Annotated in this window: 51 protein-coding genes (1 of these 51 running past the window's edge); 31 read left to right on the forward strand and 20 right to left on the reverse strand. The window is 52.8% G+C overall.

Annotation, left to right across the window (positions count from 1 at the left end; genetic code table 11):
- Positions 1-259 precede the first annotated feature (259 nt).
- Positions 260-1,303: an aspartate carbamoyltransferase catalytic subunit gene (locus E1H13_RS10550; RefSeq protein ID WP_169613378.1), complete on the reverse strand. Its 1,044-nt coding sequence runs from the start codon at positions 1,301-1,303 to the stop codon at positions 260-262.
- Between E1H13_RS10550 and E1H13_RS10555 the strand changes: the two genes are divergently transcribed.
- Positions 1,302-1,910, forward strand: a complete 609-nt coding sequence (locus E1H13_RS10555; RefSeq protein ID WP_169613379.1) for a hypothetical protein — start codon at positions 1,302-1,304, stop codon at positions 1,908-1,910. The genes E1H13_RS10550 and E1H13_RS10555 overlap by 2 nt on opposite strands.
- A 5-nt stretch (positions 1,911-1,915) precedes the next feature.
- On the opposite strand, the gene E1H13_RS10560 is transcribed toward E1H13_RS10555, so the two are convergent.
- Positions 1,916-2,545, reverse strand: a complete 630-nt coding sequence (locus E1H13_RS10560) for a DNA-3-methyladenine glycosylase (protein WP_169613380.1) — start codon at positions 2,543-2,545, stop codon at positions 1,916-1,918.
- Between the two features lie 253 nt (positions 2,546-2,798).
- On the opposite strand from E1H13_RS10560, the gene E1H13_RS27665 reads away from it, so the two are divergent.
- The 4 genes from E1H13_RS27665 (at position 2,799) to E1H13_RS10575 (ending at position 7,500) form a co-directional block, all read left to right on the forward strand.
- The gene (locus tag E1H13_RS27665) at positions 2,799-2,921 is read left to right on the forward strand and encodes a hypothetical protein (protein WP_256378511.1); all 123 of its coding nucleotides are present in this window, start codon (positions 2,799-2,801) and stop codon (positions 2,919-2,921) included.
- Positions 2,922-3,002: 81 nt separating this feature from the next.
- Entirely contained in the window at positions 3,003-4,718 is a 1,716-nt protein-coding gene (locus tag E1H13_RS10565; protein ID WP_347404143.1) for an MBL fold metallo-hydrolase, read from the forward strand.
- A gap of 501 nt (positions 4,719-5,219) precedes the next feature.
- Entirely contained in the window at positions 5,220-6,638 is a 1,419-nt protein-coding gene (locus tag E1H13_RS10570; protein ID WP_169613381.1) for an SPOR domain-containing protein, read from the forward strand.
- A gap of 187 nt (positions 6,639-6,825) precedes the next feature.
- Positions 6,826-7,500: a PspA/IM30 family protein gene (locus E1H13_RS10575; RefSeq protein WP_169613382.1), complete on the forward strand. Its 675-nt coding sequence runs from the start codon at positions 6,826-6,828 to the stop codon at positions 7,498-7,500.
- A gap of 162 nt (positions 7,501-7,662) precedes the next feature.
- Here the strand turns inward: E1H13_RS10575 and E1H13_RS10580 are convergent, their stop codons facing one another.
- A complete protein-coding gene (locus E1H13_RS10580; protein WP_169613383.1) occupies positions 7,663-9,450 on the reverse strand; it encodes a diguanylate cyclase in 1,788 nt (595 codons plus the stop codon).
- A gap of 300 nt (positions 9,451-9,750) precedes the next feature.
- Between E1H13_RS10580 and mdh the strand changes: the two genes are divergently transcribed.
- Both mdh and E1H13_RS10590 read left to right on the forward strand, forming a co-directional pair.
- The gene (gene mdh / locus E1H13_RS10585; protein ID WP_169613384.1) at positions 9,751-10,719 is read left to right on the forward strand and encodes a malate dehydrogenase; all 969 of its coding nucleotides are present in this window, start codon (positions 9,751-9,753) and stop codon (positions 10,717-10,719) included.
- A 496-nt stretch (positions 10,720-11,215) separates the two neighbouring features.
- On the forward strand, positions 11,216-12,547 hold the full coding sequence (locus E1H13_RS10590) for a cytosine deaminase (RefSeq protein WP_347404144.1): 1,332 nt from the start codon (positions 11,216-11,218) through the stop codon (positions 12,545-12,547).
- Here the strand turns inward: E1H13_RS10590 and bioB are convergent.
- Entirely contained in the window at positions 12,544-13,581 is a 1,038-nt protein-coding gene (gene bioB, locus E1H13_RS10595; RefSeq protein WP_169613385.1) for a biotin synthase BioB, read from the reverse strand. The genes E1H13_RS10590 and bioB overlap by 4 nt on opposite strands.
- 16 nt (positions 13,582-13,597) lie before the next feature.
- Complete coding sequence (locus E1H13_RS10600) at positions 13,598-14,134, reverse strand: DUF4330 domain-containing protein (RefSeq protein WP_169613386.1); 537 nt, start codon at positions 14,132-14,134, stop codon at positions 13,598-13,600.
- A 336-nt stretch (positions 14,135-14,470) separates the two neighbouring features.
- On the opposite strand from E1H13_RS10600, the gene E1H13_RS10605 reads away from it, so the two are divergent.
- Positions 14,471-15,325 carry a M48 family metallopeptidase gene (locus tag E1H13_RS10605; RefSeq protein WP_169613387.1) on the forward strand — a complete coding sequence of 285 codons (855 nt, stop codon included), beginning with the start codon at positions 14,471-14,473 and terminating at the stop codon, positions 15,323-15,325.
- On the opposite strand, the gene E1H13_RS10610 is transcribed toward E1H13_RS10605, so the two are convergent.
- Complete coding sequence (locus E1H13_RS10610; RefSeq protein WP_169613388.1) at positions 15,320-16,153, reverse strand: pantothenate kinase; 834 nt, start codon at positions 16,151-16,153, stop codon at positions 15,320-15,322. The genes E1H13_RS10605 and E1H13_RS10610 overlap by 6 nt on opposite strands.
- A 949-nt stretch (positions 16,154-17,102) precedes the next feature.
- Positions 17,103-17,750 (reverse strand): helix-turn-helix transcriptional regulator, encoded by a 648-nt coding sequence (locus tag E1H13_RS10615; protein ID WP_169613389.1) that lies wholly within the window; start codon positions 17,748-17,750, stop codon positions 17,103-17,105.
- 1,007 nt (positions 17,751-18,757) lie between these two features.
- Between E1H13_RS10615 and E1H13_RS10620 the strand changes: the two genes are divergently transcribed.
- From E1H13_RS10620 to E1H13_RS10650, 7 genes are all read left to right on the forward strand, one after another.
- Positions 18,758-19,225, forward strand: a complete 468-nt coding sequence (locus E1H13_RS10620) for a hypothetical protein (RefSeq protein WP_169613390.1) — start codon at positions 18,758-18,760, stop codon at positions 19,223-19,225.
- 490 nt (positions 19,226-19,715) lie between these two features.
- Positions 19,716-20,546, forward strand: a complete 831-nt coding sequence (locus E1H13_RS10625) for a hypothetical protein (protein WP_169613391.1) — start codon at positions 19,716-19,718, stop codon at positions 20,544-20,546.
- 70 nt (positions 20,547-20,616) lie between these two features.
- Positions 20,617-22,212 (forward strand): SMI1/KNR4 family protein, encoded by a 1,596-nt coding sequence (locus E1H13_RS10630; RefSeq protein WP_169613392.1) that lies wholly within the window; start codon positions 20,617-20,619, stop codon positions 22,210-22,212.
- A gap of 110 nt (positions 22,213-22,322) precedes the next feature.
- Positions 22,323-24,731 (forward strand): hypothetical protein, encoded by a 2,409-nt coding sequence (locus E1H13_RS10635; RefSeq protein WP_169613393.1) that lies wholly within the window; start codon positions 22,323-22,325, stop codon positions 24,729-24,731.
- Positions 24,732-24,971: 240 nt separating this feature from the next.
- Entirely contained in the window at positions 24,972-25,793 is an 822-nt protein-coding gene (locus E1H13_RS10640) for an NUDIX domain-containing protein (RefSeq protein WP_169613394.1), read from the forward strand.
- Positions 25,794-26,325: 532 nt separating this feature from the next.
- A complete protein-coding gene (locus tag E1H13_RS10645; protein ID WP_169613395.1) occupies positions 26,326-26,844 on the forward strand; it encodes a hypothetical protein in 519 nt (172 codons plus the stop codon).
- Positions 26,845-26,982: 138 nt separating this feature from the next.
- Complete coding sequence (locus tag E1H13_RS10650; protein ID WP_169613396.1) at positions 26,983-27,435, forward strand: hypothetical protein; 453 nt, start codon at positions 26,983-26,985, stop codon at positions 27,433-27,435.
- 152 nt (positions 27,436-27,587) lie between these two features.
- On the opposite strand, the gene E1H13_RS10655 is transcribed toward E1H13_RS10650, so the two are convergent.
- The 3 genes from E1H13_RS10655 to upp form a co-directional block, all read right to left on the reverse strand.
- On the reverse strand, positions 27,588-27,872 hold the full coding sequence (locus E1H13_RS10655) for a YggT family protein (protein ID WP_169613397.1): 285 nt from the start codon (positions 27,870-27,872) through the stop codon (positions 27,588-27,590).
- 105 nt (positions 27,873-27,977) lie between these two features.
- Positions 27,978-28,301 (reverse strand): hypothetical protein, encoded by a 324-nt coding sequence (locus tag E1H13_RS10660; protein WP_169613398.1) that lies wholly within the window; start codon positions 28,299-28,301, stop codon positions 27,978-27,980.
- Positions 28,302-28,510: 209 nt separating this feature from the next.
- Complete coding sequence (upp, locus tag E1H13_RS10665) at positions 28,511-29,161, reverse strand: uracil phosphoribosyltransferase (protein ID WP_169613399.1); 651 nt, start codon at positions 29,159-29,161, stop codon at positions 28,511-28,513.
- Positions 29,162-29,351: 190 nt separating this feature from the next.
- Between upp and E1H13_RS10670 the strand changes: the two genes are divergently transcribed.
- Together E1H13_RS10670 and E1H13_RS10675 are read left to right on the forward strand one after the other, a co-directional pair.
- Complete coding sequence (locus E1H13_RS10670; protein WP_169613400.1) at positions 29,352-29,687, forward strand: YkvA family protein; 336 nt, start codon at positions 29,352-29,354, stop codon at positions 29,685-29,687.
- Between the two features lie 233 nt (positions 29,688-29,920).
- A complete protein-coding gene (locus tag E1H13_RS10675; RefSeq protein WP_169613401.1) occupies positions 29,921-30,820 on the forward strand; it encodes a hypothetical protein in 900 nt (299 codons plus the stop codon).
- On the opposite strand, the gene E1H13_RS10680 is transcribed toward E1H13_RS10675, so the two are convergent.
- Complete coding sequence (locus E1H13_RS10680) at positions 30,817-31,248, reverse strand: TIGR02588 family protein (protein ID WP_169613402.1); 432 nt, start codon at positions 31,246-31,248, stop codon at positions 30,817-30,819. The two genes, E1H13_RS10675 and E1H13_RS10680, sit on opposite strands and share 4 nt — an antisense overlap.
- Positions 31,248-32,117, reverse strand: coding sequence for a TIGR02587 family membrane protein (locus E1H13_RS10685; RefSeq protein ID WP_169613403.1), 870 nt, complete (start codon positions 32,115-32,117; stop codon positions 31,248-31,250). The genes E1H13_RS10680 and E1H13_RS10685 overlap by 1 nt, the downstream gene beginning before the upstream one ends.
- A 438-nt stretch (positions 32,118-32,555) precedes the next feature.
- Between E1H13_RS10685 and E1H13_RS10690 the strand changes: the two genes are divergently transcribed.
- Together E1H13_RS10690 and E1H13_RS10695 are read left to right on the forward strand one after the other, a co-directional pair.
- A complete protein-coding gene (locus E1H13_RS10690; RefSeq protein ID WP_169613404.1) occupies positions 32,556-32,987 on the forward strand; it encodes a peptidylprolyl isomerase in 432 nt (143 codons plus the stop codon).
- A 119-nt stretch (positions 32,988-33,106) separates the two neighbouring features.
- The gene (locus tag E1H13_RS10695; protein ID WP_169613405.1) at positions 33,107-34,459 is read left to right on the forward strand and encodes an OB-fold nucleic acid binding domain-containing protein; all 1,353 of its coding nucleotides are present in this window, start codon (positions 33,107-33,109) and stop codon (positions 34,457-34,459) included.
- 327 nt (positions 34,460-34,786) lie between these two features.
- Here the strand turns inward: E1H13_RS10695 and E1H13_RS10700 are convergent, their stop codons facing one another.
- From E1H13_RS10700 to E1H13_RS10710, 3 genes are all read right to left on the reverse strand, one after another.
- Complete coding sequence (locus E1H13_RS10700; protein WP_169613406.1) at positions 34,787-35,392, reverse strand: heme-copper oxidase subunit III; 606 nt, start codon at positions 35,390-35,392, stop codon at positions 34,787-34,789.
- 75 nt (positions 35,393-35,467) lie between these two features.
- The gene (gene ctaD, locus E1H13_RS10705; RefSeq protein WP_169613407.1) at positions 35,468-37,132 is read right to left on the reverse strand and encodes a cytochrome c oxidase subunit I; all 1,665 of its coding nucleotides are present in this window, start codon (positions 37,130-37,132) and stop codon (positions 35,468-35,470) included.
- A 59-nt stretch (positions 37,133-37,191) separates the two neighbouring features.
- A complete protein-coding gene (locus E1H13_RS10710) occupies positions 37,192-38,187 on the reverse strand; it encodes a cytochrome c oxidase subunit II (protein ID WP_169613408.1) in 996 nt (331 codons plus the stop codon).
- Between the two features lie 436 nt (positions 38,188-38,623).
- On the opposite strand from E1H13_RS10710, the gene E1H13_RS10715 reads away from it, so the two are divergent.
- Positions 38,624-38,899 carry a hypothetical protein gene (locus E1H13_RS10715; protein ID WP_169613409.1) on the forward strand — a complete coding sequence of 92 codons (276 nt, stop codon included), beginning with the start codon at positions 38,624-38,626 and terminating at the stop codon, positions 38,897-38,899.
- A gap of 322 nt (positions 38,900-39,221) precedes the next feature.
- On the opposite strand, the gene E1H13_RS10720 is transcribed toward E1H13_RS10715, so the two are convergent.
- Positions 39,222-40,205 carry an RNA polymerase sigma factor, RpoD/SigA family gene (locus tag E1H13_RS10720; protein WP_169613410.1) on the reverse strand — a complete coding sequence of 328 codons (984 nt, stop codon included), beginning with the start codon at positions 40,203-40,205 and terminating at the stop codon, positions 39,222-39,224.
- A gap of 1,169 nt (positions 40,206-41,374) precedes the next feature.
- Here E1H13_RS10720 and murI point away from each other — a divergent pair.
- The 3 genes from murI to E1H13_RS10735 all read left to right on the forward strand — a co-directional run bounded on the left by murI (position 41,375) and on the right by E1H13_RS10735 (position 44,615).
- On the forward strand, positions 41,375-42,241 hold the full coding sequence (gene murI, locus E1H13_RS10725; protein WP_169613411.1) for a glutamate racemase: 867 nt from the start codon (positions 41,375-41,377) through the stop codon (positions 42,239-42,241).
- Between the two features lie 920 nt (positions 42,242-43,161).
- Positions 43,162-44,133, forward strand: coding sequence for a solanesyl diphosphate synthase (gene sds, locus E1H13_RS10730; protein ID WP_169613412.1), 972 nt, complete (start codon positions 43,162-43,164; stop codon positions 44,131-44,133).
- 11 nt (positions 44,134-44,144) lie between these two features.
- Positions 44,145-44,615 carry a CYTH domain-containing protein gene (locus tag E1H13_RS10735; protein ID WP_169613413.1) on the forward strand — a complete coding sequence of 157 codons (471 nt, stop codon included), beginning with the start codon at positions 44,145-44,147 and terminating at the stop codon, positions 44,613-44,615.
- Between the two features lie 109 nt (positions 44,616-44,724).
- On the opposite strand, the gene cruG is transcribed toward E1H13_RS10735, so the two are convergent.
- Positions 44,725-45,960: a 2'-O-glycosyltransferase CruG gene (cruG, locus tag E1H13_RS10740; RefSeq protein WP_169613414.1), complete on the reverse strand. Its 1,236-nt coding sequence runs from the start codon at positions 45,958-45,960 to the stop codon at positions 44,725-44,727.
- 152 nt (positions 45,961-46,112) lie between these two features.
- The gene (cruF, locus tag E1H13_RS10745; protein WP_169613415.1) at positions 46,113-47,051 is read right to left on the reverse strand and encodes a gamma-carotene 1'-hydroxylase CruF; all 939 of its coding nucleotides are present in this window, start codon (positions 47,049-47,051) and stop codon (positions 46,113-46,115) included.
- 241 nt (positions 47,052-47,292) lie between these two features.
- On the opposite strand from cruF, the gene E1H13_RS10750 reads away from it, so the two are divergent.
- The 6 genes from E1H13_RS10750 to proB all read left to right on the forward strand — a co-directional run bounded on the left by E1H13_RS10750 (position 47,293) and on the right by proB (position 53,432).
- Positions 47,293-48,540, forward strand: a complete 1,248-nt coding sequence (locus E1H13_RS10750) for a GNAT family N-acetyltransferase (RefSeq protein WP_206070323.1) — start codon at positions 47,293-47,295, stop codon at positions 48,538-48,540.
- A complete protein-coding gene (gene ruvX / locus E1H13_RS10755) occupies positions 48,540-48,992 on the forward strand; it encodes a Holliday junction resolvase RuvX (protein WP_347404145.1) in 453 nt (150 codons plus the stop codon). The genes E1H13_RS10750 and ruvX overlap by 1 nt, the downstream gene beginning before the upstream one ends.
- A gap of 68 nt (positions 48,993-49,060) precedes the next feature.
- Complete coding sequence (locus E1H13_RS10760) at positions 49,061-49,630, forward strand: DUF3727 domain-containing protein (protein ID WP_169613416.1); 570 nt, start codon at positions 49,061-49,063, stop codon at positions 49,628-49,630.
- A 310-nt stretch (positions 49,631-49,940) separates the two neighbouring features.
- Positions 49,941-50,960, forward strand: coding sequence for an endolytic transglycosylase MltG (gene mltG / locus E1H13_RS10765; protein ID WP_240966583.1), 1,020 nt, complete (start codon positions 49,941-49,943; stop codon positions 50,958-50,960).
- An 88-nt stretch (positions 50,961-51,048) separates the two neighbouring features.
- Entirely contained in the window at positions 51,049-51,591 is a 543-nt protein-coding gene (locus E1H13_RS10770; protein WP_169613418.1) for a YqeG family HAD IIIA-type phosphatase, read from the forward strand.
- Between the two features lie 716 nt (positions 51,592-52,307).
- Positions 52,308-53,432: a glutamate 5-kinase gene (gene proB / locus E1H13_RS10775; protein ID WP_169613419.1), complete on the forward strand. Its 1,125-nt coding sequence runs from the start codon at positions 52,308-52,310 to the stop codon at positions 53,430-53,432.
- Positions 53,433-53,590: 158 nt separating this feature from the next.
- Here the strand turns inward: proB and E1H13_RS10780 are convergent, their stop codons facing one another.
- Entirely contained in the window at positions 53,591-54,247 is a 657-nt protein-coding gene (locus E1H13_RS10780; RefSeq protein WP_169613420.1) for a sugar transferase, read from the reverse strand.
- Positions 54,248-54,751: 504 nt separating this feature from the next.
- On the opposite strand from E1H13_RS10780, the gene E1H13_RS10785 reads away from it, so the two are divergent.
- Together E1H13_RS10785 and E1H13_RS10790 are read left to right on the forward strand one after the other, a co-directional pair.
- Positions 54,752-55,897: a HetZ-related protein 2 gene (locus E1H13_RS10785; protein ID WP_240966584.1), complete on the forward strand. Its 1,146-nt coding sequence runs from the start codon at positions 54,752-54,754 to the stop codon at positions 55,895-55,897.
- Between the two features lie 70 nt (positions 55,898-55,967).
- Positions 55,968-57,164: a hypothetical protein gene (locus tag E1H13_RS10790; RefSeq protein ID WP_169613422.1), complete on the forward strand. Its 1,197-nt coding sequence runs from the start codon at positions 55,968-55,970 to the stop codon at positions 57,162-57,164.
- 115 nt (positions 57,165-57,279) lie between these two features.
- Here the strand turns inward: E1H13_RS10790 and E1H13_RS10795 are convergent, their stop codons facing one another.
- Positions 57,280-57,671 carry the 3' portion of a PAM68 family protein gene (locus E1H13_RS10795; protein WP_169613423.1) on the reverse strand. 112 nt of this gene lie beyond the right edge of the window, so only the last 392 of its 504 coding nucleotides appear in the window; its start codon lies beyond the right edge, outside the window; the stop codon is at positions 57,280-57,282.

Below are 57,671 nucleotides of genomic sequence, written 5' to 3' on the forward strand. Positions count from 1 at the left end.
CAACTCTATTTTCAGCGAGGTTTCTATGCTCTATCCCTGATGCAGCAAGCTCTCTAGGTACGTTGTCACCCGTTAAGGTTTGCTGCACACGCTTCGCGTTCCATGTCGCTTGCGAAACGCGTCTACACCCATCCCTCACTCGTGGGTTACGACGGCATTTAAGTGACCTGGCAATTGCCCCAACCCTGACCGCCTAACCCACGCTACGAATCCAAAATCCAAAACCTCCCCATCCTCCCCATCCTCCCCCATCTTCCCCCTACAACCCAACACCAACATTAGCCGTCTCAAGTCTGTCACCGGCCTGGCCAAACCCCATCAGATACAACAGGGCCATCCGTACTGCCACACCACTGGTTACCTGTTCACTAATTAAGCTGAAGCGGGGGTCATCCATCAGGTCAGAGCTAATTTCGACCCCCCGATTTACTGGTCCAGGGTGCAGCACTTTAACCGTAGGCTGACAGGAGGCAATGCGATCGCGGGTAATCCCAAACCCCTGGTGATATTCCCGCAGGCTGGGCAGCAGATGTTGGGTCATACGCTCCTTTTGCAACCGCAGGGTCATGACAAAATCGGCTCCCTCTAGGGCCGGAGTCAGCGTACTGTGCTGGGTAATGGAGCGGGGTATCCCCAGGGGGCACTGGTCCACAAACGCCTGCCCAAAACCAGGGGGCAACAGGGTGGGCGGTGCCGCCAGGTGCACCTCCGCCCCGCAGGCAGTCAGGCTCCACAGGTTAGAGCGAGCGACCCGAGAATGGAGAATATCCCCCACAATGGCAACTTTCTTGCCAACCAACAAGCTACTGCTGGGGTTATCCGGATTGAGGGTCAACCCCAGTGTGAATAGATCTAAGAGCGCCTGGGAAGGATGGGCATGGAGACCATCTCCACCGTTCAACACCCCCACCCCGGTCTTGAGGCGATCCATTTCGGTGGCGATCGCCATGGGGACCCCCGCCTCCTGGTGACGAATCACCATCAGATTGGTGCCCATCGCCAGATAGGTTTTGGCGGTATCCAAAATAGTTTCCCCTTTGCTTAGGGACGACGTCCCTGGGGAAAAATTAATCACATCCGCCGAGAGGCGTTTGGCCGCCAGCTCAAAGCTGCTGCGGGTGCGGGTGGAGGGTTCAAAAAACATGTTGGTCACGACCACCCCCTGTAGGGCCGGTACCTTACGGGTACGTCGCGACAGCACCTCCCGAAAGCTCACAGCCGTCTGTACCACCGTTTCTAGCTCTGCCGCCGTAAAATCGGCCAAAGACAACACATGTCGTCGAGTCCAGGGAGTATCTACCATGGTCCGTTGCCTTAACCCCGCTCAAGTCCGTCATCACCATACCTGGAACTGGGGCCGGGGGGGGATGGGGGTATTATTGCTGGGGGTGATGTTGGTCGGGTGTGGTGTTGGTCGGGGGGACGAGGCAGATGGCAGCGGCGGGGCGGCGGCGGCAGTGATGTTTTTATCGCTGCCCAATCCTGCCGATGACTTGCAGCAGGCGGCCCAAGCCACCTATAGCCAGGAGCGACAATGGACGGTACCCGAGAACGCCACCACCGTCATGGTCTATCGCCTGATGTCAGACTGTGAAGGATACCAGCCGGAGCCGGTGCAGGTGGCCGAGGCCGAGGCCGAGGCCCTAGACCAAACGGTAGCCCTAATTTTGGCCGAGCAGCAGTTCCCAGAATTTACCCTATCGGGCTATCGGGTGACGGTGGACCCAGACACCAAAACCGCCACCATTGACCTGCGGGTGGCCCGCACCTCACGACGGGTGCTCAATTCCCTGTCGTTGTGTGAGCAAAAGGCGATGCTAGGCAGTCTCAAAGAAACCCTAGTCAACCATCCAGACTGGGGAATTGAGGCGGTGGACTTCACCAATCGCGGCAATCGGCTAATTTTGTAGGGAAATTATCGTTTTGATACTGATTTTGAGGCGGTGATGTACCAGCGCCAGGGCAGATCGGCCCCCTGGGTAAGGCCGATGCGGGTGGTTTGGGTGACGGCCCCAGGGCTGAAGCGGTCTTGCCCGGCGGGGCAGCGGTGCTCTAACCAGAGGCCGCTTTGGGGTGCCAGGGGGATTGCGGTGAGGCTGCGATCGATGTCCAATAGCTGACACAACTTGCCGGGGCCAGCCCCCCAGCGGTCTGACCTTTCGCGGCGATAGCCCTGAAGCCAGGGGGGAATTGTGTCTAGCTCAATGGCCCGCACCAGCACAGCGCTGGGGACGCGATCGCCATCGGTGACCACGTTAAAGCAGTGGTACATACCATAGATCAAATACACATAGCTATAGCCTGCTGGGCCAAACATCACCCGGTTGCGGGGGGTTTCCCGGCGATAGGCATGGCAGGCCGGGTCTCCGACGGTGTAGGCTTCGGTTTCGACGATAATACCTGTCAGTTGACGGCCATCGGGCCAGCGGCGGACGATGCGGCACCCCAATAAATCGGGGGCGACCTGCCGCGAACAGCGACTGAGCCAGGCTGGTTCAATCAGCCTAGAAGAACTGCTGGGGGAAGGGAGAGAGCGATCGCCCATGGTTTCAACTATGGCACAACAACATTAGGCATAACCCAAGCTTGGCCACCTGGTCTTCCCACGACCGGGTCCCCTTGCTAGGATAAACCTGGCCAATGCCACTGAAACTGTAAACTGAGACCGTAAACTGAGTCGAGGATAATGCCCTGGTTGGTCACTCTCCGAGTATTCAAGTTGGCTAGCAGCCATAGCCGTACAGGCTACGGCTATGCTATCTAGAGCAAATCTTTCCTTCTATCCACATTGAGCATTTATGGACATCAAACTTGTTTTAGCCATCCTCACCGGGGTATTTGTGGTAGCCACCCTGTTCTTTGGCACCAAAAACGGCTTTTACGATACCGACGACTATCACGGCAATGGCTCAGCCCACTAGGCTAGACTGATCTCACCGGCTCGACATCCCTACCCTGCATCGGTGATTCCAGAGTAGGGCTAGTAGGATAACTATAGTGGTGTGAGTACGGGAGATAATGACGTTGTGAGCGAGGTGGCCTGCTTTCCCTATGCTGTCGGCCATGGTCAAGAAGGCATATGCCTAGAGGTTCAACTGGGACCTAGGCGCGTGCTCTTAGACTGTGGGGTGGCGGATCTTGCCGCCTTAACTGCGGCTGATATCGGGGCCGTTGATTTTTTATTTTGTAGCCATGCCCATAGCGATCATGCCCGTGGCGTCTTGGCCTTCAACCAGAAGTTTCCCCAGGTACCCATCTACAGCAGCGAGGTGACGACCCAACTGCTGCCCCTGAATTGGCTGAACCAGCAAGATACGGTACCCCCTCATCTGGGCCAGGCCTTGCCATGGCATACCCCCATTAGTCTGGCGGATGATTTAACCATTCAGCTGTGGCCGGCGGGCCATTTACCGGGGGCCGCCTGTGCTTTACTCACCTACACTACCCCCCAGCGGGCTTACACCCTGTTTTATTCAGGGGATTTTTTTATTTCTAATTCTCGCCTGGTAGATGGTCTACCCTTAGAGGAACTGAGAGGGCTAAAGCCTGATGTGCTGATTGTTGAGGGCAGTGACGGTACAGCCCAACACCCCCATCGGCGTCAGCAAGAAAACCAGTTGGCGACTACGGTTAATCGTCTGTTGCAAGAGCAGCGATCGGTGCTCTTGCCCACCCCCACCCTGGGTATCGGGCAAGAGTTGGTAATGCTGTTGCGCAGCCACCATCAATTCACGGGCAAGAATGTCACCGTTTGGGTTGATCCGACGGTGGCCGCTGGCTGCGACCTGTACCTAGAGTTGATGCCCTATTTTCCCAGTAGTGTGCAAAATTTTGCTCGCCATCAGCCGCTGTTTTGGGATGAACGGATTTTGCCCCGCATTCGCCGCCTGGGGCCAGGGGACCGCCCTTGTGCTGACACCCCCTGCATTGTGATTGGTCACCGGGATGCTGACCTCAGTACCTACTGCCGCTCATCCCCCTATCCATGGACAGTGTTGCTACCAGAAGACTTTGCGGCTGATGTGGCGAATACGGTGCTGGTGGCTACGGACTCTGAGGCCGAGCGCACCCTGGACTGGCTGCAAACCCTAGGACCAGAAATGGAGTCAGGCCAAGTGCAGTTGGATACCTATCAGTTGACCACCCACTGCGATCGCGCTGGCACCACGCAACTGATTCACAATCTACGCCCCCAACACATTGCTCTTGTCCACGGTAAACCGTCTCACCTGGCTGATCTAGCTGGCCTCGAGGAGTTGCAAACCCGCTATCAACTGCACCTACCCTCAGCGGGCAAGCGGGTGGAATTTCCCATCGGCGATCGCTTCATTCAGCCCGCCGCCCCAGAGCCCATCTTCGAGGGAGAAATCACCGAAACCGATGAGACCCTCCAGGTGCAACTTCCCCCTGCGATCGCCGACGATCCTCGCTGGCGACGCTTTGCCGACACCGGCATGGTCCAAGCCCGGTGGCAAGGGGACGACCTGGTGATCAAAGGCATCAGTCAGCGGGAGTTGCTGCGGGCTGTCGGCAATGATGACGACCTCACCCGGCCCGACAGCTGTCGTCGCTGTCGCCATCTGCGGCAGGGGTATTGCCGCAATCCCGCCTCGCCCCTGTGCGGGTTTCAGGTCAGCCCTGAAGGGTATTGCTCCGCCTTTGAGGCCAAGCCACCGGCTCCTCAGCTAGAGTCCCCTGACAAGGAGGAGTCGGCGTAGGGGAGATGGGGAGATGGGGGGATGGGGAGATGGGGGGATGGGGGGATGGGGGGATGGAGTGGGGAAGTAGGGGAATTTTGGATTTTGGATTTTGAATTGAAGTCGCAGGTGCGTAGGGTGCAATAGCGGCCAGGGTCTAAAAGTATTGGCCGCAATGCACCGCTTTTGGCGAGGCAATAGATAACAGCCTGACGTAGGGGCGGACCGGTGTGTCCGCCCTGGCAGGGAATCTGGCCATGAAGAGGCGCCCCCAAGCACAGCCTGACGTAGGGGCGGACCGGTGTGTCCGCCCTGGCGGGGGAATTGTTGTGACAGCGGTCGTAGCGTGGGTTAGGCGGTCAGAGGTATAGGGCGCGCTAGGCCACCCGAGTTACCGCCGTAACCGACGGCTGGGGGCATAGATTATCAAGAGGAAATCCTGAAGTTTCGTTGGTATTAGTTGCCAAGTTCCCAGAAATCAGTACCATTGGGTCTGAGCTTATGCTGAAGGGGATAGTTCCAATGCCTGACATGACCCTTGATTTGCCCTCTCAACCTAAGGACGGTGCGACGGCCCCAAGTCTACTGGTGCAACAGGCCGTTAGCAGCCTGATGCTCGGCCTTGATGACGAGCTGCTGCGCTATCGCCAGAGCCGATCTGGGCAAGTGCCTAAGGGACCAGGCTCAACTATTAAGTTTCGTCAGGCCGCTCGCAAACCGATTAAGCTGATGACAGTGAATCAAGCAGCGGCAGCCACAGCCCCCAGGACGGGAACCTCAAGCCTAGCGGTTGCACCATCACCACCCACCAATCCTCAGGTGCAAGCCATCTTAGGGCAGCAGGCCCAACCCACCACCCAGGCCTACATCCCGAAAACCACGGTTCATCGCACCCAGCTTAGCCACGGCGGCACCCTCACCACCTACCGGGCTATGCCTGAAGACTACTTAGAGAGTAGCGAGGCCCTACTCGGCAGCCTACCCCAAGATGAAGCGAACGACTTGGATGAGGGGTCCTCGTTAACTCGCCAGTTAATCAGCCCCTTGGGCATTGGGGCGCTGCTGCTCCTGCTGGTAGGTAGTGCCAGTTTCGGGTATCTCGTCACCTCGCCCCAAGCAGTCAGCCACTTAACTGAAAATCCCCTGGTGCAGCGGTTGACCGGTAACTCAGACACCAGTGATGGCGAGGTTGCCTCTGAAATGGCGATCGCCGAAGACTCTCCCACCCCTGGCCTGCGAGGCATCGGGCCAGATTTGTCAGAGCAAGAGTTCATGGCTCTCAGCCTAGATCGCATCAGTGCTTTACCTGGCAGTCAGTCCTCGTCTAGGCCCGCCACAAGGGAAGTCGAGCTAGACGATATGGATATGGATACCCCTGAGGCTGCCCCCAACACCACAGACTCAGCCACCAGCCCCGATCGACAGGCCCTCTCCAGTCAGGGTACAACGTCGGTTCAGGCAGAGATTGTCCGGCCTCCTGCTCAAGCCAATCTAGAGACTGGGGCTACGGCACCTCGTGCCTCAGCCTCCCCTGCGCCCAGCCGCCAGCAACCTGCGGCCACCACTCCTCCGGCTAGGGTTCAGGCAGCCCCCCCGGCCGCCAGTGCACCGCCGCCCCAGCCGTTAGCGGCTAATCCCGCCCCGGCAGCCCCTAGACCCATCGCGCCACCGGCTCCCCTCTCCCAGGCCCCAGCCGCCTCTCCCCCAGCCCCAATCACCCAGGCCCCACCCGCCCCGTCCACCAGCTATTACGTGGTGACCGATTACGCCGGTAACCAGTCCTTAGAATCAGCTCGTACGGTGGTCGGTGATGCCTATGTGCGCAGTTTTCCCAACGGCACCCGCATCCAGCTCGGGGCCTTTTCCCAAGAGTCATCTGCCCGTAACCTAGTGCAGCAGCTTCAGAACCAGGGCATTCCAGCTCAGGTCTACACCCCCTAGTACCGCTAGGCAGAAATGCGATCACCTTGACTGAGGGTATCAGGTGCTAGGTGTCAGGTATCAGGAATGGTTGGTCGGCTTCTGCCAAAAAGTACTAGCTCCTGAGCCAGGTTGATGGTATGACGACCCTGCTATGCTGAAACAAGGTAATCCAGGCTGAGAAAATGGCTATCTTGGGAGAGGATCTATGGGCCTGTTAGACCGTGCATGGCGAGCACTGCGAGCCAACTTAACCGGGCTAGTGAATGACGCCGAGGACCCCGAAAAGGTGCTGGAGCAAGCTCTGGCTGACATGCAAACTAACTTAATTCAGCTCCGCCAGGCGGTTGCCCAGGCCATTGCCACCCAAAAACGTACGGAACGCCAAAGCGCCCAGGCTAAATCCACCGCAAAGGAGTGGTACAACCGGGCTGAACTGGCCCTGCAAGAAGGGTCCGAAGACTTAGCTCGTCAGGCCCTGGCCCGCCGCCAAGGCTATTTAGAGTCTGCCCAGGCGATGGATGCTCAAATTGGTGAGCAGCAGCAGGTGGTAACCAAGCTGAAGGATAATATGCGGCGACTAGAGGTCAAAATCGCCGAAGCCAAAACTAAGAAAGATCTGTATATCGCTAGAGCTCGTTCCGCCGAAGCCTCCCAACGCATTCAGGACATGATTGGACAAACTGGCACCAATAGCTCCATGGTGGCCTTTGAGCGGATGGAAGAGCGGGTAATGGACTTAGAGGCCAAGGCAGAAGCTTTAGAAGAGCTCAGTGGTGACCCGTTAGAGCGGCAATTTGCAGCCCTAGAAAACAACCACAGCCCGGTGGATAACGAGTTAGCAGCGATGAAGGCTCGGCTATTGGCCGGGGGCGAAGACTGATCGGTCTAGGACTGCTTGACAGAGACATGACCACCGTTGCTGAGGGTGTCAGGTATCAGGAATGATTGGCCGACTTATGCCGCAGAGCAAGGGCTGGCAATTTCACCCTACGATAGGTACGATCGCGGCCTTAAAGCAGAGATGTTCTTCCTCGGAGGTCCCCTAAGGCTGACTAATGGTATAGCAGTTACGGCCTGCGGCCTTAGCCTGGTACAGCGCCATGTCGGCCCGATGCAGGAGTTCTCGCGGAGAATGTTCCTGGGGGGTGGGGTAATGGCTAACCAGCCCAAAGCTGAGGGTAATCTCCCCGCTAACCAGTGAGTAAGCATGGGCCAGGTTGAGAGCGGCGATCGCCCGTTGAATGTCCTCTGTTAGCTGTACCGCCCCATCAATAGAGGTATTGGGCAGCAGCATGACAAATTCTTCGCCCCCATAGCGGGCAACCAGGTCCCCCGGGCGGCGTGAAACCGATTGCAACATTTGGGCGACCTGTTGCAAACAGTTGTCGCCAGCCAGGTGACCATAGTTGTCGTTGTAGGGTTTGAAATAGTCTATATCGCACAAAATCAGGGCCAGGGAGGTTTGTTGACGCCTGGCCCTCAGCCATTCCCGGTCCAGGGCCTGGTCAAAGCTGCGACGATTAGCCAATTGGGTGAGGCCATCAATGGTTGCTAACCGGTTCAGCTGAGTGTTGACTAGCGTTAGCTGTTGATTTAGCTCCACCTGGGCTGCCTCTGCTTGCTTGCGCTGGGTAATATCCCGCACCATGATCAGTACTTCGTGGTCGTTAAGGGGGACAACCCGCGACTCTTCGTAGCGGGTTTGGTCGTTGAGTTCTAGGGCATGTTCATAGCGCTGCTGGGTGCGAGTGATTAGGGCCTGGTGCACATAGTGCATGCGCAGATCAGCTAAGGCTTTCGGAAAGCCAACATAGACGGACTGGGGGTGATCCCGCGAGATAGGACCGTAAAGAGCAATTTCACCTCCCGAAATCAGGTTAAGAATATAGCCCTCGCCGTTCACTCGCATCAGCAGGTCAGGAATGGCGTCTAACATAGCCTGTTGGGTAGCTTGCAGGTCTTTGAGGGCCAGCTCAGCTTGTTTGCGATCGCTAATATCGACCGTGGTGCCATCAATCCGAATCGGGTTTTGCTCTGCATCAACCACCAGCCTGGCCTGGCCATGTACCCAGCGGATGATGCCATCCGCTCGGACAATGCGGTACTCGCAGTCCAGTTTGCCGGTTTGGTCTAGTTGCTGGATAGCGGCCATCAACCAGGAACGGTCCTCTGGGTAAACGCAGTTAAACCACAACTCAGGATGACTGAGAAAAGCCTCGGGGCTATAGCCATAAACAGCCTGGGTAGCAGAGTTCACATAAATGGTAGCCAGGCTGTTTGGATGCACCGACCAGACCACCGACTCTAAGGAGTTGAGAATGCTATCCATGCGCTGCTGCTGCGATCGCAAATCAGCCTCAACCTGCAACAGTTGAGCCGCCTGCTGGGCTGTCTGTTGTTCTAGCTGACGTTTCAGAGCGCTGCGCTCTGCCTCTAGCTGTTGGCGATCGCTAGTATCGCGAAAAATCGCTAAATGGCAGTGGGGGCTAATGTGAGCTGTCAGTGATAACTCTCCAGGTTTTACCGCTCCGCTAGCCAATCTCAGGTGGCACTCGCTGTAGCCCTGACCCTGTTGCAACCAAGCCTGCCACAGCCCTTCAAAATTCCTTTCTGTATCCACAAACTCAGTCATCGGTCGCCCGACCAAGGTCTGTCGAGGCAGCTCCAACAGCTGACAGGCTACTTCATTAGCCTCCAGGCAGCAACTCTGGTTATCCAGCACTACCATGGCATCGCAGGAGGTGGTCAACAACCGCCCCAGGGGCTGATTAGGTTCCCAGGGTAGGACTGTATCTGCTGCAGAAAGCTTAGGGTCAGAGAAAGTTGACATTTTCAGAAGCTGGCAGGAAGGGTATCAAAGGCTAAAAAATACAGAGGTTACAACGATTCAGCCTAGAAGCTGCCCTGCCTTCATAGTAGACCGCCCCCGGTATTAAGAAAGCCAACAACTGGGGGATCGCGCCCAAACAAACAGCGCAAAATCGATCTAGAAGCCTACGATCGATACACCTAACGTGGTGTCTCCTAACGTGGTGTTTCCTAACGTGGTGTTTCATGCCCCAGCCGCTTCTGGACAGAGTAGGCTTCACCAGCGCCGCCCCTGATTCCGACCATCATTCAGGATTTTATCGTGATTGCTTTTCCTCCCCAGCCCTACTGCCACCTGAGCCAGGTCACCGTCGTGGGAGCTGGCAACGTCGGTAGCACCCTAGCCCAGCGAATTTTAGAGCGCAACCTAGCCAATGTGGTCTTAGTTGACATCGTCGAGGATCGCCCCCAGGGGATTGCCCTTGATTTAATGCAGTCTCGCGGCTGCGAAGGCCACAATCGCACCATTACAGGCACCAACACTTACGCTGACACCGCCGACTCAGATATTGTGGTGATTACCGCTGGGCTACCACGCCGCCCCGGCATGAGCCGTGACGATCTGACCCAGGTGAACGGCAAAATTGTGATGGAAACCGTGCAGCGGGCCCTGGACTATTCCCCCCATGCCTGCATCATTGTGGTCACCAACCCCCTGGATGTAATGACCTACCTAGCCTGGACAGTAAGTGGGCTGCCCAGCTACCGAGTCATGGGTATGGCTGGCGTGTTAGACTCAGCCCGCTTCCAAACCTTTATTGCCATGGAGCTAGGGGTACCGCCCAGGGATGTATCAGCCATGGTGCTAGGCGGCCACGGCGATCTGATGGTGCCGTTACCCAAATACTCCACTATCAGCGGTATTCCCGTGAATGAGTTGCTGTCCCAAGAGCGCCTACAGGCGCTAATAGAGCGCACCCGCAACGGCGGGGCCGAAATTGTGCAGCTGCTGAAACAGGGGGGTGCCTATTACGCCCCAGCCTCGTCTACCTGTCTGATGGTGGAAGCAATTTTACACAACCAGTCCCGGATCTTGCCCGTAGCCGCCTATCTGGAAGGGCAGTACGGCATCCAGGATCTTTTCTTGGGGGTTCCCTGTCGCCTGGGGCTGAAGGGGGTCGAGCAGGTGCTAGAGCTGTCTCTGACCGAGGGGGAACAGGCGGCCCTAAGCCGGTCTGCCAGCTCGGTGAAGGAGCAGGTGCAGCGCTGTTTGCAAGACCTATCGGTTTAGGTGAGCACCACAATCAGTAGCAAAAAACCGGTTACGATCGCCGCCGACTGCCAGAAAATGTGCAACGTCATATTGTTAACCATGGTGGTTGGCCTCCCAACCTTAAAATCAATCTTGGGTCTAGTGAGCCAGGGTCGTCTATGCACAGAAACAGATAAATCCTGAGTTGGCCTCGCCTGGTCTTGTCTTAGTCTTCCCGCCAGACAACCCTGAGTTGATCCTGCAGCCAGGCTGTCAGGCTCCAGGTGCTCCTGACTGGTAGTCTGAGGCATCAGTCGGCCCACCATTCCTGACACCCACCTCTGCCCACTTCGACAGGCTCAGCGCAGGCTTCCCAGGAGGGGATGCCGATACCTGACACCCTCGGCAACGGTGGTCATACTTCAGCCAGGCAGTACTAGCGCTAACTCTAGGACTAACCTAAGCTGCTATCGGTGCCCCAGGGGTGATGCTCCCCGGGGCAGGCGGTGACATTGTCTGACAGAGAAGGTGATCAGTGACCCAATTTTTAGCGATTCCCACACCCGCCCCCCAGCATTACTGGCTCAGCCATGGCCGGGTTCCCCTAGCCTGCTTGCCTACCGATGGGGGTGATTATGCCCCGATCCCTGACCTGGCGGCCCCACCTTTTTCAGAGGACCTGGTGGCAGTCCATGTGGAAATTACGGGAGGGCAACTTTCGGCCATTGTGCCCGCTAGCCAGCCCCTGCCCCCAGATGTTCCCCAGTACAACCTGCACCAGGGGCTGCTATGGCCCTGCTTTGTGGATAGCCACACCCATCTGGATAAGGGGCAAATCTGGCCCCGCAGGCCCAACCCCGATGGCACGTTCCATGCCGCCCTAGAGGCCGCCCGCCAAGACTACGCCTGCTGGCAGGCAGACGACCTCTATCGCCGCATGGAATTTGGCCTGCGGTGTAGCTATGCCCATGGCACCCAGGCCCTGCGCACCCACCTGGACTATGTCGAGGGCAAAGAGACGCTAAATTTTCAGGTTTTTGCGCAGCTAGAGCAGATTTGGAGCCACAAACTGACCCTACAAGCGGTGGGGCTGACGGCCATGTCCATTTACGGTCAGCCCAAGGCCGAGGCCTTTGCCAATCTGGTCGCCGACCATGGGGCTATTTTGGGTGGTGTGATTTACCCCGACCCTGACTTAGCACAATGGATTGATCGGGCCTTTGTCCTGGCGGAGGAGCGAGGGTTAGAGCTGGATTTTCACGTTGACGAGAGTCTGGACCCCCAGGCAGAAGGACTGCGCCTGGTGGCCCAAACCAAATTGCGCCGAGGGTTTCAGGGGCGGGTAAACTGTGGACACTGCTGTAGCCTATCAGTGCAGGCCACAGACCAGGCCCAAGAGACCATGCAGCAGGTGAAACAGGCGGACATCAGTATTGTCAGTCTGCCCCTGTGCAACCTCTACCTGCAAGACCGCCACCAGGGGCGGATGCCCCGCTACCGAGGAGTGACCCTACTGCCTGAGCTACACCAACTGGGGGTGGCGGTGGCCCTGGCCAGCGACAATTGCCGTGACCCCTTCTTTGCCTACGGCGACCACGACATGGTGGAAGTGCTCACCCAGTCGGTGCGCATCGGCCACCTCGATCGGCCCATTGGCGACTGGGCTAAGGCGGTCACCAGTACCCCGGCCCAAATGATGGGCTTACCCAGTGGTGGTCTACTGAAGACCCACCAACCAGCTGATATCGTGCTGTTTTCGGCCCGTACCTTTAATGAGCTGTTGTCACGCCCCCAAAGCGATCGCGTGGTATTGCGCCAGGGCCAACCCATTGACACCACTCCCCCCGACTACCGGGAGCTAGACTAGGCCCCTTCCAGGTCTGGAGGCAGGGGCGCTCCATCTGGGCCTTCCAGCACAAACCCGGCATCGCGGATCAACTCATAATCAGCCTGGGCAGCCTGGCCAGGGGTGGTCAGATAGTCGCCAATAAAAATAGAGTTGGCGGCATAGAGCCCCAGGGGTTGTAGTTGCCGCAGCTGCACCTCACGTCCACCAGCAATCCGCAGCTCTTGGCTGGGCAACAGCAGGCGGTACAGGCAGAGAATCCGCAGGCACTGGCGAGGGTTAAGCTCTCGGCGGCCCTCAAACGGGGTACCGGGAATGGGAATCAGGAAGTTCAGCGGCACACTGGTCACCTGGAGATCCCGCAGGGCCAGGGCCATATCGATAATGTCATCGGCGGATTCCCCCAGGCCAAAAATCCCCCCGGAACAGGTGGTCAGCCCGGCTGACTGTACCGCCTTCAGGGTTGCCATCCGGTCTTGAAAGTCATGGGTGGTGCAGATATCGCCATGGTGCCGCTCTGAGGTGTTGAGGTTGTGGTTAACCCGGTCAACCCCGGCCGCCGCCAGCTGTTGGGTTTGCTGCTCATCCAATAGCCCCAGGCAGGCACAGATTTTCATTGGGTAGCGGGCTTTCACCTGGCGCACCGTCTCCAGCACATCGGCAAACACTCTCGGGGCAGGCGATCGCCCCGAAATCACCATGCAAAATGTCCCCGCTTTCAGGGTATAGGCCCGCTCGGCCGCCGCCAGGATCTTCTCCTGGGCCATGAAGGGATACGTTTCAATCTCAGCGGTCGAAATTTTAGATTGTGAGCAATAGTGGCAGTCCTCGGGACAGAGGCCACTTTGGGCATTCAGCAAGAAGTGCAACCGCACCCGATTGCCCCAGTAGTGGCGCCGCACCCGATAGGCGGCAGCTAACTGATCCAGCAGGGCTGTGTCGGGGGCGTTGAGGACCGCACGGGCCTGCTCGCGGCTAAGCACATCCCCAGCTAAGGCCTGATCTGCTAAGGCTTGCCAATCCAGGCTGGGGGAAGCAACAGGAGCAAAAGTCATAGGTGTTCAGTAAAAATTAGCTATCTTCCAACACTCTCACATCGACCGTACTGGTATTGAAATTGTAGAGATCGCCATCTAATTCAATCTGAGTACCTACCTTTACCTTGCTGTTGCCGAACACAGGCCCCGTAGCGGTAATCTGGGCGTCGTCCTCCAGGGTAATTAGCATATCGATGGTGTAATCCAGCTCGGGCCGAGGATCGGGGAAGGCCATGACGGTGCCATCGGGTTGGGGCACCGCCGTGCTCCGGGGCAGGCGACGCACTTCTTTCACCTTGACGCTGCCGTAGGGTTGGTTGCGGATGATGATGTTGGTAGTGTCTGAGTTCTGGATGGTCTCAAACAGGCGATCCGGATCGGAGGAGGTTAGCCCTCGCACCATCACATCAACTTCAACTGGCCTGGTCACCGCCCTGACCTGGGCGACCGACCCCGACGTGCCAGGGTAGAGAAAAATGCCAAACAACACCATCAAAATAATCAATCCGGCAGCCACATCTAAGATGCTGACTTTACCAAATAGTCGTCCTTTAGAGTCAATTAGCGTCATAGCCGTGCTTGCCCTTGGGCCTAGGTGAGTGAAGGGACAACGAGCGGTACTCGATTCCTACGGTGATGATTATAGGTCGATATCATTGAACCATAGGCTGGCACTTGTGGAGCATGGGTGCGTCTTTAAATGTGAGCTGGGCAACCTGTAGTGATGGTAGCCAGATTGATTAGTGGCCACTGGCCGTTGCCGTTCGGTTAATCACACTTCAAGGTGTAAATAACCCCCTTGTGTAGATCCCCCTGCTCAGTGCCACAACCAGGGTTGCTGTGCTGCTGATGCTTTTTAGTTCACCTGGTTTCGCTCGACGCTTACGCACACGTTCAACGCACCATTATGTTTTCCTTCCTCACCTCCCACTCAAAATCCCTATGGCGGCGGGGGCTGTATGCGCTAATGGCCTTTGTAATGGCCATTGGTATTGGTTTGGCCACCCCAACCCCTTCCCACGCTAGCCTGTTTGATCTAATTTTTCAGGGCATTCGCTATGTCCAATTGGCCAACCTGTCCGACCGGGATGAGGTTAATCTCGGCACCCAAATTGACCGTCAACTGAAGGCCCGACAAGGGGTGCGGGTTTATAATCGCAATGCCGACATTAATGCTTACGTGAATGAGATTGGGCAACGGCTGGCCGCCAGCAGCGATCGCCCCCAGATTCCCTATACGTTTCAAGTGGTTGACAACAACAGTGTAAATGCCTTTGCCACCATGGGAGGCTTTGTTTACATTCAAACCGGGTTGATTAGAGCCGCCCGCAATGAGGCCGAATTGGCGGGGGTGATGGCCCATGAAATTGGTCACATTACCGGCCGCCATGCCCTGCAGCAAATGCGCCAGGCGGCACTGGCCAGTGGCATTGCCGGTGCCCTGCGGGTCAATCAGGACACCCTGGTGAATTTGGGGGTACAGCTGGCTTTACAGTTGCCCAACAGTCGTGAAGCTGAGCATGATGCCGATCGTCGTGGCTTCCATAATATGGGTCGGGCCGGGTATGATACCACCGGGTTTATTACCTTCATGCAGCAGCTGGAGCGTCGTGGCGGCAGCCCACCGGAGTTTTTGAGCACCCACCCCAACCCCGGCAATCGGGTGAATAATCTCCAGAGCATGCACAATGCTGGGGAGTACGACAATGCTGGTTACGGCACCGATGAGGCGGCCTACCAAGCTCGCATTCGTGGGCTATAGGGTTTGTTGGCGACACGCCCGTAGCCCCCAAAAGGCTAAATTATCGTCCTGAATCAGGTGGGTTGATAGGGGGCTCTTTTGCTGGGCCAGGTAAGTGGCGATCGCGGCCCCATCTCCCCCGGTCAAAACCACCTGGCCACCAGGATAGTGCTGCTGCCAGTCAGCGATAAAGTCACGAACACCAGCCAACAGGGTATAGATCACGCCACTGGCCATGGCGTCAGGAGTCGCCAGCGCCCAGCGATGGGGGAGCTGCTCTGGGTCCACCAACACCTTGGGTAGTTGGTCAGTAAAGGTGTTGAGTGTCTTGAGTTGCAGGCCTAGCCCAGGGGCGATCGCACCTCCCACCAAACCGCCCTGGTCGGCGGCAGTGTAGGTGAGGGCCGTACCGCAGTCAATCACCAAACTGGGCCAACCATAGGTTTTCCCTGCCCCCAGCACGGCTAAGGCTCGATCAATACCCAGGGTTGGGTAAAGCCCGGACAGGGGCACTTGCCCCAAATCAACCCGATGCAGATGAGGATAGAACACCAGTTGATCTAGCACAGAGGGCACCACAGCAGCGGCCCAGAGGGGTAGGGGCGATCGCCCCTCCAGCCCCCCGGCTTGCATTATCGGCGAAGGTAGGCCCAGTTCCAGGCGTTCCCAACGGTGAGCAGCAAAGTTCGCAGAGGCCAGAGCCTGCATTTGCGCCGCTGATAAATGGTCCGTATGCCAGCCCCCCAGCCACTGATTGTCTGCAAACAACCCCCAATGTAGACGGCTATTGCCAACCACCAACGCTAGCCAAGGGGAGAGAGGTTTTGCCGCTGTAGTTTCTGGGTTCAAGGCGGTTTACGGTTCACGGGTTGCGGTTTAGAGGCTTGGGTTTTGGGTTTTGGGTTTTGGGTTTCGGGCACACGGTTCACGGGTTGCAGTCTACGGTTAGCACCGTTCGAGGAGTGCCCGGAGGGCGGGGTGGTCCCCTCCTGGGAGGGGTGCCCGGAGGGCGGGGTGGGTCTCATCGAACTTGAGTTGACCCACCCCTACCTACTTCGACAGGCTCAGCACAGGCCTCCCAAGGAGGGGATTTCGGAGATTAATGACGCCAAATCTCTGCACCTATCACCTAACCCCTGTCACCCTCAGCTATCCTGGTCATATTTCCGCCAGCCGATACTCGATTTAAACAACTGAAGAGTGACCATCTTGGCCACTCTCCGTTAAGACTTTTGCAGTTGTCGGAATCAAACCAAACTTGGTTATTCCGTAGCTTTAGTTCAATCAATAATCAAGCGAGACCAATAAACGAAAGGTATTCATGATCTTGACGACAGTTGCCCCCGCCACCCTATGTCTTAACCGACATTCAGGAATAGGTTGGATAACCGAAATCGGTTAAATAACCCCATGAGTTGGGTGCATAAACAGGGCAATTAAGTTATGTGTCAGGTACAATCACCAGCCTGATGAAACCGCGAATCTGAGCTAGGCTTGTATGTTTATTCAGTTGTCTTTCGATGTATCTAACCTACCATAGCTGACCCGAGCTGGGAATAGGTTTTACCGTTTGTTACCCTGATTTACAGAGGTTATGATTGGTAACAATATTTCGGCCAGAGGAAAATTGACTTGGTACGCCCTCAAACTCGCATCCTGAGTGGCAGCGTATTCCTTAAGGCAGGCAGCTGCGACCGTAATAGCATTCACCAAGCCGGGCTTGAGCTTAACCCCTGACTCCTGTCCCCTAGATGATGAGCACTACCCACCATCGGCAGACAGCTTTCCAGAAGGTCACTTAACTGCATTGAGTCAACTTACCAACATAATTTAATGCAGACTTTTGTTTTAAGTGGATATTTTGCATATGCTTCTTGACTGTATTCGGAGCAATAAATAACTCAGACGCAATTTGCTTGTAAGTGTAGTTTGCTCGTTGTAGCAACCAAATCTCCGTTTCACGCTCGGTCAAGCCAAACTCTTTCGCCTCTTCTAAGGCAATGCCCCTAACCAATTGATATTGGTCCCTCATCTCGAAAATAATACAAGATTGCCCCAGAGATTCCAATTTCATATAACGTGCTGTAACACTGAAAGTAGCAGCGCTACTAATACAGATTTTGGTTTTCGTGATCCAATGTTGTCCAGGAAATTTACGTCTTATATCAGAAATATAATTGCACAAATAGGAAATTTCTTTTGGTATAGCATCCGACGATTGCCGTTCTTGATTAATTTGGCGCAATATACGGCACGCACAGTCGTTTGCATACAGTGTCTGCTTCCCTTCAGTGACAATCAAGATGCCACTAGTCAGTTTTGTGAGCGCTTCTTCCACTACTGGATCACGAATGTCAATTTGATCCTGGTTTGTTGAATCAAATTCATCTGAGATCTGTTTTTGATCTTTAAGAAGATTTTCTACTGGCACCCGAATGAATAACATGTTCTTACATCCCTGGCCTTAAAAGAAGACCAATTAAATGGCTTCACATAGTCCAACTCTCACGTCACACCAAAGAAGAAGTCCGGCAGCATAACCCTCTATATGCTCAATCGAACTACACATAAAAAGAAACTAGACCTCAACTTCAGACAAGATCAGAAAACTGTCTGTCAGCAATCAAAAAATAGATAACATCAAGTAGACCTTGCTCTGCCATATTGTTTCACGAGCAACATGAAACCCACAGCGACTCCAACTGAGTAACGGAGCGAAGCTACGTCGAGATATCTCAGTCGTTAGCAAATTTTAAGGCTCCTCCCTTTAGTCGGAATGACATCACCTAATTACGTTCCTCTACTTCAGGAGATGAGAAGATCAGAACATTTGATCTTTCACATAATCTCCTTCCTTTATCAGGAATAGCACTTTTCCTAGAACAGGTTTGGCTTTTTTAACCGATATTTACGCATTTTCCGTGCCCCCCAGTAATTTCAGTTGAGTTAGCCGCAGCGATATAAGCACTAGAGTGGGTCAAGGTGTCCCGGCGTGGTGCCTCAGTCGGCACAGGCATCGTCGGTCTAACGAGTGCCAGGTCTCCTGACTGTCCTCAGGTAGGGTAGCTTCAGGCCAGTGACGGGATCAGCCTTGCCTATATCTAGGGTATCAAGTCTACTCAGGGCTGTATTACTCCCGAGATGAGTAATCGAAACCAGCAATGGAGCAGTCGTCATCGGTGAAATCAAGCATTTTCGGCCTGTTGCAACAGTTCGCAACACAATATCTGTGATTTTACGGATCAAGCAGTTCTGGATTTAGAAGCAAAACCAAGACAGTAAGAGCGATTCTATGGTTCCTAAATTGAAATACCCCTAGGGTGAGTACATCAACTCCCAAAATAACTGCGATTATCGAAGTGTGGTTAAGCAAAGGTCATCCACCAGGTTTCCTTTACATCAACCACATGAATTTCAAACAAATTGTTTCACCAAATTAAGAGGATACTTATCATGGCTGGTCAACCTACAAAAACTCGGCATACTCGAAATATTTTGTGGTTTGATTTAACGGAGCTATCAGTTTTCGATCAAGTTCCGACTCCACCCCTAGCAGAATTCCAAGACCCACTATCTATCGTCCCTGTAACCTCTGATTTTGTAGTTCAAGTTAAGTTTGAGATGGGTGGATTTGTGGCCTCCCACTATGCTAACGGGCGTCATAATTACACCGTTAAAGTATTCGCCGAATCAATAGGACCAGGGCCTGAGAAGGAGATCGGTGAATTGCACGCTAGTCTGGTTGCTAACCAGCTTCAGTATACTAATAACGTTCGAGTTACCGCTGGTACGTTAACTGAACTTGGCGTCTATAAGTTGGTTGCTACTGTCACCTTTGATGTACCCCCCCCCAGTGGTCCTGCAATGATCGGGTTCTCCGACAGCCCCATTATGATTCAAATCAAGAACCCACTTCATTGAGTTTCTGAGATCCCCTAAGCTAACTGCAATAACCAGCAATATTCAGTGATGCTCAGGGGCGCTCTCTCCGATTCCGCGGTTTTATAGTCGTTTACATGGTGACTCGCTTTAGAGTAAGGTTCTTGACCTTTCCATGCTGGGGACACCATGTAAATGACCACCATAGAAGTTGAATCCTCGTAAAGGCCATAAGTCTTGAACTGTCGTAGGGTGAGCACTGCCCACCAGCTTTAACTCAGTATCATTTCATCCTATAAAAAAGTAAGTTTCTTCACTGCGCACTCTGCGGATATCAAGTCACAGAATGACAACTTCTCCCGCGCTAAAGGCTTTGCAGAATACACTATTAAATTCAGATACTCAACAGCTTAGTTAGCGCAATTCATGACCATTACTTAATAGACTTAAGCATAGTACCTCCATTGCATTGAAGTTATTTTGCGGAAAATCCTTTTTATACAAAGAGAACTCATCATCAAGGATATTAACCATGGAACCTATTGACGAATCTAAACAAGCAGGTCAACTATTACCAAATACAGATCAAGACCCAGACTCTACTGATAGTGTACCGGCCCAAGCTGCTGCATCACCAGTCGACGAAGGTGAATACCAGACCACTACCGCCGAGGCTGAATCCAGATCCAGTCCTCCAAGGAGCTCTACTGTCACTGATACCCCTGGCAAGAGCCAATCCGTTGCTTCTTTCACATTAGAATTTCTCGTAAAAGAAACAAATGACGGCTATATTCAGCAAGTCGTGGCCGAGCATTTAGAAGATAGACAGCAAAAAGTCACCGCATCATTCCATGATGACGATATCTACACCTGGATACTGGACAAAGTAGCTGAATCTCTTAATAAATTTTCCCCTCAGATGGTGATTCAGGAAAATGCGATCGCGCTTGAAATTATCGAGATAAACTTTTTGCAACCCTCTATTTCGTCTGTAGCCACCCTATCGAAAGCTCAGATCACTGATAAAGCCGCCGTACTGCTGACGGAGATTCTCAATAGCCGCTATCCTGTCGTGGTTGAAGTCACCTTCCAGCTGGTTGGCTTAGGAATTACGGCACTAACCCGAGAGAAGCCAGCTTACCAAATCCAGGGTAAGTTCCATAACCGAGCTGATGGTACTCATATACCGATAGAAAGTTCTCCTGCTGGTAATCTTGCCACTGGCCAACGCACCTATAAAGCGCGCTCGCCAGAAACTACGCTATCCTCAGGGACGTACCGATTTGACCTGGCTGTTGCCATACCACAATTACCTCTACCACCAGCCACATCAGAGGTTTCTGTCACCCTTTTGCCCTTATAGCCGAAGCTCATAGGACAGTTCCCACTGGTGCGAGGTATGTGCAGTAAAACTGTCCTCTCAGGAGAACCTAATGAGCACCAATGACTTTGACTGGGAAAGCTTTCTTAAACAATGGAGCAAAGCCATTTTAGACTCCATGGATCAAGAAGAACGACACCTGTTACCCCAGGAGGTATTAGCATCAGGATGGCTTGGCTATCCAGGGGCAACGGACGAGGAATTGACCAGGGTTGAGCGGCGGATTGGGATGCCTCTGCCCCCCTCTTACCGGTCTTTTCTAACCGTATCGAATGGTTGGCGACAAACTGCGAAAGCAAGCGATACCTCCAACCATAAATTCTGGTCTACGGAGGACATTGATCGGTTTTCAAATCGTCACGCTTCCTGGATTAGGGAGTTTTCTGAACGTCAGGATATCAGCACGGCTAACTTAGATGATGACTTCTCAGACATTGATGACCAATGGGAACCTATCGAAATTTCTAATGAAGAATACTTGATTTATGATGATAGTCAAGACCCCAGCAAAATCAAAACCAAACACCTAAATACGGCGATTGAAATTAGTGATGTGGGTATCGACTCCATCTATTTACTGAACCCTCAAGTGGTGACGCCAGAAGGGGAATGGGAAGCGTGGTTCTTCGCAGACTATTTACCAGGAGCCGATCGTTATCCTTCCTTCCGAGCAATGATGGAGGCTGAATATAAAACTTTTTTAGAGTTCCAAGGGGCAAGTGCAGATACTGGCCAACAACCAGTCGCCGAGGATATCCCTGAAGAAACTGAGTTAGCGACAGTTGGGTCTAAGACAGCAGATATAGCTCTAGATTTGACGGCGATCGCTGATCAGGAGCAAGCTGAAAAGTTGTGCAGTCAGGGATTGCAGGCAGACTCGATTAGTTCGATGGATTGGCAGTCCTTAAGAACAATCATGGTGGATGTTCAGGCTAGAACCCTCAATCAACAGGTCGATTATAGAATTCTGGCCCAAAGTGATAAAGATGATCAGCCTGAAATCTGGTCGGGCTTAACCAGGGAAAGGCTACAATTCTGGGTTATGCAACAGCTTGAAGATGCGCAGAGCAGCCCAATCATTGCACCTGCAGTATCAGTCAGGGTTACCACTCATCTTGATCGTTTTACATCTACGTTGCCAGATCAGCCTAAACTCATCCCAGAACAGCCAGATACTTTCAGTGATAGCCCAACCGCTGAAACCAAGCCAGAGGCCTTACAAGTTGAACTAGTCATCGAAGTCGATCAACTCATCATCCATCAACCAGAAAATACCGTAAACAAAATTGTTTTTTCTTCTACGGGTAATCACAAGGCAAAGTCTAATGACCTGGGATTTCTATCCAGCCATAGGCCATTTTCAGTCGAGCTTTGTTTTCATGTGGCGGGGCATCAGGCTAACAGTTCGAAGCTTGATCAGGTCATTTATAAGGTTCAAGTTTTTGCTCAAAATCGAATTAACCATCAGTGGATAATTCTAGGGGAAACTCAAGATAAATCTCTGATTAGTGGTCAATCTGACTATCAAACAAGATTCTTTAACAAGAATCTGACAGCAGGTCTATATCGCCTACAGGTGATCACCAGTCTAACTGGAGCCACAGCAGCACTTTCGTCTTTTGAGATCCCACTCATTAATGTGACTTAACAGCCAGAGATTCATTGCGCTGAACAGTATTTTGTTAAAACAAAAATTCAATCACTTAAAAACCATGAGTTATATAAAGTCAGATATCGTGTATTGTGGGCATAGCAGACATGGGAAATTTTCTTTACTGGATCGCTGAGAATCCTGTTGGAGTATATATTTTAATTGTTGCTATCTTATTGATATCAACACTCTTATCAGAGAGACAACCATATCTAGCAACCTGCTTAAGTCGTGTCTGGAGTAAGGTTAAGCATCTACTGCTACAAGGCTTTGGATTATGGTTAGTCCTATTTACTTTCACTATTTTTGTAATCTTACTCATTCATGAGATAGATTTAATTGGAGCAGAGATTTTTGACTCTACATCATCAGGCCTTGAATATTTAGACTATTTGAATAGCATAATACGTTCCCTAGGAATTATATTTTCGATTGGCCTTATTTCTTTTGCCTTATATTGGCTTTTTAATAACAAGGTAGGAATTGTGATCTTGCCTTTTGACGTGATTTATGGCCCATCAGAGCATCAGAGTTTAGTCCCAAATCATCAAGAGAAAAAATATACTGTTAATCAGGGCTCATTTTTAGCCAATCTTCTTATAGAAGAAATTCATAGAATTAAAAGCATACATATGATGCCCAGAGAGTTCAAAGATGATAGTTCTGATGAAATAAACTTAAGATTGGAATTTAGAAATTTTCCTCCCTTGACTTCTTTAGAACATGATCTTGGCGAAGCATTAGCTGACTTAGGCACAATAGAGTTTGGCAATGCCAAGCTTTCGCTGGGCTCATTCTTACTTAGCATAAAAAGAGCATGGCCATTTGGTGGTGTCAACGGCATTATTTCAGGAAGCGTTCGCACTAACCCAAGAACTCAAGAAATAGTCGCCCGTATAGACTATGGGAATAAAATCAGCGCCTGGAAAGCGACACAAGAAAACTGTCAGGGAACAGTGTTTATTTCAGAAGATATGATTCGCGAGCTAGCCTACAAGATAGTCTTTGACCTGATCCCCAAAAAAAAGCTTCCTGCTAGAACATGGAAAGCTTTGAGGGAAATTACAGAGGCTATAGCCTGTTTTGAGCAGTACTTCAGAACCAATATAGATAGTGCACTTGACCAGGCCTATAACCATCTAGAGCAAGCCTTAAAAAAAGATGTGAGGTTAGAAACTTGTCACGATATCCATTCGGAGACATTAGCTGACTTCTTCTATAGAATTGGCTTATCATATCTTTTGAGGAATAAGCATGAAGAAGCAGGCAGGGCCATAAAACAAGCGCTTAAACTAGATCAGAATTCAAACAATTTATGTTTTTATTACAATGCCCTCGGCAATGTTTATTTGGCTCAGGAAAAAACTGAGAAATCAGAACTACATTATCGACGATCTATTGACGAATATGAAAAAAGTAAGCAAACCAAATCCAGAAATGAAGTCGATAACTGGTTCAAAGTTCTGATAAAATATTTAACTTTTCACTATTATGATCTCACATACAAGTTATTTTCCTTACTTTATCAACTCAGACTACGCAACTCACCGCCAGCGAGCCTAAAATACAAGGCAAAGATTTTCGCTTATCCATACAATGGGATTGGAAATATTTGTTGGCGTCAAAAAGGAGACTTTAGTGATGCATCTCAAAGTTACAATAAAGCAATTGAAATAGATCGACACTTTTGGAAAAGTTATCACAACCTAGGAGTTATTTATCTATATCAAAATACATTTCATTTTTGTGAAAAAGATTTTAGAAAAGCCCATTACATGTTTGAAAAGGGCCTATATTATTGTAGCAAACCATCATCCGCTTGTCACAGTGGAATAAGTCTGGCAAATCTATTTCTCATAGTTTCATTTGAGCAAAAATTGCTTGCTAATCACGTAACATTTAAGTTTCACATAGCTTATCTCATCACTGAAGAATCAGTATTTCTTAGTCAGTCTTTGGTTGCCAAGAAAATTTTACAATTTCTTGATAGACTTTATACTTTTGACAATATCTTAACTGAGAGAGAAACAGATCAGGAACAGCGAAGCGAGATTATTAGCCATTGCGAATACCAGATGCTTAGAGCCATAGATTTAAGCCCTAAAGAGAATTATCTGAATTGGAATTTAGGACTAATATATGCCTGGCAATCTAGATTTGATATGGCTTATCAGCAATGGGAAATTGCTGCAAACAAGGCCCAGGCTGACAACAAGCATTTTTGTTCAATGGTGTATAGATGTGCGAAATACTCACTTAAATCAAGACATTTTGATGGATTAAAGAATTACCACTCCAGTATAAAAGGCCACTACTCTGGCGTTAACGTTGGCAATTTAAAGAACACAATCAAAGATTTAGAGGTGATTAGATTATCAGTCTTTAAGGCGATAATTGCTGGTCGAACCAGGCCTAATCGACTACAGGATATTACTGAAACGTACATAAGGATTTCTTTATTGCAGAGGAGCCTACTAAACTTATTAAAAAAAATAGAAATCAAAAAACTGGTATAACTGCAAATAATGCGTTAGCTTCTGGTTGACTGACTCAAGTTTGAAAAGCCTTAGCATCCCTTAGTTTGATGGCGTCGAAATAGAGCAAATAAGCACCTAATTACCAGATAAAATTGAGTGATTTTTGTTCTAACCCACCTCCAAGTCCAGTTCTGGAGTGCTGTCTATGGGAGAACTCCAGATCCCGAGCTGGACTTAATCAGTATTTTCTTATAATAATTAGGTGAAGATGAGTTACTTATGTTTTCAAATTCTAGTAAGACTTCTGCAAGCAGTGCTGAAACTACCAAGGCAGAGAAAAAGCCTCAGTTAGCCTTAAGATGGTTATCATTATTTTTCTCCGCTTTCTCTTTTGCCGTAGTATTGCATTCACTTTTCTCACCTGATGCAAAAGAAACCTTGAGCAGTCAAGCTATTTACTGGTTTTCAATTTCGTTCATCGCTGCAATCATACCCTGGGCGAAAGAGTTTGAACTTGGCTCTCTGAAGATTACACTTCAGGAGTTCAAGGATGAACTAAAAAGTATAAAAAAGGAAATCAAGGAAATTTCTGAAAGTCGATACGCAAACCTGGTGTATCTGCTTGATAGTCAAGGCAACTTAGCAATCATTCAGCGTCCTCAGTATGACAATAGATGGATCCCCTGTGGTACTCGTCTAGAGCCAAATGAGTTCCCCCATGAAGCCGTGGAAAGAATCATTTCCGAAGAATTAGGACTTGCCAGAAGATCCTATGATTTCTGGCCAGAATTCTCAGAAGTCACCTATGAGGAAACCAGGATGGTTCCTAAACCTTATCAGGTTCAAATTGAGTCAAGTGAGCATTTGAGAGGGAAAGGAGGTGAAGCTATATCGCAGCATTATGATTTCGTATATGTATGTACAACTTTTGATGAAATGCCAAGTCTTAGGGAAAAGTATGTTGTCCAGTGGATTTCCTTCAGGAAATTTAAGCGAGAAATTGCATTGGCTCAAAAAAGGGGAGAAAGTTTCACTTTCCATGATGTAGAAATAACATATGAAAGGATTTTAAGGGACATGGGTAAGCTCGACTTACTGTGAGTAGCCTCGATTATGAAAAGTTTCAGGAACTGCGTTTAGTCTGCCTGAAAACCTTTTCGTTTCAATCAACTTCTAAAGTTTTGTCAGTTAGCCCGAGAGATCTTCCCCTGAGATCATCAGCTTACTGTGTGGACTGCAGCGGTTGTCAACCAGCACAAAAAAGAGTTCAACGTTGCTGGTTTCGACTCCGCTCAACTAGCGACAAGGTCTGAGCGGAGTCGAAGGCCGGATCAAGGATCAGTCAGTAATTATGTCCATGTACTTATGCGTGTAAGCCGGGACAACTGTAGGGCTTGGAATTTAGGAGTTAGAAGCTAGGAGTGGCGCTGTGAGAAGCTTCTAGCTCCTGGCTTCTAGATTCCTTGACAGGAAATGTTTCGCCTTACGATGATACCTGTTTGGGTAGTCTACTTACACGAGAAGCGATAAGATACCTAGCATTGATTGAGGCATTAACGACTTGATCGAAGGGTTAAGCTGCATAAGCCTACCAGCTCCCCTAACTGTGTAGTTCTCTCACCTGCCTTGCCTTATGGATATCGATCCGACCGTCTATCCGTCTCGAGTTTTTGCTCGGCTTTTGGCCCATACCCAACTCACAGCAGATATCACTGGTTGTCCTATAACTATCTCGGTGCAACGGTTGGGAGAAGTAGCCTATGACCAGAACGTGATTCCTGGCGGAGAACCTCAACTGCCATCCACCTCCTCTAGCCATCCAACCCTCGGGCTAAGATTTAGCCTATCTGCTAGTCTTCACAGCGCTCCATCCAGCAACAACGCCTCACCCATTCATCCCCTCAATGACGCTATTGTTGATAGCTCCAGTCAAGCAAGAGACAGCCAGGGGATAGATCAGGCTTTGTTTGAGGATGTTGCTAAAACAGTTTTTAGTCCTAACCGCTATCCTGACCTGTATCGGTCTTGCGGTACTCGCGCAGCCGCGGCTGAATTAGAGGTTAAAGTAGCGACTGAGATTGTAGCCACCTACAAGCAGATTATGGACAACCGAGATTGCTCAACGGTACAAGGGCTAAACGACTTGCTTTAGATAGCTCCTGGAACACTCTAGCTATCGCTCAATAACAGCCGTCTGAGGAGACCTCTGCCATTTACAGTAGTATGATGCTTCATGGAGTTCCGTCCAAGCGGCAGGCTTCTGGCTTTACTCGCGTCTACTCACGGCCCCATGAGCGATTCTCACATCAACGTTGGTCCTATTGCTTGCCGATTATCCCAACTGACTGTCTTCACTAACGATGCTAACCCCCCTTTTTCTGAGACGGTTTTGCAAAGCCATCAGCCATTCTCACTGAAAGTGATAGTAGAGTTTTCCGGGCCAGGGGCGATCGCATTGATGCCCCTGGCCCCAGCTATTCAGGTGGAATTTTACACCAAGCCTTTGAGTCCTGAAACTGGCACTATTTTAGGCAGCATTCAGGTTAATACCAGACCAGACGTACTAATTTACGAGCCAACGATTAATCTGGGAACACCATTATCGATTGGACTTCGGCCAAAAACGATTTACCGGATTGGAGCTGTATTGCGGGTTGGGGCGCTAGACTGGCCTTCATTAATTACGGGTTACACGGAAGAGGTTACAGTCGAAATCTATGCGAGGGTTGAACGTTCCAAGTGAGACTTGCCCTCAAGTGGCTCATCTACTGGTGATGCCTTACCCTCCACATTTCCCTAGGTCAAAAAACTGCCTCTAGGCATTAACTCAGAGGCAGGACCCTCCTACAGCGATAACCAATACTTAGAAGTCAGGAGCCAGTTAGGAGCGCGCGTCTAAAAGTAGGCGTAGGAAGATGAAGCGGCCACTGCGATCGCCACCAACCCTTGACGTACAAACGACAGTAGCAAGAAGGCCAGAATCGGCGACAGATCAATCCCGCCCAAGGGGGGGATGATGGAACGGAAAATATTCAGATAGGGATCCGTAAGCTGGCTGAGTACCGAGAATGGCGGACTAAACCAGTCCACATTCGGGAACCAGCTCAGCAAGATGCGAATAATCAGCAGGACCGTATAAATCGACAAAAACGTCGTCAGGGTTTGTACCAATATGTCCATCGCAGAAACCTCGGCAGTAGTCGTTACCAACAATACATGGATAATTAGCAGCTGTCAGTTAAAGTGTAACGGATTGCTGCATCTGTTAGCTTTGGGCTAGATGTGCTAGGAATCAACCCGAGACGGGCTTTCCCAAGGATGCTCAGGGTGGCCGTTGATCCCCCCTAGCTGTTGACGCACCTCATCGATCGCATCATTCAGCTGGGCGATCTTGACTTCTAAGCCCAGGCGAGCTGCTTCCATACTCTCTTCATCTAAGTCCTCAAACTCTCCAAACCCAAGGGGTTGATCGGCCTTTGGCAGGGATGTTTTGGCCCGATCAGCAGACTGCATACGAGAGGCGGCTAGGGCCCCGACAACGCCCCCCAGCGCTCCGCCGACCAGGGTGCCGAGCAAAAAACCGCCGACGAAATTGTCTTGTTGACTCATAGGTGCTTACCCGTGTGTTTATCGCCTGCTTTGTGGGTTGACCGGCCAGAATGACCCTAAGGGGTGTGATGAGTCAGCCGTTGAGACTGACCGTCACCAAACTTGATCGATTACGGCCTTATCTATTTTGACGGATGTTGTCCTGTCTGCGCCAAAGCTTAGTTAGATCTTAAACCTTTAGGGTGGGAAGGCGATTTAGGGAACCGGTGTTAGGTACCAAAGGTGCGATCGCCAGCATCCCCCAAACCCGGCACGATGAATCCGTTGTCGTTCACCACCTCGTCAATGGCGGCTGCAAAAATGGTGACACTGGGATAGGTGGCCGCTAACTTTTGTAGGGCGGGGGGGGAGGTGACGATGGAAATGATCCGCACGGCGGCGGGGTCTATCCCCCGCTGGGTGAGCTCAGCCATCATCGCCATAATCGTACCGCCCGTGGCCAGCATCGGCTCGCTAATGATTACCCGAGTCCGGGGATCCAACTGGTCGGGTAGTTTGTTCAAGTAGCAGCTGGCCTCCAGGGTGGTTTCATTGCGCACAAACCCCATGTGGTAGACCGAGGCGAGGGGCACCAAGGCTTGAATACCTGGCATCAGGGCTAGACCGGCTCGTAAAATCGGTATCACCAGGGTGGGCACATCGGGATTCACAAAGGTGGCAGGAGCCGGTCCCAGGGGCGTATTCACCGTGGTCTCCATCGTAGGCAGCCACTCCCGAGTGGCCTCGTAGGCCAGCCAGCGCCCCAGTTCCTCCATGGCAGAACGAAACAGGGGATCAGGGGTGTCAGCATCGCGAGCTACCCCCAGCCAGTGCTGAATCAACGGATGGGGCGGCACGAAAATACGCAGTTGTGGAGCCATGACCTTTAGGGGTTGATCGAACGTCAGTAGTGGACGAGTGAGTATAGGCAAATTTGCCACATCATACTCTGTTACGGCATTTACGATACGGTCAGGTCGGTGTGAAAACCAGGCTTTTCCAAGGGGAAGCCACACCTGCGCCAGATCCTGGCCCCTGGGACAATGGAAACGTTCGCCAGAGGAGATCGGCATGGCAAAAACGTTTTTTATTAAATCATTCTTGAGCTGGTACCGGCGGCTAATCCGTCATTCTAAGTATCGTTGGCTGGTTCTGTTAGGCACCCTGGCCTACGTCGCCACCCCCATTGATCTGATTCCCAGCTTTATTCCGGTGATTGGCTGGCTAGATGATGGATTAGTGGTCACCCTGGCCCTGACTGAGGTCACCCAAATGTTGCTGGAACGGCGACGGCGCGAAGCTGATCTGACGAACCCAAAGCCCAAGGCCAGCTCAATGGACTCTGCTAAGGAAGATGCCACAACCACGGCGGCCTCGACGATTGATGTGGATGCTGTGGCGATGTGATTGTAAGACTTAGGCATAAACTGCAACAAACCGTAGCCTGTTTATTGCGATCTACAAACCTGTGCAACGTTTTCAGGCAGCTGGCCCTGAGGCTTGGAGTGTCTTGGTAGAACGAGGAGAATAGGGAGGCTATATCCCCGGCCCGTCCATGCGGCCACCCGATATTTCAGTAGGGACATCCATAGCCCTAGCCCTTGACGCGATCGCCCTGTACACTTTCGGCGAGTTTTCCCATGGTTAACGCTGCTCTCGCCTCGGCTCTGCCTACTCAGCCCCAGCCACCCCCAGCCTATCAGGAGGCCCAATTGGCCTTGGCGGTGGCGGATGAAAGCTTTCTGCGATCGCTGTTGACCGACAGCTTGCCAGCCTTGGTGCATCCCCATGAAGTGGGCACTGTCACCGTGGATGTGGGGGTACCCATGGGCCAGGGGCGGATTGATGCGGTACTGAAGTTCGAACATATCAGCTGTGTGCTGGCTGGATCCTATCCTGACGCGCCCCCAGCACCAACGGTGCATACCCACACCCAGTACCAGGCCATCACCACCTGTCACTCTGACCTGACGACCCTGGCTCAGAATGTGCCGATCTCGACCGCAGTCGAGATCCTGGCCCGGGCTGGGTTCGACCCAGACCAAATTCACCACATTTTACACTTACCGTCCCAGGCCTGGCACAAATCCTGGTGGTACACCCTTGATCCTGATGGGTTTCTGACGGTTCCTTTCCAACGATCCATCCGCACCCGCTGTTTTGCCGACGGCACTGTCACCCTCCAGTTCAAAGACTATTACGCCTACGAGCGGCCAGAGGGCTTTCGCAGCGAACCCCGCCAACTGCCCGTGCTCGTCCATATGCCCCACCAGAGCTTTTGCGACAACCTGGCCCAGATCAACCGCACCCGTCAAACCCTGGGCACGGGGCAGGCCCTATTGATGGCCGATGACCTGACTGAGCTAGAAATTGAAGGCTATATTCGCCAAAACGTTAGCTTGTTCAGGCAACGGGGGATGGAATCAGCCTTGCAAGTCAATTGCCACATTTGCCAACAAACTCAATGTCCAATGCGGGGAATTGATACCTCACCGGTTCTGGCCTGCCGCGCCTTTCAGCCCGCCGAGGTGATGGTCTAGGGGAGTCGGTAACTGGCCACCCGCACCACCAAGTCACCACGATGGGGATCGTGGTTAAACACAAAGCTGCCCTCTTTTTGTTCGTGCCCTGACAAAAAATCAATTTGCTGTTCGCCCGTTTCTTCACCTTGACCGGGAATGTCCAGTTCGGCAATCACCTGCACCCCATTGGCGATGCGCCCGCCGGTATTGGTAATCACAAAGGGTACATAGTAGCGACCATCGGTAATCCGAATCGACTCAGCGACAACGACATTAAAGGCAGGGGGGCGATCTTGGTTCACCTGCCAGTCATAGATAATCACCCCCACGAGGGTTAATAAGATCACAGTCGCCCCGATAAACGTCACCCACTCGGCCATAGACCGTTGGGGTTGCCCGGTGGTAGAAGCCTGGGATGAATTGGGGGGAGGATTGTCGATGCCCATTAGATTAGGATACGCCCTGCCGCTCCGCCAATGGAGGCCGGTAGGCCTAAGACTAAAATATCACTGAGCCACTCTTGCCAGGGGTCGCTGGGGCTGAGCTGCTGAAACATTACCAGCATAATGGCTGAGACCGCCAGGGCTACCACATAAGCGACCAGGGTTTCCGTGGGCGGGCTGAGCAAAAGCCCTCGTTGCAGCCGTTCGGTGCGGTCGGTAAACCCAGAGGCAAACACAATCGTATAAGACAGCACTAACGATGCCGCCATCACCAGCAACAACCACAGGGGCGGCAGCGACGCGGCCACCAGGGGTACCTCTTCGGTGGGGGCAATGCTCAAGCCAATCAGCACCGCTCCAATCAGGGTGGCATCTAGGTCCACCAGGGTGTCGCGCACCTTCGCCAGGGTCGGGGAGGTCAGCCGTCGAGATAGGGGGGCCGTAGTGCGGCGATCGCGACTTCGCTTAGTTTGAAAGGTCGATCGGGCCAACGCCACACCCAGCGAAAAGGGTACAGACTCAAACACCAGTTTGCCCGTGGCCTCGGGCAGCGGCGTAGCCAGGGTAATCCGCCGTAGCAAGAGTAGGGCCAGGGCCGCACACAGAACACCAATCCCCACAGCTTCAATCGTTTCCAGAATCGCTTCCAGGGGGCGGAGGGCCAGGGTTTGCCGAAACCCCTCCACCTGGGTGAGCAACCAAACCACCAGCAGGGTCAACCCCAGCACCACCAATAACCATCGGGGATCCGTTGCCGACCCGATCGCCCAGACTTCCACGGTATACAGCAGCGGAATGCCGAATAAGAAGCCGCCAGCAATGCCCCGCAGGATAGCTTGTAATTCGGTGCGCCAGGGAGTGGGGTGAGGCATGGGGAGGTGGGGGGATGGGGGGATGGGGGGATGGGGGGATGGGGGGATGGGGGGATGCGTAGGGGCGGACCTGGGTGTCCGCCCTGGCGAGGAATGGGAAGGTGGGAGAGGTGGGGAAGGCAGGGGGATGAGGGGGCGGGTAGATGGGTAGGGGCGGACCTGGGTGTCCGCCCTGGGGAGGGATGGGGTGGTGGGGAAATTTTGGATTTTGGATTTTGGATTCTTCGCTTTGCTACGCACGGGCTACGCCCTACGTTCTTCTTTTTTCGTTCTTCAGATACGACCTGGGTGTCCGCCCTGGTGGAGAATGGTGCGAGGGGGTGGATGGGTGGATAGAGTTTGAAATCTTATAAAAACCTCAGCATCTACAGATTTCCACAAAACATTCGTTAGCGTAAACAAGACAACAAATTGCGGTAAATGCCAAGGACATTTGTTATGACTCAAGCAAAATTAGGCGACAACGTCTCCATTCACTACACTGGCAAACTAGAAGATGGTACGGTATTCGACTCATCTCGCGATCGCGACCCACTGCAATTTTCCCTGGGCGGTGGCCAGGTGATTCCTGGATTTGAAGCGGCTGTCATGGGTATGACCCCCGGCGACTCTAAAACAGAGGTGATTGATGCGGAAGCCGCCTATGGTCCTCACCGGGACGAAATGGTGATGGTGGTCGAACGCACCCAAATCCCCGAGGATATTCCCCTTGATGTCGGCGTGCAACTCCAATTGCGTGGTCCCCAGGGGCAACTGTTACCTGTGCTAGTGACAGAACTCTCAGATGCTGAGGTCACCCTAGATGCAAATCATCCGCTGGCGGGGGAAAAGCTGATTTTTGATATCGAGCTGTTGGATATTGCCAGCTAGGGCTGTAGGCGCCGCTCATGATTGTAGGAATTTTGCTAGCTGTGAGCGGTGCCGCATACCCACCATAGGCTATAGAGTAAGTAGCTATAGCTGCATATAGACACCAGAGCGTCACCACCATGGCCAAAATTGTCAGCCGCCAATCCTTAGGAGTCCAACCCGTCTACGATGTCGGGGTGGCCCAAGACCACAACTTCTTGCTGGCCAACGGGCAGGTGGCGGCCAACTGCTTTAACAAATCCCACTCCACCGCCTACGGCTTTGTCACCTTTCAGACCGCCTACCTGAAGGCTAATTACCCGGTCGAGTACATGGCGGCGCTGTTGACCTCTAACAGCGGTGACCAGGACAAGGTGCAAATGCACATTGCCAACTGCATCGCCATGGGCATTGAGGTGCTGCCACCCGATATCAACCGCTCCCTGGTAGACTTTACCCCCGAGGGCAAGAGTATTTTGTTTGGCCTATCGGCGGTGCGAAATGTGGGGCTAGGGGCGATCGAATGTATTCTGAAAAACCGAGAAGCGGATGGGCCGTTTCAGTCCCTGGCGGAATTATGCGATCGCGTCGATCTCCATTCAGTTAACCGCCGTGCCCTAGAGGCCTTGATCCTTAGCGGAGCCCTGGATACCATCGACCCGAACCGCAATCAGTTGGTCCAAGACCTAAGCTTAGTAATTGACTGGGCCCAGGGGCGGGCCAAAGACCGAGAAATTGGCCAGGGCAACCTGTTCGACGTGATCATGGGCAGTGGCGACAGCCAGGCGGCATCCCCCGCCGCTGGCTATGAAACCGCCCCTAAAGCGCCCCTGGTGGCCGATTTTGATCCCCAAGAAAAGCTGCGCCAGGAAAAAGAGCTGCTCGGGTTCTACATTTCCGATCATCCCCTTAAGTCGGTACAACGCCCCGCTCGCATTTTGGCCCCCATCAACCTCAGCGAACTGCACGAGCAACCCGACAATGTCACCCTCAGTGCCATCATCATCCTGGCCGGGGTAAAGCCGGTGATCACCAAAAAGGGCGATCGCATGGCCATTGTCCAACTGGAAGACCTAACCGGCCAGGCAGAAGCCGTCGTCTTTCCCAAATCCTTTGAACGGATTGGTCAGCACATTGTCGCCGACAAACGCCTGATGATCTGGGGCAAAGTGGATCGCCGGGACGACCGGGTGCAGTTCATCATTGATGATGCTGAACCGATTGAAGACGTGCGCATGGTGATGGTGGAATTGGACCCACGCCTCGCCGGAGACATTGAACAACAGCACCGCCTGCGCAACGTCATCCGCAGCAACCAGGGGGATGATCCCAAATATGCCCGAGTACCAGTCATTGCGGTGATTGGGGCCAACCAGCAGCGCCAGTTTGTGCGGCTAGGGGCACAATTTCGGGTCAAAGACCCGGAAGCGGCGGTGAATGCCCTGGTCAAGGCAGACTTTAAAGCGAAGGCTACGCCCCTGATTAGCGCTTGAGGTCGGGGTCGGGGGTCGGGTTTTAGGTGTTAGGTGTCAGGTGCTAGGTCCGTGAACCGCTAGCCGGAAACTGTCCACCGCCCGCCTAGTGGTCTGTCAAGCCTAAAAATTAGAGTAAGCGCTTTACAAAAGCCTCTGATCTTCAGGTAGATTGCTTCAACACATCAGGACTTATGATCCCCTCCCACGGAGGGGTGCCCGGAGGGCAGGGTGGGTCTTTTCGGGTTTGCTTGACCCACCCCTACCCCTCCAAAGGAGGGGATTTCGGACCTTGATGCCACCAAATCTCTACATCTGCTAACCCTAAATTCAAGACTTGACGCTGCACTAAAGCAGCGTCAACAGATAAATCAGCGAAAACAGCACAATCCACACCACATCTACGAAGTGCCAGTAGATTTCTGCCATCTCTGGCCCCACATGGGTCACGTCATTGTAGTGGCCGGCCCGGCGCGATCGCCACAGCACCCCCAAAATCAGCACCAGCCCAATAAAGACGTGAGCTCCGTGGAACCCGGTCATCAGGTAAAAGCAGTTGCTAAACAGGTTGGTCTTGAGCCCGTAGCCCAGATTCATGTATTCATAAATCTGACCTGCCAGGAAGACCGCCCCCATGGCGGCTGTGATCCCGAACCATTTGCGCATCCCGGCCAGGTCGTTTTGCTTGATCGCCTTGGTGCCCAGGTTAATCACCCAGCTGCTGGATACCAGAATGATGGTGTTGATCCCCGGCAGGAGCAGCTCCACTTCAGTTTCTGCCGGGGGCCACTCGGCGATCGCACTGCGAAACACCAAAAACACCGCAAAGAAGCCGGCAAACATCAGGAACTCTGAGGCCAAAAACGTCAGTAGCCCCAGCACTCGCAGGTCCTGGTGTTCTTCATGGGCCACAGCCGGGGTGGCCGTTGGGTTAGAGTCAATTGCGCCTTGCATGGTGAGTCAGGGGGTAAGGGACAAAGAAGACCGTAGGGGCAGTCCGGTGTGTCTGCCCCCATGTTTCAACAATCATCATTTAGGCACGATCGCCTCTTCAGCTGGTGCCTCCGCTGTGGGGTCAAAGCCGTAATCATAGGGGCCATGGGTCAACACCGGCAACACCTCCCAGTTTTCAATAATCGGCGGTGACGCGGTGGTCCATTCCAGGGTCATGGCATTCCAGGGATTACCACCCGCCTTAGGCCCCTTCATCCAGCTCCAAATGACATTGAAGTAGAACGGAATCACCGATACCGCCAGAATGTACGCCCCTACGGTCACCAGTTGGTTGAGTCCTTGAAACTGAGGGTCATACATTGCTACCCGCCGCGGCATCCCCTGCATCCCGAGGGAGTGCATGGGAGTAAAGGTGAGAATGGTGCCAATGAAAGTGAGTACAAAGTGAACTTTGCCCAGGGGCTCGTTCAGCATCCGGCCCGTGATTTTCGGGAACCAGTGGTACACCCCGGCATAGATACCGAACACAGAGCCGCCAAACAACACGTAGTGGAAGTGGCCCACCACGTAGTAGGTGTCATGCACGTGAATGTCGAAGGGAGCCGCCCCCAGGGTAACGCCACTGAGGCCACCGAACACAAACATCAACAGCAACCCGACGGCAAACAGCATAGCGGTGGTGTAGCGAATTTTGCCCCCCCATAGGGTGGCCGTCCAGCTAAAGATTTTGATGCCCGTGGGCACCGCTACAATCAGCGTCGAAATGGTAAAGAAAATTCGCATCCAGGGGGGGGTGCCACTGGTAAACATGTGGTGCACCCACACAAACAGCCCCACCAGGCAGATAGTTAACGACGAGTAGGCGATCGCCTTATAACCAAAAATTGGCTTGCGGGCGTGCACCGGAATCACCTCCGACATAATGCCAAAGATGGGCAAAATCATCAGATACACTGCCGGGTGAGAGTAGAACCAGAACAGGTGCTGATACACCACCACATTACCCCCGGCATCCGGCTTAAAGAAGGAGGTACCGAAGTTGATGTCAAACAAGAGCAGAATCAACCCCGCCGCCAGCACTGGCGTAGAAAACAAGGCCAGCAGTGAAGTGGCCACCATGGCCCAGCAAAACAGGGGAATCTGATCCCAGGCCATGCTGGGTACCCGCATTTTCCAGATCGTCACCAAAAAGTTGACCGACCCCAAAATCGACGATGTCCCCACCATTACAATCGCCAGAATCCACATGGTTTGGGCCGCGTTGGCAGTAATTTCGCTCAGGGGTGGATAGGAGGTCCAGCCCGCCTGGGCACCGCCAAAGTAAAAGCTGCCCAGCAGCAAGGCCCCCGCTGGCGGGTTCAGCCAAAAGGCCAGGGCGTTGAGCTTGGGGAAGGCCATATCCCGGGCCCCAATCATCAGCGGAATCAGGTAGTTGCCAAAGCCACCAATCGCCGCTGGCACAATCCACAGGAAGATCATGATCGTGCCGTGGTTGGTCAAAAAAGCATTGTAGAGATCAGGGCTAAGAAAGTCAGAATCTGGGGTGGCCAACTCGGTGCGCATCAGCACCGCCATAAAGCCCCCAACCAGGTAGAACAAAAATGAGGTCACCAGGTATTGAATGCCAATCACCTTGTGATCCACATTAAAGGTGAAATAGTCGTACCACTTCCACTTTTCGGGGTGGCCATGGCCGGCTGGGGCCTCAGGGCGATTCACTTGCAGGTCTGCTTGAGCCATAAAGAAGCAATTAAAACATCAACGATCAAAGTGAGCAGGTCAGTCAATCTAGACCAGGCCTAAGGCTTGACTGGGTCAGCCAATTGAGCCAACTGCGTCGGATCCACTGGCATCGCTTGAGTGGCGGTGGCCAGGTACTCGGCATCGGTGCGGGATGTGGCCACAGCGGCATCGCCAGAGGGTGCCTGGGCCACCCGACTGGCCACCCAGTCGGCATAGTCTTCCACAGAATGGACAATCACCTGGGTGCGCATGGCCCCGTGGTAGGCACCGCATAGCTCAGCGCAGACTACTGGATAGGTCCCTTCCCGGGTGGCGACAAATCTGAGCTCAGCGGTTTGTCCTGGCAGGGCGTCTTGCTTCAGCCGAAACTGGGGTACCCAAAAGGAATGAATCACATCCTGGGCTTCGATCATCAGTTGCACATCCTGCCCCACTGGCACATGCAGTTCCCCATCGGTAATGCCCGTATCGGGATAGCGGAAAATCCAGGCGTACTGCATACCCGTCACATTAACCGTTACATCTGGCGCACGAACCTCCTTCAACGAGGAAGCCCCAAACCCATACACCTGGACGTTGGTATAAACGCTGTCTTCTGCTTCGCTTTGGGCCAGCAGGGGAGATCCCACATCAATGACGTTTTTCTGGGGCGCTTGGGCCACCATCGTGCCGTGACCATGGTGGCCACCTGGGGTAAAACCGCCCATCTCCTGAAATACCGATACGCTGTAAATCCCTAGACCGACCACAATCACGGCAGGAATAGCGGTCCAGAAGGCTTCTAGGGGTAGATTACCCTCCACAGGTAGGCCATCAGTGTCGTCCCCCTTGGGGCGGCGAAATCGAATGAAAAAGTAAATGATCGTTCCCTGCACCACGATGAATAGTGCCGTGCCAATGGTCATCATGACGTTAAATAGGTCGTCGACCAGAGGGGCCTGTTCCGAGGCTTGCAGCGGTAGCAGGTGGTTGTTTTGCCCGTACCACAGGCTCACAAGGGTGACCACAACACCGATCACCAGGGTTAATAAAGGGGCGGGAATTTGGCTCATGGCTAGGCTCCCATACAGAAGCAAAGAAGTATTCAATATCAGTCGCGAAAGTCCCCATAGTCTGGAGCGGCCACCGTGGCATTATCCTGTGGCAAAACGGTGAGCAGACCCAGAGGGGGTTATCTTGCGGAGGCCAAAAAATCATCAGCCATGCTTCTCGCATCCTAAAGCCGATAATTAGGGGGATCGCAGAAACTTTGGATTTGCTTCAACTCTGCCATCTTTGACCATGAAAATCACGAAGTTTTGTAACTACTGGTCTGTCAATTCTAAAGTTGTCGGTTGGAGCGGCGGGCGTTGGGGCGATCGCGCCTGCACGTCAGGGTATGGCCTGTCCCTTGCAAATGTTTTGTTTTCGTAACCAAGCCCCGCGTAAGGACTGACAATGGGCAAGCTATGGGCGGTGGCACAGGTAGTTGTTAAGGGATGTAGCACCATGGACTTTCCATCGGCTTCGGGCCAAGACGATATCCGCAAAGAGGCGCTGGTAGCATTGACGGCAAAATTGGTCCAGCAGGGGCACCCGGTCAACTATGCTCAGCATATGGCCACTGCCTCAATTTTTCAGGCCGATCTCGAGCTGCGCAATGCTCAATTTAGCCGCCTGCTGGCCTGGCTGAAGGAGTACCATGGCGAGCTATACCCTGAGGCGGTAGAGATCGTAGAGTCTGTACGCCAAGAATTCGAGCGGCGCATCACTGGCCAGTTTTAGGGCCACAGTGCCAGGCTGAGTATGGCTAAAAACCCGGTTTCTTCGTCACTGCTCTAACGAGATAAGGGATCTGCGGGTTATACGGTGTACCCAATGGCCAGGTTTCGCCCTCGCTCAACCTTCGGTGACCGAGGGCTGAGCGAAGTCGTTCATGTCATGGCTCCCCTGGGGAGCAAGCCCGATCAGCGAGTACGTTATTTTTCTGCGAGTCCCTAACCTGCTGTCTGACCAAGAAACCGGGTTTGTGTAGCGGTGTTCTAGACTCAGACAAAAAAGGACGCCAATATCTGACGTCCTTGTCTAGGGGTTATGAGCTGTTAAACTAGCTGGCAATGTAGCCGTGCATGGCCGATTTACGGCGACGCAGGTGTTTTAGAGCTTGTTGTTCAAGCTGACGCACTCGCTCACGGCTGATGTTCATCCGGTTGCCCACCTTGGCCAGGGATAGCTCATTGCCATCATCGAGGCCATAGCGCAGGGTAATCACTTCCTTTTGCTGAGGTGTGAGCTCTGACAGCAAGTTACGAATATCCTGCTTCAGCGATTCTTGAGCCGTAAAGGTTTCTGGGGAAATCCCATCATCCTCTAGCAGTTCTTGCAACTCCGTATCTTGATTGTCACCGATGCGCACATCCAGGGAAATGGGCTGGCGGGCTAGCACTAAGAACTCACGAATTTGCTTGGGTTCTAGCTCTAGCTCTTCGCCAATTTCCACCGCATTGGGGCTGCGACCGAGCTTTTGAGACAGCTCTCGCTGGACCCGCTTGATCTTGTTCAGCTTTTCGGTGATGTGGATGGGCAGGCGAATGGTACGGGCTTGCTGGGCGATCGCTCGAGTAATGGCCTGGCGAATCCACCAGTAGGCATAGGTCGAGAACTTGTACCCCTTGGTGGGGTCAAATTTTTCCACCCCGCGCTCTAGGCCCAGGGTACCTTCCTGAATTAAATCCAGGAACTCTAGGTTACGCTTTTGGTATTTTTTCGCGATCGCCACCACCAGGCGCAAATTCGCCTCAATCATCTTGCGCTTGGCCCGCTCCCCTTGGCGTAGGGTGTGATGCAGCTTCTCTTCTGAGAGGTCTGCGGCTTCCGCCCACTCGCGATCAGAAGGCTCACGCTCTAGGCGCTCCTGAAGCTGCTCATTTAGCTCCAGCAGGGCCATATAGGCCTGCACCTGCTTACCAAAAATAATCTCTTCCTCATGGGTTAGTAGAGGCACCCGCCCAATCTCATGGAGATAAGTTCGCACAGCGTCGGCACTGTAGAGGGGCTTACTTTTCAACGTCCGGGTTTTGGTTTTTGGCATAAATTGACCTCGCCTCCACTAACTAATAATCACGCCCAATATTTAGAGATAAATCCTGCTGACCGGAAACAACCCTAGATCCTGTCTAGCGATTGCTCCCATGGCCGATTTCTGAAATCTTGCTTTTCCTCTAGCTCAACCCTGTCAACCCTTGCATTGAGCCTGTCCAACATCACCACAACCTTTGCTTACTCAAAAAACGATTCAACGACCGGGGCATCGCCATCTCCCTAACCTCAGCGGCAGCCCCCAGCCCTCAACTCGCCTAACGCATTTAACGCTTCTGTAGAACTTGCCCGAGGCCTTCATCCTCCAGCCCCCAGCATGCAACCCTTAACAATCAGCCCCTCAACACTCAGTCAATGAAGTGATTTTATGAATTCATAACTCTAGAGTATAACAACTTGTGGGTTGCGTAAAGTGCCTGTATGACAGTTGATATGCCAGTGATATCGCCTCAACTCCCAACCCTTGACTTGCAAACCACTTGACCCTGAAAACACACTTTTGTTTCCTACGATTGAGGATCGACTAAAAGCCGAAACCGGTCTGCATCAAAGACTGCAATTCAAATATGAAATATCCCCCTTTTCATTGACTCTAGTATGCCCTGCTTGTACATCTCCCTTATTAGGGCTTCCCCCCCTGGAAAACCGTACCGGTCAACCTCGATCACGGCCCCTAAAAGCCTTGCAAATAGTGACCTCACCAAGATTGATGTCAGGACTTATGCCAAGTAGGTGACTCAGCTTAACAAGCTACTGTGACATCCCTATGGCAGTGACGTAACAACCATGTGACGCTAAGTATCTACCATCACACTGGCATACCTAGAAGCCGCCAATAAGTGTTGCCAACTCAGTAATTTATCATCGACCTAAAAGCCAGGTTTTGGATGAGACAAGCCTGAGAAAATTAACGGTTTGTCCCCCCCCTGGCTATAGCTTGGGGGATCTATGGTCACAGACCTTAACGCGAAAACTCGAAACATTTCGGCTTCCCCTGGTTCAGCCAGAACCGGCATCAACCGCTAGCTCACCCTGAGGGCTCAGTTTTTTTAGGATCCAAAATGCTTAAAAAAGAGTTTTTTGTGCCTAGGACCTAGAATTTCCGACAAAAACCGCTAAACTCATTGAGATTAATGTCTTCACTCATAAGTATAAGCACCTATGAAACATGGGGTTGATCGGCAACTGATGTCCAATAGCCCAGCTCGTATTGGCATCTTTGATAGTGGTGTAGGGGGGTTAACGGTCTTGCAGGAGATTTATCGGCAACTCCCCCATGAGTCAATCCTGTATTTTGGTGATACAGCTCGCTTGCCCTACGGGTCTCGCTCTGCAGAGGAGATTCTTTACTTTGTCCGCCAGATTTTGACCTGGATGGAGTTAAAGGGGGTGAAGATGGTGATGATGGCCTGCAATACCAGTTCAGCCCTGGCCCTAGACATCGTGCAGCAAGAATTTGACTTCCCAATTTTAGGGCTAATCCGCCCAGGGGCTCAGGCCGCATCGCAGGTGGGTCGCCGCATTGGCGTCATTGCGACCCAGGCGACTGTTTCCAGTCAGGCTTATCCCGACGCTATTCAGGAACTCGATGGCAACTGCCAGGTTTGGCAAGTGGCCTGTCCTAAGTTTGTGCCCATTGTAGAGAGAAATCAAATTCAGCATCCCCAGACTAGCCGGGTTGCAGAAGACTATCTTCAAACCTTAGTCACGGCCAATATTGATACGCTGATTTATGGCTGCACCCACTATCCCCATCTGGCACCTGTGTTGCAGACCCTCTTACCCAGCACCATGCAGTTCATCAACCCGGCCAACTACATGGTCGCCGCCGCCGCCAAAGAACTCGATGCTCTGGGGCTAAGCAGCAATTCCCCAGCCTGGCCAACCGAGTTTTATGTCAGTGGACGACCGAGGGAATTTAATCGTCTGGCTTTTCAGTGGCTGGGCTATCGACCGGCAACGCACCAAGTCCGCCTGCCGGACTTAGCACCCCAAACCATCATGCCCAGAGAACAGATGATTCAGTAAGCCCAGCTTAGGGCCATGGGCATCGAGTGACTGGGTGGCTAGTAGCTGTTCCCTAGCTTTGCGAACGGCGGGAACGATCTGAACGCCGGGCTATCACTAGGGCGCCATAGACGATTACCAGGTAGGCGATCGCGAGAGCTGGAATAACAATTAGCGATAGATTCATGGTCATGGTGTGAGCGCTGGGGAGTTGAGGGAGGTGTGACGGATCAGGATGCTGGCATACCCACAGCTGCAACAATAAGCTGATACAAAAACCGACCCTAAACAGCGTTGCAGCTATCTAGAGCTAGTCTGCATCCAGGCCAGGAAACACCTGACAAGCACCAATGCAGAGCATGCCTTTAAGGAGCTAAGGGATAGAACGAAGCAGCAGCAGGGCAACAACTTCAAAACAGCTGTGCAGCCACGAAGTCATAACCGTTGCCTTGCGCTTTCCAAGGATGGCTAATAAAAATATATTTTTTACTGCCAAACCTGAGAAGGTCGTCAACTGCTTGACGGACTTTCTTTAGCAAATTCTTATTTATAATCCTATCATGGAAACCATAAGCCTTGCAGGTTCCAGAGGCCTAAACCTCCAGATTGTCTCCCCCTGTTGAGTCGATCCCCATTCCACAGCAACTGTGCTGAGGGGAATCATAAATCTCCAAAAACCGGATTAAAGCCGAAATATCGCCATATTTTTTGATATTTCAGCAAAAAAGGATTTTTCGCCAATGGTTAGGAAGTGATGACACAACTGCGGATTTTGTCCCTAACCCTAGGGCAAAATCTCATGTCAAATCGCCAAGGGGCTTAATATACAAGGCTTTCAAGCATAAAGTCTGAAGAATAACTATCCCTCACCCTAGGCTTGCCTTAGAATGACGATAGAATATGTAAAAATTCGTAACTTACTTCGCCCTGATCGGGAGTCCATGGCTTCAGTAACTTCTCTTTTTGCACCGGTTGAGTCTGATCTTGACCTACTAGCCCAGAATCTCAAGGGATTGGTTGGGGCCCGACATCCCATCCTGTTCGCAGCAGCCGAGCATTTGTTTGGCGCCGGAGGCAAACGTATTCGACCCGCGATCGTACTGCTGCTGTCTAGGGCCGCCGTACCCGGCCAGGATATTACCCCAAAGCATCGCCGCTTGGCCGAAATCACAGAGATGATCCATACGGCCAGCCTAGTGCATGACGATGTGGTGGACGAGTCTAGCCTGCGCCGGGGTGTGCCGACGGTGCACAGCAGCTTTGGCAATCGCATCGCCGTACTGGCAGGGGATTTTTTGTTTGCCCAATCATCCTGGTACTTGGCTAATTTAGATAATCTGCGAGTGGTTAAGCTACTATCCCAAGTGATTATGGATCTGGCTGAAGGTGAAATTCAGCAGGGGTTGAACCGGTTTGACTCGAGTCTTTCCATTGAGGCTTATTTGGAGAAGAGCTACTTTAAGACCGCTTCGCTGATTGCCAATAGTTCTAAGTCTGTTGGCGTACTCAGCCAACTCCCAGAGGCGATGATTGACCAGCTCTATGACTATGGTCGCCATCTTGGCTTAGCCTTTCAAATTGTTGATGACATTTTAGATTTCACTGGCTCTGAGGACGTGTTGGGTAAGCCCGCAGGCTCGGATCTCAAGAGTGGCAATCTCACAGCCCCTGTCCTCTACGCCCTGAAAGAGCATCCTGGGCTGAGCACCCTAATTGAACGTGAATTTGCCGAGGTGGACGACTTTCAACAGGCGTTAGAGTTGGTCTACCAGAGTAGCGGGCTGCAACGATCGCGGGAATTAGCAGCCGACCATGCCCGTCAAGCTGCGGACTGCCTCCAACACTTACCCCCTTCGGCGGCCCGTCAAGCCCTGTATGACATGGCTGACTATGTGCTCAGGCGAATTTCCTAGCGATCGCTATCATGGGTCAAGAAATTGAGCGTAAGTTTTTAGTGGTCAGCGATCGCTGGCGTCAGGGAGCCACAGGGGTCTTGATGCGGCAGGGCTATATACCCACAGCAGATGCCCGCACGGTGAGGGTACGTCAGGTGGGCGATCGTGCCTACCTCACCCTGAAAGGCCCAGCCGTTGGTCTGGTACGCGCCGAGTTCGAATATCCGATTCCGGTAGAGGATGCCCAAATCATTCTAGAAACCCTCTGTCAGCCTCCGTTGATTCAAAAGTATCGCTACCGCATTCCCTTAGAGAACGTGGTGTGGGAAGTGGATGAATTCCTAGGGGACAATCAGGGCCTGATTCTGGCTGAAGTCGAGCTCCAGACCCCCGATCAGCCTGTCCCCCGGCCCAGCTGGATTGGCCAAGAGGTCTCTGGGGATCCCCGCTACTTTAATTCCAACTTAGCTCGCCATCCCTTTAGTCACTGGTCCGCTTGAGGGGCGATCGCCCCCACCCGCTAGATTAGTAGGCTGCGGCATACGTTGGCCCACCATTCCTGACACCCGACACCCTCAGCAACGGTGGTCATCTTTCTACCAAGCAGTGCTAATCGGCTGGGTATTCACGGCCTCGCCATTGGGTGGGCCGCCGCGTGGACGAGAGGCCAATCCGTACCACCGCCGCCAGATCCGCTAAGGGAGATAGCCAAAAGGCCCATGCACCAGTTGCCCCCTGAAAGTCGTAGGCTGTGGCGAGCGCCCCTTGCAGCCCCAGGCGGAGTAGCAACAGGCCCATATTTACAGCCAGCAGTATGGACACCATAAGGGACCACTCGCCAACGTTACTCCAGGCGATCGCCCAAAGCAAGGGGACCAACACCCAGGGCAGCCCCTGCACTAAACTCAGAAAAAGCAAGTCCCACCAGATTTGCAGACGGGGAGCTGCATCTTTTAGATCTAGCGATCGGCCCCATTCTCGCCAGGTTTCGGCTACGCCTTCGTACATGCGCACCCGCAACAACTGACAGCCATCCCAAAAGCCCACCCTAGCCCCCTGGGTCGCTGCATACCGAGCCAGGGTGACATCATCACAGAACGAGCCCTGGGCAGCCTGATAACCGTCCAACGCCTCCAGCAAAGAACGGCGCACCATAAAGCATTGACCATTGGCCATCACCCGCTGAGGATCCGATGCGGGCGTCCCTACAGGCCCAAACCGATACACCAGGGTGATCAACAGGGCTGGCTGCAACCAAAATTCCCCCGGCGATTTCAAAATAAACTGAGGGGCCAAGGAAACCAAATCATAGTTTTCCTGGGCCATGGCAGCGGCTAGGGCCGCCGCCAAGCCTGGTCGGGGTTGCGTATCAGCGTCTAGGCCCAGTATCCAGGTACTGTCAGGGTGACTATGGCGAAACCCATAGTCCAGAGCCCAGGGCCGACCCACCCAGCCGGGTGGTAGCGGCGCGTCGGTTAACAGGCGGATACGAGGATCCTGAGTCTGGTAGCGCCGCACAATGGCCACAGTGTCATCGATGGAGCGGCTGTCTACCACTAAAATTTCCCGCACCTCGTAGCCTTGGCGGGTTAGGCCATCTAAGCAGGGGCAAATCCGCTGGGCCTCGTTTAGGGTCGGCACTACAATCGACACTGACCCCAGTTGTCCCAGACTAGACTTTTGGGCTTTGAGGGGAGAACGACGAACAGCCCCCACTAACAGCCGAGACAGGAGTACAGCGACCATCGGCAACTGCAAGCTCAACAGCAGTACAGCCCAAAAACTCAGCCAGGGAAAGGCAACAGACGATTCACCCGCAGACAATACCGTTACCTCGACTGACATCAATATATATATGTAAATACGGACTCTAGTGCTCAGTCAATTTGATCATGGCGGGTTATGCGAACCGAGGTTCACGGTTCACGGCCAGATCTAGACCTTCAACTGTGAACCCTTTTAGCCCGCCATCGTTACCTTGAGAGACCACTAGCCCCCTACTTCACCACTACTTTGGCAGCAGTAACGGCAGACTCCATGGATTGGGCTAAGGCAGCCGTTGTCTCAGCCGAAGACGCAGCCAGATGATTTAGCCGAGCGACTTGCCAACACCGTACGGCTGGGAGCACCCCTGTGACTAACCCCATGGCAATCGGCAGATAAAACCCAGCCGCCAAACTCATTACCAGGGCAAAACCAAAGTTAGCTAAGTAAATCGTCAGGGGTAGGGTCAATTGCTCCTGGGAAAGGCTCGGAGAAATATCTAAACGCCACCAGGTCAACAGGGCCACGGTCATAAACACGACCCCAGTGCCCAGCCAGCCCGCGAAGTTTTGGTAGGGCATACCGAAGAAGGCGCCGGGTTGGTGCCAGTACCAAAACGGTAGCTCCGTCTGGCTCATGGCTGGGTCCAACACAAAATCCCAAGAGGTCAGCAAGGTAGCCCCTAATGCGATCGCCCCCATGGCCCACAGTCCAGTGTAGCGATCGCGACGATTGCCAACCCCCAAGCCGTTCCACGCCAACAGCAAAGACGACATCCCTAAGTAGAACCAGGACAAGGGAATCGTAAACGGCACCAGGCCAGCGACTTTGTACCCCAGGCCATTGAGATAGGTGTAATGTCCGAACGGGAAGCCAGTGCTGGTGCCCAACAGTTCACTAGATAGGGAGATGCCAACAGCCGCCAGGGCAAACGCCGTCAGCCCTCGCCAACCAAAGGTACGATAGGCGTATAGCGCCACGGCTATGGTGCCTAGCAAAATATAGCCAACCCCGCCCCCAGCCATGCTCCACCGAAAGAGGGTTTGACCCGCTGGCACGTAGCGCAACATTTCAGGGTGAGGCACAACCCAAAGCAGGCCAGCCAGACCAAAAGCCATAGCCACAATGTGGCCATACAGACAAAACCGCTCAATCTTGACAAGATATCCCATGGTGAACCCTAAATACCGCTGACAAAGCTGCGATCAACCCTGAGTTATGACGGCCAGACAAACTCAAGACAGTACATCAATCGTCGCGCAGATCCTAAGTTTTGTAAACGATTTCGTCACCCAATTCTCTCCTTTCACGAAAAACGACTCATCAATCGGCCTAACCCCTAACGTTAGGCAGCGGTGTGGAAAATTGGAAAACCCGTTAAGATAGCGATATATCGTCTGTTTATCCGCGACTATGGCACGCTTGACGACCAATGGCCCAGGAATTACGGTACGCCCGTTGCAGTATCGCGACTTAGACGATCTAAAGCAGTGGCAGCTAGAAGATATTGAAGCCGGAGACGATCAAGCGGCTGCCGATGCGATCGTGGCCTGGCTGGAACGACAGCGACGGTGGTATGGCCCGCTCAAGGTATTGAGCTGGGTACCTAGCCCGATGCAGACTAATCTATCAACCTTTGTGGCCGAGCGCCAAAACTCGGTGGTGGGCATCATTCAGGTGTCACCGTTTAACCGCACCCGTAGCACCTGGAAAGTGGAGGCCGTTGCGGTCAACCGAGCGGCAACCCGAGCTGTCCCCAATGGCGGCGACGGGTCAGCCGACACCTCAGGCTTCATGGATGTTGGGTCCCGGTTGTTACGCCACTGCTTCGAAGCGGTGTGGGAAGCCCGCACCTGGATGTTAGAGGTAGATGTCAATCATAAAATGGCGCTGGCCCTCTATCGCTTCAATGGCTTTCAACCCCTAGCCCAGATGACCTACTGGTCGCTGCCCCCTGAGCAAATTGTGCAACTGGCTCAGCGAGAACCTGACTTGCCCAACTTGCTGCCTGTGAGCAATGCCGATGCCCAGTTGTTGTACCAATTGGATACGGCGTCCATGCCCCCCCTGGTACGGCAGGTGTTTGACCACCAAATCCAGGACTTTAAAGGCAACTTGATGAGTACCGCCGCCGCTACGGCGGATCGCTTATTCAACCAAGTCGAGGACGTCAGCGCCTACGTGTTTGAGCAGCAGCGTAAGGCGGCCATCGGCCAGTTTAAACTCACCATTTGTCGCGATGGCAAGCAGCCCCACCAGGCTGACTTAACCGTGCACCCTGCTTACACCTGGCTATACCCAGAGCTGATGGTGCAAATGGCCAAAATCTTGCAGCCATTTCCCGAACAGACGCTACAGCTGACCTCCTTTGACTATCAACCCGAGCGGGAAGAGTGCTTAAACCAGATGCAGGCTATTCCTGACTCCCACAGTCTGTTAATGTCGCGATCGGTGTGGCACAAAGTCCGGGAGTCTAGACCAATTTCCCTTGAAGGACTCCAACTGTCTGATGTATTGACCGGTCTGCAACCCTCAGGCAAGCCGGTGCCCGGTCGTATGACCTGGTCAGCGGAACGGTGGCAAACCTTGATGGGGTTGCAGCCTATGGAACCCAACAACCCTCCATCCACAATCACTCAGCCCACTGACGGAGAGCAGTAGTGGATAGTTTGACCGGGGGTCAGCACCGGGCTGAGGTTTCAGCGCTGGGATTGGATATTGGCCGCAAGCGGATTGGGGTGGCGGGCTGCGATCGCACTGGCCTGATTGCGACCGGGCTAACCACCCTATACTGGCAATCCTTTGCCACCCTGGTGGAAGCCTTAGCCGACCTGGTTCACAAACGCCAGGCAGAGCTTTTGGTGGTGGGTTTACCCCTCACCATGGAAGGTACTGAGGGGTTTCAGGCCAGGCAGGTGCGTAAAGTGGGCGATCGCCTGGGCCGGGCGTTAGGCTTACCGATCGTTTATGTGGATGAGCGACTGACCTCCGTTGAGGCCGAGCAGCTGATCCAAGCGGAACGCCGCTCTCCCAGGGACAATAAGGGCCTAGTCGATCGCAAAGCCGCCGCCTTAATTCTACAGCGTTGGCTTGAACAGCGTCGTGGGACGTAACCGAATGGGATATTCTGGTAACACTGCTACCCTCAGTAGTCTTGGCCCCCTATGGATGAGTAGCCTCTATGGCGGACGATACCCAACCCTTTGATGAGTCAGCCGTCGTTCTGACAGACGACGTCGGTCGATTCTTGCCCTGCCAGGTAGAGCAAAACTTTTACCTCAAGGATCGCGAGTATTTGCTGCTCTTGCCGATTGACGCCCCCATCGAAATCTTTGTTTGGCAACAGGACGACGATGACGACGACGACGACATCCTGATGGATATCGAAGATGACGAAATCGATCAGGTCTTTTTGACCGCCAAAGCGGTTCTGGCTGAGCAAAACCTAACCCTGCAACGCACAGCCATTACCCTGACCGCCTCTGGGGAACTGCCCGAGGTAGACGAGGCCAACTGCCTCACCCTGGAACTGGACGAAGTAGATGACCAGGGCAACCCCATGACCGAAGATTTTCAAATTCTGGCCACCTGCTTTAATAACGACCAGGAATATACCCTTTGCACTCCCCTTGATCCCTTGCTGATTTTTGCCTACCGGACATCAAACGGCAACCTAGAGGTCGTGACCCCAGAAGAGTTCCAACTGATTCGTGGCAATCTGGAGGAAAAGCTGTTCGATATTTTAGACTGACCTTACGCCTATATTTTGCTAGAACCACAGATATAAATCCAACCCAAGTCCAGACTTGAAGTTCTGTCTGTGGGAAAGCTCCAGATCTTGAGTTAGGCTTGGTATAGTCGTCGCCTCTTCGGTTAAGATATATGCCGCCTATGATCCCATTGGCGGTTGTCCGTCAGATAGCCTCCCAGTCTCTGGTCATACGAGGCCACCCATGTCCTCAGCTATCTGGCAGCCCGAAACCTTTAGACCCAGGCGATAGTTGCTAAGGCTTATGACCCAATCATCAAAAGGAATTCGCTGGGGGATACTAGGGGTAGCGATGCCCGTTGTGGCAGGCCTTGCCGTTTGGCAAGGTTGGGCCTGGTGGAGTTGGGCCAGCAGTCCAGTGGTTCCCGTTACTGAAACTGTGGACGATACCCAGAGGGTACAAATTCAAATTCCTACCGGTACGTCCGGTCAGCAAATTGGTGAGGATCTAGAAGCGGCCGGGCTGATTCGCTCCGCTTTGGCATGGCGGTTATGGTCTCGCTGGCAGAGCTTCCGCAACCCTGACACTGGCTTCCAGGCTGGTACTTACGCCCTCAGCCCAGGGCAACCCATGGTTGATATCGCCGATGCCATTCGCCAGGGGCAAGTGCTGCAAACCTCGTTTACCATTCCCGAGGGATGGAACCGGCAGCAAATGGCCACCTATTTTGAGCAGCAGGGTTTCTTCTCCGCTGACGAGTTTCTAGCGGCCAGCGAACAGGTGCCGCGTCAAACTTTTCCCTGGCTGCCCGACGATATTCCCCACCTGGAGGGCTTTTTGTTCCCAGACACCTACCAGTTACCAGCAGAAGGGGTGACCGCTGCCGCTGTGGTTGATACGATGCTGCAACGGTTTGAGTCGTCGGCACTCCCCATTTACCAGCCAGACAACCGGGCCAACCTGTCGCTGTTAGAGTGGGTCACCCTGGGCAGTATTGTAGAGAAAGAAGCAGTGGTCGCGGATGAGCGCGATCTGATTGCCGGGGTGTTTACCAACCGTTTAGAGCAAAATATTCCTTTAGGTGCAGATCCGACAGTGGAATATGGCCTCGGGATTGTGCAAACCCCAGAGCAGCCATTGACCTGGGCCCAAGTGGGTACCCCTTCTCCATACAACACTTACATCAACGCTGGGCTACCGCCGACCCCTATTGCCAACCCCGGCCAAGCTAGCTTACAAGCCACTCTAACCCCAGCGGAGACAGACTACCTCTATTTTGTAGCCCGCTACGATGGTACCCATGTGTTTAGCCGCACCCTGACTGAACATGAGGCGGCCAGGGATGCAATCCGGGCCACATTTGATAACTAGGGGTGAGTGGGGTTGGTCTGGCCAAGAGCTGGGGTAATTTAGAGGGTCAATCTAGATTATGCTGACTTGTGGGGCTTATGATTTTGCGATGTCCTTATCCACCTTGTTACAGCCTGATTTAGTCTTGGGGAGGAATATTCTCCACCTGTCGCCCGATGTGTTGGACCACTACAACCTGCGGGGACTGATTTTAGACGTTGACGACACCCTGGTGCCGCTGCGCCAAGCGGAAACTAACCCCGCCCTAGCCCAATGGATGGGGCAAATTAAGCCAGTGGCTTCAGTGTGGCTGGTGAGTAATAATGTCAATGCCAACCGGATTAGCCGTATTGCTGATCTGTTGGATGTGCCCTATTTAACCAGTGCTGGTAAGCCCTCGCGCCGTAAGTTGCAGCAAGCCTTAACCGCGATGGAGTTACCGGTTAACCAGGTGGCCATGGTGGGCGATCGCCTGTTTACGGATGTATTGGCAGGCAATCGCATCGGTATGTTCACTATTCTGGTAGAACCGATGCCCTTGGCCAATGAGGTGATTTGGCCATCTCCCCTGCGCTATTTAGAAGTGTCCATTTCTCAGTATCTGGGAGTTACGTTAACGGCTGCAGACAATATTTCCAAGCCTGCTCCGTAGGGGCTGTCCCTCCCCAATCAGCCGCAGTCTGCATGGCTATGTAGCCTGGTATGCCCATGACCACCTTGGCTGAGGGTCGCAGCCGTCAGGGTTCAGATGCAGCAATAGTTGGCTGGCTCGTGCCCGGCTGAACTACGGTGACGGCTCATTTTAGGCGATCGCGCTCAGGCCGCCCAACCACTAAGTTTTGCAACTAAAGATGTGCTCTGCTTGCAAAACATGTCAGGCCTTTACCGAAAGCAACAAAAGTCATTCAAAGGAAATATAAAGAAAAAATTACGTCTTCGCGGTCGGGGCAAAACGGCTGCGATAGTTTAGTGAGATAAACAAGGGTCACGCTTAATAAAGACTCTTCATTTAATAAATGTTTTTAGGGTACTGGTCAGCGCTGATCGGTACCCAACTTTTTTGCTCACCTGCGATAATCAGCGGTGAAGCAAGACTGTGATCAGCTCTCATTTCCTACTGATTGATTCCCTAGTCCCTGACCAGGCCCATAGGGGCAGCGTCCAGTCGTCGAGGGTCCCAGGGTTAAGGGTATCCCAACTAAAAAATCCATTTCCAGGACGCGAACTCGGTCCGTTGGGGCGATCCCAGTGAGGCTCCAGATAGGTATTTGGTTGGAACACTCTAATCTGATTTGTCCGGCTCTCTTGTCCTAAACTAAAGAGCGGTAGCTATACTGCCCGTTGTCCTGCTGGCAAAAGGCTTAGGTTGTGAGCGTAGCGTCTACGATTGTTGTCAAAATTGGTACATCCAGCTTAACCAGTACTGATGTGAGCCAGGTGGCGCTCTCGACAGTGGCCAATTTAGTTGAAACCCTCTGCACCCTTAGGCAGCAGGGGCATCAGGTGGTGCTTGTATCGTCTGGGGCGGTAGGGATTGGGGCTCGGCGGCTAAACCTGGTAGAGCGGCCCAAAACCATTGCCATGAAGCAGGCGGTGGCTGCCGTCGGTCAGGGGCGGTTAATGCGCATCTACGATGATCTGTTTTCGGTCCTGAGACAGCCGATTGCCCAGGTGCTCTTGACTCGCAGTGACTTGGCCCAGCGATCGCGCTATATCAACAGCTATCGCACCTTTCGACAACTTCTACGGTTGGGGGTGATTCCAATCGTGAATGAAAACGATACGGTTGCCGTCGAAGAACTCAAATTCGGCGATAACGATACCCTGTCAGCCCTGGTGGCCAGCTTAATTCGAGCTGACTGGCTGTTTTTGCTCACCGATGTTGATCGCCTCTACTCTGCCGATCCGCGATCGCACCCTGAAGCTCAACCGATCCATACCATAGACAGCCTGGCAGACCTCACGGCCCTCAAGGCTGTTGCTGGGGGACAGGGCTCCCAGTGGGGCACGGGGGGCATGCTTACCAAGCTAGAGGCCGCACAAATTGCCACAACCGCCGGGATTCGGACGGTGATTACGGACGGTCGCCAGCCAGGTAATATTGCCAAAATCTTGGCAGGGGAGGCCATTGGCACCCAATTTGCGCCCCATCCTAACCCTAGTCAGGCCCGTAAACACTGGATTGCCACTGGCCCGGCCCCATCTGGGCGGCTTTACCTCGATGCTGGTGCGGTGCAAGCCATCATTAGTGCTGGCAAGTCTTTACTGGCAGCGGGCATTACCCATGTGGAAGGAAGCTTTCAGCCCCAGGATACAGTGGTACTGTGCACTCCTGACCAACAGGAAGTGGCCCGAGGCATTGTCAATTACAGCGACCAAGACCTGCGTCAAATACTAGGCCGCCAATCCCACGAGATTCCAAAAATTTTGGGCTATGGCAGCGCCACCGTGGTCCATCGAGATAACTTGGCCATCTCACAATCCCTGGTCTAAGGGGACTTCTGGAAAACATTCTCTGGCCAGAACCTGCCGTTTGTGTCAAGGGAGAGGGCAGGTATCATCAGCGGTGGATTATACCCAAAATTAGGGTCTGTGAGGTTTTACGCAGGTGTGGGGGACGTAGGCAGAGCCGCGCCCTTACCGCTCACGGTTTAGTACGCCCCTTTGCGATCTAGCAAGACCAACAGCGTTTTTAGAATCACCTGCAAGTCATACCAGGGAGACCAAACCGTCTGGTAGTGCAAATCTAGCCTGACAATTTCTTCAAAGTCTTTAATGGCCGAGCGCCCGCTCACCTGCCACTGCCCTGTAAGCCCCGGCTTGACATCGAGTCGTTGCCAGTGATGGGGACGATAACGAGACACCTCATCCTCAGTAGGAGGGCGGGTACCCACCAGACTCATATCCCCCTTCAGCACATTCCAAAATTGTGGAAATTCGTCTAGGCTGGTTTTACGCAAGAACTGCCCTACCCGGGTAATTCGAGGGTCGGACTCATTTTTAAAGATCAACCCTTGGGCTTGATTCGACACCATTTGTTTCAAGGCATCGGCATTTTGCACCATGGAGCGAAACTTCCAAATGGTGAAGGGCTTACCCTTTAGCCCATAACGAATTTGGGAATAAAAAATAGGACCCGGACTATCCAGCCGAATGGCGATCGCAATGGGCACGACCGCAAGTGCTAACACAAACAAACCGATCAAAGCCCCGGCGATATCGATGGTGCGCTTAACGAAGCATTTAGTAGATGGGTGAATCACAGACACCGGGCTATCGGTGACTCCACCTTGAGGAAAAGATAGCATGGTAGACCCTGTTGACGAGAAGCGTGTGCAGTTAACGGTAGACAGGAACGACAAGGGGAGCGATCGGCTCAAGTTCAAACTGAACCAAGCCCAAGTCCAGACCTGGAGTCCTGCCTGTGGGAAAACTCCGGATCCTGAGCTGGACTTGGTATGGAGGCGTCTTTACGAATAGCCACAGTTTACACTTCTTCAAGTAAGTCACTGTAACTTTTGACACCTCAGTAAATACCGTATGTGTTCACAACATACACTGAAACCCCTAGGGCACGCCACGGGATAAAGGGCTCTCCAGGGTTGACTCGGCAAATCTTCGAGTATTATTCATCTATGTGAAGTTACTGTGAAGGCTGACCCAAATTAGGATCCCTCTCATGGTCGCGTTTGAGACCGGACATGGTACGGGTAACCGGCAAATTGGGACTGATTTCGTCAGGTTCAGCAGCAGCTATTAAGATAAAGCCTACGGCATGTGCACACTGCGATGGGGATTGGGCATTCATGGTCATGGCAGACAAGATGGCCAGTGATTGGTTGTCACGCTTGCGGAAAGATTATCCCGACCAGTCATTAGCTATCTGCCAAAGTGTTGTGTGCTGGCTACTGGGGGCTAATCCAGAACGGCTTGATACTTTGTCAGCAGATGACCTGGTCATTCTTAGTAAAGCGATTGACTACCGCTATCGCATTTTGCAGCAGCGCTACTGGCAAGTCAGCCCAGAACAAGGCTATCGACGGCTGGTCAAACGCCTCAGTGGCCTATTTTTGGTCCGTAATAAAATTCGTACCTGGATTTCCCTCAGCCGCGATCGCCAGCGAACAGTGGTGGATGTGGTGCAAGAAGTAATTCAGGAAATGATGCGCAGCGATCGCCACCTGGCCCAGCAACTTCACTGGATTGCCACCTGCACGGATAATGCTAGACTGCGCAACCTTTTAATGTTTGCCAGTGTGGAAGAATACTGCCTGCGCCCTATCCGTAACCAACCCCTGATTACTTACCGGTTTGTCAACTATCTACGCCGTAGCCAAAAGGGCGGCATGACCCAAGTGCCCACTGGCGAGTTAATTCGTTTAGTGTCCGATGAAATTGCCCCCGAGGACTCAGACGATACCCTCAGCTTGATGGATATAGAAGCCTGGAGCCGCTATCAAGATGCACAGCAAGAGCTTGAGCAGCAGTCGCTGCGGCAGCAGGTCAAAACATCATTCATGGGCTACCTTAATCGCCACCTAGACGACACTGCCGTGCGATGGCTTGAGCTTCACTTGAAGGGGTTTTCCCAGGATCAAATTGCCCAGATGTTAAATCTACCCGTGCAGCAGGTCTATCGCTTGCGGGAAAAAATTAGCTATCATGCCCTGAAAATTTTCGCCCTCAGAGAGCAACCCACCACCGTGTTGCAGTGGCTGAAAACCTCGTTAAGAGACCACAATTTTGGCTTGTCTCTCACCCAGTGGCAGCAGTTTTGGCAACAGCTGACTCCAGAGCAACAGTGTATTTTAGAGGGCTACAAGGCTGGACAGTCCACCGAAGAGATTGCCCAGCAACTGGAGCTTAAAACCCGGCAAGTGCAAAGTCAGTGGGTGCAATTGTACTTAGCGGCCCAAGAACTGCGCAGCCAGGGTATGGACGGTCCTAAAGAGGAGTGACGGGAAAGAGTAGTGGCATGAATAGAACAGGCGACATAGGATAGAGGTAACTTTTTACCACTCACGATTGATGTCTCAGTCAGATGCCCTAGATCCGTCTAACAGGCTAGCATCCCTGGATGTCCGTAGTGGCGATCCGGCCATTGATAGCCGACTGAACATTCCTCAAATGTTGACCTTGGTCGACAGTGTCTTGCCCTTTGAAGCCTGCCTTTACTACCAAGTGATTCCCCTCTCCATTGAGGCTAGCTTGCTCAACTTGGGTATGGTCGACCCTAACGACACCACTGCCGCTGATTATGTCCGCCGTCAAGTATCGTACATTAACTGCTCCGTGGTGTCCTGGCCCGTTACATCGGACTGGCACCGGCAAATGCTGTCCCGCTACCTCAGCTATGCCGCCAAGGTCAAACAACAGTCGATGCAAGGGCAACAACCTACCAAGCCTGTGCCCCTTTCTGGTTTTCAGTCAGCCGAGCAAGCCACCTTTATTGTGGATAGCCCCGAGACCATTTTGATGGCAGATGACCTTGACCTGAGGACCGCCACAGAGCAAGCCCCTGAGGCCAGGGCTAACGTCAAGGAGCCAGGTCACACAACCGATCAGATGGCCATAGCTGCTGCAGAAAATCCTGTGGCGCCTCCGTTGGAGATCGCACCCCTAGACTGGGAGGCTGACGACGATGACGCTAACCCCCAGCGGATCTCCCCTAAAGCACTGATGCAGAAGCTACTCAAGCAAGTGATAGCCGAGGGCATTGGCCGGTTATATTTTGAACGACGCCCCAGTCAAGGCCGAGTTCTGTGGAGCAAAGATGGCGTGGTTCAGTCTGCGCTGGAGGACCTCAATTTAGAGACTTTCCAGAGCGTGATCAACGAATTCAAGCGCCTCACCCACATGCCGCTACTGCCAGCAACCCAGACCCAGCAAACCGATATTGAACGTCTGTTTAAAGGGGAGCGGGTGCTGCTACGGTTTCGGCTCATAGCTGGCATCCATGGCGAAGAAGCAACCCTTCAGGTGCTGCGGGGAGCGGCTCTGCGGTTTTACCAGCAGCAGCAAATTAATCGTCTGGGCCGAGATGCCCTTACCATTGCCCAAAGCCTGCAAAAGCAGATCACTGAAATTCGCCATCGCAGTCAACAGACTTTAGCCTCAGAGCCGGTGTCAGCAGCCAATATCGTCGCCCTAGAGGATCTGCTGGCTCTGATTAAGACGATGGAAACACAGATTGAGCAAATTACCCAAAACCGTGCAGAGCCATAATCCCTGCTACGACTCTGCGCCATCGGTTAGCAAATCATTCCTAATACCTGACACCCAAAGCCTGCACCCTCAGGATAAAGGCATCAGAAAATAGCAACCCCAGTGCCCCTTTGGGCTAACTATCTGCCTTTGACCCCCAAGCCTGACGCATGCGACCAAAGTTGACCTGGAACTCGTCCCAGCCAAACCAATGCCCCGGCCGATTCTCTTCCCAGGAAGCAGACAGCACGCCATAGGTCAACCCCACCACCCCGAGCCCAAAACAACCGAGGGTGGCAAATAAGACAAAATAGCTGGGCAACTCAACCACATCATTGACCAGCAAAAAGTAGCTCGCAAAGAATGTAACGACGCCTAGAGCGGTCGGTATCCCCGAAAAGGCCAACATTCGCCGTAACATCCGCCGACTAACAACCTCGGGTATAGCCCCCGCCGTGGAGGCATCTGAGGATGACTGCGAACGACGAGATTTAGTCGCCTTGACTTTGGTAGACGACGAGGGGTTAT

Source organism: Nodosilinea sp. P-1105 (genome assembly GCF_012911975.1).
Lineage (GTDB): Bacteria > Cyanobacteriota > Cyanobacteriia > Phormidesmidales > Phormidesmidaceae > Nodosilinea.

Coding starts and splice junctions, on each gene's coding strand:
- E1H13_RS10640 (WP_169613394.1), top strand. CDS start 24,972: ATGTTTTCAAATTCTAGTAAGACTTCTGCAAGCAGTGCTGAAACTACC.
- murI (WP_169613411.1), top strand. CDS start 41,375: ATGAAACATGGGGTTGATCGGCAACTGATGTCCAATAGCCCAGCTCGT.
- E1H13_RS10560 (WP_169613380.1), bottom strand. CDS start 2,545: ATGGGCGATCGCTCTCTCCCTTCCCCCAGCAGTTCTTCTAGGCTGATT.
- E1H13_RS10770 (WP_169613418.1), top strand. CDS start 51,049: ATGTCCTTATCCACCTTGTTACAGCCTGATTTAGTCTTGGGGAGGAAT.
- cruF (WP_169613415.1), bottom strand. CDS start 47,051: ATGGGATATCTTGTCAAGATTGAGCGGTTTTGTCTGTATGGCCACATT.
- E1H13_RS10680 (WP_169613402.1), bottom strand. CDS start 31,248: ATGGGCATCGACAATCCTCCCCCCAATTCATCCCAGGCTTCTACCACC.
- E1H13_RS10710 (WP_169613408.1), bottom strand. CDS start 38,187: ATGAGCCAAATTCCCGCCCCTTTATTAACCCTGGTGATCGGTGTTGTG.
- E1H13_RS10695 (WP_169613405.1), top strand. CDS start 33,107: ATGGCCAAAATTGTCAGCCGCCAATCCTTAGGAGTCCAACCCGTCTAC.
- E1H13_RS10750 (WP_206070323.1), top strand. CDS start 47,293: ATGGCACGCTTGACGACCAATGGCCCAGGAATTACGGTACGCCCGTTG.
- E1H13_RS10690 (WP_169613404.1), top strand. CDS start 32,556: ATGACTCAAGCAAAATTAGGCGACAACGTCTCCATTCACTACACTGGC.
- E1H13_RS10685 (WP_169613403.1), bottom strand. CDS start 32,117: ATGCCTCACCCCACTCCCTGGCGCACCGAATTACAAGCTATCCTGCGG.
- E1H13_RS10780 (WP_169613420.1), bottom strand. CDS start 54,247: ATGCTATCTTTTCCTCAAGGTGGAGTCACCGATAGCCCGGTGTCTGTG.
- E1H13_RS10760 (WP_169613416.1), top strand. CDS start 49,061: ATGGCGGACGATACCCAACCCTTTGATGAGTCAGCCGTCGTTCTGACA.
- E1H13_RS10650 (WP_169613396.1), top strand. CDS start 26,983: ATGAGCGATTCTCACATCAACGTTGGTCCTATTGCTTGCCGATTATCC.
- E1H13_RS10700 (WP_169613406.1), bottom strand. CDS start 35,392: ATGCAAGGCGCAATTGACTCTAACCCAACGGCCACCCCGGCTGTGGCC.
- E1H13_RS10645 (WP_169613395.1), top strand. CDS start 26,326: ATGGATATCGATCCGACCGTCTATCCGTCTCGAGTTTTTGCTCGGCTT.
- E1H13_RS10575 (WP_169613382.1), top strand. CDS start 6,826: ATGGGCCTGTTAGACCGTGCATGGCGAGCACTGCGAGCCAACTTAACC.
- E1H13_RS10790 (WP_169613422.1), top strand. CDS start 55,968: ATGTCTCAGTCAGATGCCCTAGATCCGTCTAACAGGCTAGCATCCCTG.
- E1H13_RS10570 (WP_169613381.1), top strand. CDS start 5,220: ATGCCTGACATGACCCTTGATTTGCCCTCTCAACCTAAGGACGGTGCG.
- E1H13_RS10580 (WP_169613383.1), bottom strand. CDS start 9,450: ATGTCAACTTTCTCTGACCCTAAGCTTTCTGCAGCAGATACAGTCCTA.
- E1H13_RS10555 (WP_169613379.1), top strand. CDS start 1,302: ATGGTCCGTTGCCTTAACCCCGCTCAAGTCCGTCATCACCATACCTGG.
- E1H13_RS10785 (WP_240966584.1), top strand. CDS start 54,752: ATGGCAGACAAGATGGCCAGTGATTGGTTGTCACGCTTGCGGAAAGAT.
- E1H13_RS10670 (WP_169613400.1), top strand. CDS start 29,352: ATGGCAAAAACGTTTTTTATTAAATCATTCTTGAGCTGGTACCGGCGG.
- E1H13_RS10600 (WP_169613386.1), bottom strand. CDS start 14,134: ATGACGCTAATTGACTCTAAAGGACGACTATTTGGTAAAGTCAGCATC.
- cruG (WP_169613414.1), bottom strand. CDS start 45,960: ATGTCAGTCGAGGTAACGGTATTGTCTGCGGGTGAATCGTCTGTTGCC.
- E1H13_RS10625 (WP_169613391.1), top strand. CDS start 19,716: ATGGAACCTATTGACGAATCTAAACAAGCAGGTCAACTATTACCAAAT.
- E1H13_RS10635 (WP_169613393.1), top strand. CDS start 22,323: ATGGGAAATTTTCTTTACTGGATCGCTGAGAATCCTGTTGGAGTATAT.
- E1H13_RS10675 (WP_169613401.1), top strand. CDS start 29,921: ATGGTTAACGCTGCTCTCGCCTCGGCTCTGCCTACTCAGCCCCAGCCA.
- E1H13_RS10655 (WP_169613397.1), bottom strand. CDS start 27,872: ATGGACATATTGGTACAAACCCTGACGACGTTTTTGTCGATTTATACG.
- E1H13_RS10620 (WP_169613390.1), top strand. CDS start 18,758: ATGGCTGGTCAACCTACAAAAACTCGGCATACTCGAAATATTTTGTGG.
- E1H13_RS10735 (WP_169613413.1), top strand. CDS start 44,145: ATGGGTCAAGAAATTGAGCGTAAGTTTTTAGTGGTCAGCGATCGCTGG.
- E1H13_RS10605 (WP_169613387.1), top strand. CDS start 14,471: ATGTTTTCCTTCCTCACCTCCCACTCAAAATCCCTATGGCGGCGGGGG.
- E1H13_RS10630 (WP_169613392.1), top strand. CDS start 20,617: ATGAGCACCAATGACTTTGACTGGGAAAGCTTTCTTAAACAATGGAGC.
- ctaD (WP_169613407.1), bottom strand. CDS start 37,132: ATGGCTCAAGCAGACCTGCAAGTGAATCGCCCTGAGGCCCCAGCCGGC.
- E1H13_RS10615 (WP_169613389.1), bottom strand. CDS start 17,750: ATGTTATTCATTCGGGTGCCAGTAGAAAATCTTCTTAAAGATCAAAAA.
- E1H13_RS10660 (WP_169613398.1), bottom strand. CDS start 28,301: ATGAGTCAACAAGACAATTTCGTCGGCGGTTTTTTGCTCGGCACCCTG.
- bioB (WP_169613385.1), bottom strand. CDS start 13,581: ATGACTTTTGCTCCTGTTGCTTCCCCCAGCCTGGATTGGCAAGCCTTA.
- E1H13_RS10715 (WP_169613409.1), top strand. CDS start 38,624: ATGGACTTTCCATCGGCTTCGGGCCAAGACGATATCCGCAAAGAGGCG.
- sds (WP_169613412.1), top strand. CDS start 43,162: ATGGCTTCAGTAACTTCTCTTTTTGCACCGGTTGAGTCTGATCTTGAC.
- E1H13_RS10550 (WP_169613378.1), bottom strand. CDS start 1,303: ATGGTAGATACTCCCTGGACTCGACGACATGTGTTGTCTTTGGCCGAT.
- E1H13_RS27665 (WP_256378511.1), top strand. CDS start 2,799: ATGGACATCAAACTTGTTTTAGCCATCCTCACCGGGGTATTTGTGGTA.
- upp (WP_169613399.1), bottom strand. CDS start 29,161: ATGGCTCCACAACTGCGTATTTTCGTGCCGCCCCATCCGTTGATTCAG.
- E1H13_RS10720 (WP_169613410.1), bottom strand. CDS start 40,205: ATGCCAAAAACCAAAACCCGGACGTTGAAAAGTAAGCCCCTCTACAGT.
- mltG (WP_240966583.1), top strand. CDS start 49,941: ATGCCCGTTGTGGCAGGCCTTGCCGTTTGGCAAGGTTGGGCCTGGTGG.